Below are 56,315 nucleotides of genomic sequence, written 5' to 3'. Positions count from 1 at the left end.
GGGTCTCGATACGGCCGCTCGCAGAGCTCGCGAGCCACTCGACCAGCGGGTGGGGTGGTGACGGCGCGAGGTCAGCTGTCCGGGGTCTCGATACGGCCGCTCGTTCCTCGCGAGCCACTCGACCAGCGGGTGGGTCCGTGATCGCGGGCGAGTCGACCTGTGGCCCCCGACCGGTACGCCGGGGTGGGCCGTGAGATCGGCTCCGGTGGCGACACGACGAGGATCACGCCGGTCAAAGGTGAACGGCTGTCGCACGGCGTGTTTGGATACCTCTCGTGCTTGTCTCGCTCCCGTCCCGCTGCGACCGGTGCGCCGTGTCGGTGGAGGACATGGCGTGACCGCTGTTCTCGCGGAGCCGAAGGCACCAGAGACCCTGGTGCCGGCTCCGCCGCGCCCCCATCTGCCCGGCCTCGACGGGGTCCGCGGGATCGCGGTGCTGCTGGTCCTGGCGTACCACGCGGTGCCGGAGCGCCTGCCCGGTGGATTCGTCGGTGTGGACGTCTTCTTCGTGCTGAGTGGATTCCTCATCACGGGTCTCCTGCTGCGCGAGAAGGAGGAGACCGGCACCGTCCGGCTCCGTCGCTTCTGGGTGCGCCGCGTCCGTCGACTCGTCCCGGCGTTGGTGGTGATGCTGACGGTCGTGTCGGCCGCCACGCTGATGGTCGGGCACGAGACGGGGTCCGGGCTGCGCAGCCAGGTCGTCGGCGCCCTGACCTGGACCGGCAACTGGATCCAGGTGCACCAGGGCTGGTCGTACTCCGACCAGCATCTCCCGCCCCTGCTCAACCACCTCTGGTCGCTCGGGATCGAGGAGCAGTTCTACCTGTTGTGGCCCCTGCTGCTGGTGGCCGCGCTGGTCGTGCTGAAGCGGCGGGCCTCGCTCTATGCCGTGTCGCTGCTCGCGCTCGCCTCGATCGCCCTGATGGCGTTCTGGTACCGCGGCGGCGACGCGACCCGTGCGTACATGGGGCTCGACTCGCACGCCTTCGGCCTGCTCCTCGGTGCGGCGCTCGCCCTGAGCGCGGCCCCGCACCTGGTCGGCGGCTCGTCGGCACCCGCGGATCCGGCAGCGGCCGGAGCGTCCAGGCGCCGCACGCTCCTCGGTGTCGTGGGTCTGGCCGGCGTCGTCGCCTTCGCGGTGCTCGTGACGTGGAACAGCGACGTCACCTTCCTCGGCGGCCTCGGCCTGGCGTCGGTGGCCTCGGTCGCCCTGATCCACGCCGCCGCCAACCCCGGACCCGTCGCGGCCGTGCTCGGCTGCGCGCCACTGCGCTGGCTGGGGGAGCGGTCGTACGGGCTCTACCTCTGGCACTGGCCGCTCATCGTGTTCGCCGTGCGTCTCGCACCGCCGGCCGAGGCCGAGGTCGTGGGCTGCCTCGCCGCGGCCGTCGCGGTCGTCATGGCTGCGGTGTCGTACCGCTGGGTCGAGGTGCCGATGTGCCGCGACGGCATCGGCGTGACGCTTCGCCGGTGGGGCGCGGCCCTCCAAGGCCGTGGAGCCGGCGGCGTCCGACGATCGCGGCTCGTGGCTGCCGCCACCGCCTTCACGGCCGTGCTCGCCGCAGCGGCGGTCTGGCAGGCACCGGCGGAGTCCGACGTCGAGAACCTGCTGCGGGTCGGCCAGGAGGTCGTGATCGACTCCGCCGACGACATCGAGTCCGCGCCGGAGCCGGTGCCCGATCCGGCGCCCAGCGCGCCGCCGCGGGCGTGCCAGCCGGTCGCCGAGGGCTCGCCCGTCACCGCGTTCGGCGACTCGGTCACGGTCGCGATCGCGCCGGTGCTGATGGGGCGCCGGCCCGGATCGGTCGCCGTCGCAACGGTGGGCTGGCAGTACGGCGACGTCGCCGCGGCGCTGCGCCAGGTGGCGGCCGCCGGGCAGCTGCAGCCGACAGTGGTCATCGCGACCGGCACCAACGGCACGATCGACACCGCCGATCTGGATCGCCTCGTCTCGCAGGAGCTCGCGGGTCGCCAGGTCGCCCTGGTCACTCCTTCAGTGCCCGGTCGCTCCTGGTCGGACCAGGCCGTGGCCGCCGTCCAGCAGGTCGCAGCGGCCCACGACAACGTGCGGCTGGTCGACTGGAACGGACTTGCCGTGCAGCACCCCGAGCTCACGGCGTCGGACCGGGTGCACCCCAACGCCCACGGCCAGAACGTCTACAACGACCTGCTGAGCCAGGCGCTCGTCAGCTGCTAGTGGCGCGCGCGGCGCGGCCGGCCCGCGCCGTCGCGAGGACGAGCATCACCAGGAGCGCGCCGTAGCCCGCGCCGACGGCCACGCCGGCCAGCCACGTGCCGACGAACGCCAGGACCGTGCCGACCAGGCCCGCCGCGCCGCACGCCCACGCCGCCGCGCGCAGCGCGGGCGCGGCGGCGTGGTGCCCCGCGGCCCACGCCGCGTCGGACGCCATCGTGGCGCGCGTGCGGATGCCGATCAGGGCGTTGCGCTCCAGCGTGCCGGCGCGGGAGGCGCCAGCGCACCAGCCCAGCAGCAGCGCGACCGACACCAGGGACGCGGCCGGGACGATGAGGGCTTCCACCTCGTCGAGGCTATCGACCGGTCCACTAGCGTGCGGGGGGTGCCGGACATCGACGCCTTCGCGGGCCTGCAGCTCGTGGGTCTCGTCGCGTTCGCGCTGTCCGGCGCGGCTGTCGCGGTGCGTGCCGGGATGGACTGGCTGGGCATCGTCGTCCTCGCCACGATCACGTCCATCGGGGGCGGGACGATCCGCGACCTGCTGATCGGCGGTGGCGTCGGGTGGGTCGCGGAGCCCTGGCCGATCTGGGTCGCCCTCGGCACCTCCGTGGTCGTGATCGCGATCTCGCACTGGAGTCCGCAGCACGAGCCGGACAGCCTGCGCGTCGTGCTGGTCGCCGACGCGGCCGGCCTGGCGGTGTTCACGGTGCTCGGCACGACCCTGGCACTGTCTGCGGGCGTCGAGCGGGACGTGGCCGTGCTGCTCGGTGTCGTCTCGGGCGTCGGTGGCGGGGTCGTCCGCGACGTCCTCGCCCGGCAGCGTCCGCTCGTGCTCGTGGGCCAGGTGTATGCGCTGACGGCGATCGCCGGGGCCGTCCTGTTCGTGGCGCTCGACGCCGCCGATCTCGACCGCGACCTGGCTCGGTGGTCGGCCGTCGCGGTCACGTTCGTGCTGCGCGTGCTGGCGATCCGGTTCGACTGGACCCTGCCGCGCCCCGGGGCGGCGGAGCGCGCCTGACTGCGCGGCGACGGCCGGCGCGGCGCTGATAGGCTGACCGCCGAACATCGACATCCTTTAACGGCCGTCCCGTGAGGCGGAGAAGGAGGTCAGCATGGCCACGCCTGACAACGTTCCCGATGCTGCCGCGGACCCGGTCCGTCCGACCGCCGATCCCGTGCGCACGGTCCTCGACGCCGGTGAGATCTCCCGGGCGCTGACCCGCATCACGCACGAGATCCTCGAGCGCAACCACGGCTCCGCCGAGGTCGTCCTGCTCGGCATCCCCAAGCGCGGCGTTCCCCTCGCTCGTCGGATCGCCCGGCGCATGGGCGAGGTCGAGGGTCGCGAGATCCGGTCCGGTGCGCTCGACGTCACGATGTACCGCGACGACCTGCGGCTCAAGCCGGCGCGAGCGCTGGAGCACACCGAGACCCCCGACGACGTCGACGACAAGATCGTCGTGCTGGTCGACGACGTGCTGATGAGCGGCCGCACGATCCGCGCCGCCCTGGACGCGCTCGGTGAGCTCGGTCGCCCCCGCGCGGTCCAGCTCGCGGTCCTGATCGACCGCGGGCACCGGGAGCTGCCGATCCGGGCCGACTTCGTGGGCAAGAACCTGCCCACCGCGCTCACGGAGAAGGTCCGGGTGCGCCTCGGCGAGTCCGACGACACCGAGGACGCCGTCGCGATCGTGGGCCCCGCCACGGGAGGTGCCGCGTGAAGAAGCACCTGCTGAGCGCCGGCGACCTCACCCGCGACGACGCCGTACGGGTGCTCGACACCGCGGCCGAGCTCCTGGGCGTCGCCCAGCGGCCGATCAAGAAGCTCCCGACCCTGCGCGGCCGCACCGTCGTCAACCTGTTCTTCGAGGACTCCACCCGCACCCGCATCTCGTTCGAGGCGGCCGCCAAGCGGCTCAGCGCCGACGTCATCAACTTCTCCGCCAAGGGCTCGAGCGTGTCCAAGGGCGAGAGCCTCAAGGACACCGCGCTGACGCTGCAGGCCATGGGAGCCGACGCCGTGGTGATCCGTCACCACTTCTCCGGCGCCCCCCACCGGCTCGCAGCGGCCGGATGGACCAACGGGGCGGTCGTGAACGCCGGTGACGGCACGCACGAGCACCCCACGCAGGCCCTGCTCGACGCCTTCACGATGCGCTCGCACCTCATGGCGGACGCGGCACCGGAGCCCGGTGCGCCCGCCGGGCCGTCGGGCGGCATGGGCCGCGACCTGGCGGGCAAGAACATCACGATCGTCGGTGACGTCCTGCACAGCCGCGTCGCCCGGTCGAACGCTCTGCTGCTGCACACGCTCGGCGCGAACGTCACGCTCGTGGCACCGCCCACCTTGCTGCCGGTGGGCATCGACACATGGCCGGTCGAGACCTCGTACAGCCTCGACGACTCGCTCGAGAAGGCCGACGCGGTCATGATGCTGCGGGTGCAGCACGAGCGGATGAACGCCTCCTACTTCCCGAGCGCCCGCGAGTACAGCCGTCGCTACGGGCTGGACACCACCCGCATGAACCGCCTGCCCGACCACGCGATCGTCCTGCACCCCGGTCCGATGAACCGGGGCATGGAGATCACCGCCGACGTCGCCGACTCCGGCCGCTCGGTCATCGTCGAGCAGGTCACGAACGGTGTCGCGGTCCGCATGGCCGTGCTGTACCTGCTGGTCGGCGGGTCCACGAACGACGAGGGAGAAGCATGAGCGAGCGCCAGTACGTGATCCGGAGGGCGCGGATCCTCGGCGGCGAGCCCACCGACATCGCGATCGCGGACGGGGTCATCACCGCGATCGGCCCCGATCTCCCGCTCGGTGACGCGACCGAGGTCGACGCGACGGGGCTCGTGGCCCTCCCGGGCATGGTCGACCTGCACACGCACCTGCGCGAGCCGGGCCGCGAGGACGCCGAGACGGTGCTCACGGGGACCCAGGCGGCGGCCCGCGGCGGGTTCACGTGCGTGCACGCGATGGCCAACACCGACCCGGTCGCCGACACCGCGGGCGTCGTGGAGCAGGTCTGGCGCCTCGGCCGCGAGGCGGGCTACTGCGACGTGCAGCCGATCGGTGCCGTCACGGTCGGCCTCGGCGGCACGCAGCTCGCCGAGCTCGGGGCCATGGCCGACTCCGCGGCCGACGTCCGCGTGTTCTCCGACGACGGCAAGTGCGTCTCCGACGCCGTGCTGATGCGACGCGCGCTGGAGTACGTCAAGGCCTTCGACGGCGTCGTCGCGCAGCACGCCCAGGAGCCGCGCCTCACCGAGGGCGCCCAGATGAACGAGGGACTCGTCTCCGGCGAGCTCGGTCTGACCGGCTGGCCGGCTGCGGCGGAGGAGGCCATCGTGGCCCGCGACTGCGTGCTCGCCGCCCACGTCGGCTCGCGCCTGCACGTGTGCCACCTCTCCACGCGCGGCTCGGTCGAGATCGTCCGCTGGGCCAAGAGCAAGGGCTGGGACGTCACGGCCGAGGTCACGCCCCACCACCTGCTCCTGACCGACGACCTCGTGCGCGGCTACGACCCGATCTACAAGGTCAACCCGCCGCTGCGCACGGCCGACGACGTCGCGGCGGTCCGCGAGGGCCTCGCCGACGGCACGATCGACATCGTCGCGACCGATCACGCCCCGCACCCCATGGAGGACAAGGAGTGCGAGTGGTCGGCGGCCGCCTTCGGGATGATCGGTCTGGAGACCGCGCTGTCGGTCGTCCAGCACACGATGGTCGACACCGGCCTGCTGACGTGGGAGCAGGTCGCCGAGCGGCTGTCGGCGGCGCCGGCGCGCATCAGCCGGGTGGGCGGCGGCCACGGTCGGCCGCTCGCCGTGGGTGAGCCGGCTCACGTCGTGCTCTACGACGCGGAGGCCACCCGCACGATCGTCCCGGCCGACACGGCATCGTTGTCCCGCAACACCCCTTATGCCGGGCGCGAGCTGCCCGGTCGCGTCGTCGCCACGTTCCTGCGTGGCATCCCCACCGTCCTCGACGGTCAACTTCAGGAGGTCTCGTCATGAGCGAGCGTCAGCGAGCGACCATTCAGCATCAGGTCATGGCGCTGCCGCCTACCGTTGCCTCGTCCCGGGCGGTGGCGTCATGACCAGCCCCACCGAGGCGATCCTCGTTCTCGAGGACGGCCGGACGTTCCGCGGCGAGTCCTACGGTGCGGTCGGCGAGACGATCGGCGAGATCGTCTTCAACACCGGCATGACGGGCTACCAGGAGACCCTGACCGATCCGTCGTACCAGCGCCAGATCGTCGTGCAGACCGCCCCGCACATCGGCAACACGGGCGTGAACTCCACCGACAACGAGTCGAACCGGGTCTGGGTCGCGGGCTACGTCGTGCGTGACCCCGCACGGGTGCCGTCGAGCTGGCGCAGCCAGGGGACCCTCGACGAGTTCCTGGAGCACCAGCAGATCGTCGGGATCCAGGGCATCGACACGCGCGCCCTGACCCGCCACCTGCGCGAGCGCGGCGCGATGCGCGCCGGCATCAGCTCGATCACGACCCACCCGGACCTGCTCCTCGAGCGCGTCCGTCAGGCGCCGAGCATGGCCGGTGCCGACCTGGCCGGCGAGGTCTCGACCACCGAGGCGTACGTGGTCCCCGCCGTGGGGGAGAAGCTCTTCACCGTGGCGGCCGTCGACCTGGGCATCAAGGGCATGACCCCGCGGCTGATGGCCGAGCGGGGCATCGAGGTGCACGTCCTCCCGGCCGCCGCGACGCTCGACGACGTCCTCGGGGTCGTGCCCGGTGGACCGGACGGCGTGTTCTTCTCCAACGGCCCGGGTGACCCCTCGGCCGCAGAGGGACCCGTCGAGGTGCTGCGCGGGGTGCTCGACGCCGGGGTGCCGTACTTCGGCATCTGCTTCGGCAACCAGCTCTTCGGCCGGGCCCTGGGGCTCGGCACGTACAAGCTCACCTACGGCCACCGCGGCATCAACCAGCCCGTCAAGGACCTGTCGACGGGGAAGGTCGAGATCACGAGCCACAACCACGGCTTCGCGGTCGAGGCGCCTCTCGAGGGCACCTTCGAGACGCCCTACGGGCCCGGGCAGGTCACGCACGTCGGACTGAACGACGACGTCGTCGAGGGCATCGCCCTGGTCGACGCGCCCGCCTTCAGCGTGCAGTACCACCCGGAGGCGGCCGCGGGACCCCACGACGCCGCCTACCTGTTCGACCGCTTCGTCTCCCTGATGAGCAGGCCGCGCGCCGGAACGGCGGTCGTGGCCGAGGCGCCGGACGAGACCGAGGTGCCGGACGAGACCACGGCGTCTCCCGAGGGCCGCGACGAGTCGGTGCAGACCGAGGAGGGGTCCGCCCCCGAGGTCGCGCCCGAGACAGTGGGCTGGACGCCGGTCACCGGCGACCCGTCGTCGGACGACCTCGACCTGAGCACCCCGGAGGCTGCCCCCGCCCCCGCCCCCGCCCCCGCCCCCGACGGCGAGCACGACGGCCAGCACGACGACGAGTCCGCCGACGAGCGCGACGGGGCGACCGAGACGGCCGCCCCGTGGGCCGCCGAGCCCCCGCCGTTCGACGTGCCCGGTCCCGATGGCGACGAACGGCCCCAGCCGCCGCCCCCGGCGCCCACCGAGCGAGCCACGACCCCCAGCAACGACCACGACGAGAAGGAGGCCTGATGCCCAAGCGTGACGACATCTCGTCGGTCCTGGTGATCGGCTCCGGCCCGATCGTCATCGGCCAGGCGTGCGAGTTCGACTACTCCGGCACCCAGGCGTGCCGCGTGCTGCGCGAGGAGGGGCTGCGGGTCATCCTCGTCAACTCCAATCCCGCCACGATCATGACCGACCCCGAGTTCGCCGACGCCACGTACGTCGAGCCGATCACGCCGGAGTTCGTCGAGAAGGTCATCGCCAAGGAGCGCCCCGACGCCGTGCTGGCCACGCTCGGCGGCCAGACCGCGCTGAACTGCGCGATGCAGCTCGACGAGCGCGGCGTCCTGGAGAAGTACGGGGTCGAGCTCATCGGAGCGTCGGTCGAGGCCATCAACAAGGGCGAGAATCGCGAGATCTTCAAGAAGATCGTCGAGGACCTGCCGGCCCACTGGGGCGCGGAGGTCGCGAAGTCGGCGATCTGCCACACGATGGACGAGTGCCTCGCGGCGGTCGAGGAGCTCGGCTACCCCGTCGTGGTGCGGCCGTCGTTCACGATGGGCGGCAGCGGCTCGGGCCTGGCCTACGACGAGGCCGACCTGCACCGCATCGCCGGGTCGGGTCTCGCGCTCAGCCCGACCACCGAGGTGCTCCTGGAGGAGTCGATCCTCGGCTGGAAGGAGTACGAGCTCGAGGTCATGCGCGACCGGGCCGACAATGTCGTGATCGTCTGCTCGATCGAGAACTTCGACCCGGTCGGGGTCCACACCGGCGACTCGATCACGGTCGCCCCGGCCATGACGCTGACCGACGTCGAGTACCAGCGGCTGCGCAACATCTCGATCGGCGTGATCCGCGAGGTCGGCGTCGACACCGGCGGCTGCAACATCCAGTTCGCGATCAACCCGGCCGACGGCCGCATCGTCGTGATCGAGATGAACCCGCGCGTGTCGCGCTCGAGCGCCCTGGCCTCGAAGGCCACGGGCTTCCCGATCGCCAAGATCGCGGCCAAGGTCGCGATCGGCTACACGCTCGACGAGATCCCGAACGACATCACGTCGACCCCCGGGGGCTACGGCACCCCGGCGAGCTTCGAGCCGACGCTCGACTACGTCGTGGTCAAGGTGCCGCGCTTCGCCTTCGAGAAGTTCCCGGCCGCCGACGACACCCTGACGACGCACATGAAGTCCGTCGGCGAGGCGATGTCGATCGGCCGCAGCTTCAGCGAGGCGCTCGGCAAGGCCCTGCGCTCCCTCGAGCGGGCCGGCGCGCAGTTCAGCTGGCCGACCCAGCCCGGTGACCGTGCCGGTCTCCTGGCCGAGATCGCCCGTCCGCACGATGGTCGGCTGCAGACCGTGATGCACGCGATCCACGCCGGGGCCACGGCCCAGGAGGTCCACGAGGCCACCGGTATCGACCCGTGGTTCGTCGACCAGCTCGTGCTGATCGACGAGATCGCCCAGGAGGTCCGCGAGGCCGTCGACCTGCGACCGTCGATCCTGCGCCGGGCCAAGCGGCACGGCTTCTCCGACGCGCAGCTCGCCGAGCTCCGGGGCGTCCGCGAGGACGTGCTGCGCGGCGTGCGTCACGCGCTCGGGGTCCGGCCGGTCTACAAGACCGTCGACACGTGCGCGGCGGAGTTCGCGGCGCGCACGCCGTACCACTACTCGTCCTACGACGAGGAGACCGAGGTCGCGCCGCGCGAGAAGCCTGCCGTGATCATCCTGGGCAGCGGACCGAACCGTATCGGCCAGGGCATCGAGTTCGACTACTCGTGCGTGCACGCGGCCCTGGCGCTGTCGGAAGCCGGCTACGAGACCGTCATGGTCAACTGCAACCCCGAGACCGTCTCGACCGACTACGACACCTCCGACCGCCTCTACTTCGAGCCCTTGACGCTCGAGGACGTGCTCGAGGTCTACTACGCCGAGCGGGTCGCGGGCCCCGTCGCGGGCGTCATCGTGCAGCTCGGGGGCCAGACGCCCCTCGGGCTCGCGAAGGGTCTCGAGGAGGCCGGCGTGCCGATCGTGGGCACCAGCCCCTCGGCCATCGACCTTGCCGAGGACCGGGGCCTCTTCGGCCGTGTGCTGGCCGAGGCGGACCTGCCGGCGCCGAAGCACGGCACGGCCACGACGTTCGCGGGTGCCAAGGCGATCGCCGACGAGATCGGGTACCCCGTGCTCGTGCGCCCGTCGTACGTCCTGGGCGGCCGCGGCATGGAGATCGTGTACGACGAGGAGACGCTGTCGGGCTACATCAGCCGGGCCACGGAGATCTCCCCGGAGCACCCCGTCCTGGTCGACCGGTTCCTCGACGACGCGATCGAGATCGACGTCGACGCGCTCTACGACGGCACCGAGCTGTTCCTCGGCGGAGTCATGGAGCACATCGAGGAGGCCGGCGTGCACTCGGGCGACTCCGCCTGCACGCTGCCGCCCATCACGCTGGGTGCCCTGGAGATCGACCGCATCCGCGCCTCGACCGAGGCCATCGCGGCCGGCGTCGGCGTGCGGGGCCTGATCAACATCCAGTTCGCCCTGGCCTCCGACACGCTCTTCGTGCTCGAGGCCAATCCGCGGGCCTCGCGCACGGTGCCGTTCGTCTCGAAGGCCACCAACACCCCGCTCGCCAAGGCGGCGTCGCGCCTCATGCTGGGCGAGACGATCGCGGAGCTTCGTGCCGCGGGCGTCCTGCCGGCCGAGGGCGACGGTGGCGTGATCCACGAGGACTCGCCGATCGCGGTCAAGGAGGCCGTGATGCCGTTCAACCGCTTCCGCACCTACGAGGGCACGTACGTCGACACCGTGCTCGGTCCGGAGATGCGCTCGACGGGAGAGGTCATGGGCTTCGACGCCGGCTTCGGTCCGGCGTTCGCCAAGAGCCAGGCCGGCGCCCAGAACGGCCTGCCGACAGCCGGCAAGGTGTTCGTGTCGGTGGCCAACCGCGACAAGCGCAACGTGATCTTCCCGGTCAAGCGCCTCGCCGACCTGGGCTTCGAGATCCTCGCGACGCGAGGCACGGCCCAGGTGCTGCGGCGCCACGGCGTCCAGACCTCGGAGATGCGCAAGCTGGGGGAGGAGCCGCTGCCCGGCGAGACCCGCTCGACGATCGTCGACCAGATCCGCGCCCAGGACGTCCAGCTCATCATCAACACGCCGCACGGGGTCTCCGCCGGGGTCAACGCCCGCATCGACGGCAACGAGATCCGCACGGCCGCGATCGCCGAGGGCATCCCCTGCATCACGACGGTGCAGGGGCTCGCCGCAGCCGTGCAGGGCATCGAGGCGCTGATCGACGGCGGGCTCGACGTGAGGTCGCTGCAGGACTGGGCGAGCGCAGGGGCGGCTCGCGCCGCCGAGACCGGGGCATGAGCTTCGGACGCCGGCTCTCGGCGGCGACCCAGGCCTACGGCCCGTTGTGCGTCGGCCTCGACCCCCACGCCTCCGTGCTGGAGGCGTGGGGCGTGGGCGACACGTTCGAGGGACTCGAGCGGTTCGCCGAGGTCTGCGTCGAGGCGTTCGCCGGCCAGGTCGGCGTCGTCAAGCCTCAGTCGGCGTTCTTCGAACGGTTCGGCTCCCGGGGCGTCGCGGTGCTGGAGTGGCTGCTGCAGCAGTTCCGCCACACCGGCACGCTCACGGTGCTCGACGTCAAGCGCGGGGACATCGGCTCGACGGCCCAGGCCTATGCCGAGGCCTACCTCGACGACGACGCGCCAATGGCGGCCGACGCCGTCACGGTGAGCCCGTTCCTCGGCTTCGGATCGCTCGCGCCCTTCTTCACCGAGGCCGAGCGCAACGACGCGGGCGTCTTCGTGCTCGCCCTGACCTCGAACCCGGAGGGGCCCCAGTTCCAGCACGCCGTCGGCGCGGACGGGCGTACCGTGGCCGGCTCGGTGCTCCAGCAGCTCGCCGAGCTCAACTCCGGCGAGCTGTCCAGCACCGGATCCGGGGCGGGTGCGCTGGGGTCCTTCGGGGCCGTGGTCGGTGCCACGATCGGCGACACGGCCGAGGACCTGGCGATCCACGGTCCGCTGCTCGTGCCCGGCCTGGGTGCCCAGGGCGGCACGGTGGAGGACCTGAAGCGCCTGTTCGGCGACGTGTGGGGCCAGGTCGTCCCGTCGTCGTCGCGCGGCGTCCTGCGTGCCGGGCCCGATCCGGCCGCGCTCCGCGCGTCGGCCCAGCAGGTCAACGACCAGCTCGTATCCTCATGAGGCCGTGACCGTCCGATCCCGACCGGAGGAGCGTCCCGCATGCGCCGTCCTGCCGCCGTCTGCCTGAGCGCGCTCGTCGCCACGACCCTGCTGTCGGCGTGCGGCACGAGCTCGTACTGCGCCGCGGTCGAGCAGCATCGCACCGCGATCGACGACGCCACGCTCACGACGGCGTCGTTCACCGCCCTCGGCGAGGCGCTGCGCGCGATCGAGAAGGAGGCGCCGTCGGACGTGCGCGACGACTACACGGCCGTGGCCGACGCGGTCGAGCAGCTGCTCGCGGCCGAGGCCGTGGCCGAGGTCCCGATCGAGGAGCTGACCCACGGTGACGTCGTCGATCTGTCCGAGGACGACACGGCGGTGCTGCGCAGCGCCTACCAGGAGTTCAACGACACCGCGACCCACCGCCGCGCGATCGCCGACTCCGTCCAGGACTCGTGCGACCTCACCCTGAAGACACCCGGCGAGCAGGGCCAGTAGGCTCGTCGCCACCAGCGAGGCAAGCAGAGAGGCGAGACCGTGGCGCTCCCGAAGTTGACGGCCGAGCAGCGACAGGCTGCGCTCGAGAAGGCAGCTGCGGCTCGCCAGCTGCGCGCCGAGATCAAGCACCGACTCAAGACGTCGGGTGCCTCGATCGCCGACGTCATCGCCGAGTCCCGGGCCAACGAGGTCGTGGCCAAGCTCCGGGTCATCGACCTGCTGCAGTCGATGCCCGGCGTCGGCAAGGTCAAGGCGCAGGAGATCATGCGACGCATCGGCATCGCCGACAGCCGCCGGCTCCGGGGTCTGGGCGCCAATCAGATCCAGGCACTCCTGCGAGAGTTCGGGCACCGTGACTGAGGCCGGTCCCACCGGCTCCTCCCGTCTCGTCGTGCTCGCAGGCCCCACCGCGGTCGGCAAGGGCACCGTGACGTCCTGCGTGCGGCGCGACCATCCCGACATCTGGGTCTCGGTCTCGGCCACGACCCGCCCGCCGCGCCCGGGCGAGGTCGACGGCGAGCACTACCACTTCCTGAGCGACGCCGAGTTCGACCGGCTGGTCGAGACCGGTGGGCTCCTGGAGTGGGCGGTCGTGCACCGCGCGGCCCGCTACGGCACGCCGCGCGCGGCGGTCGAGGCCCAGCTGCGCACCGGCGGTCCGGCGCTGCTCGAGATCGACCTGCAGGGGGCCCGTCAGGTCCGCGCTGCCATGCCCGAGGCGCTCCTGGTGTTCCTGGCCCCGCCGTCCTTCGAAGAGCTCGAGCGCCGACTGGTCGGCCGAGGCACCGAGACGCCCGAGGAACGCACCCGGCGTCTCGAGACCGCACGCGAGGAGCTGGCCGCCGAGGGGGAGTTCGACGTCACGATCGTCAACACCGATGTCGAGTCGGCGTGCGAAGAGTTGGTAGAGTTGTTGCGATCGGCCCCCGCTGCGGGTTGATCCCGCGCCGCAGGTGCCCCTGCGCCCGAATCTTCCGACCACTGTGAGGTCCCCTGTGTCCACCACGCGTTCCGTCGCCCATGGCATCACCAACCCGCCGATCGACGACCTGCTCGAGAAGGCCGACTCCAAGTACAAGCTCGTCCTGTACAGCTCCAAGCGCGCCCGTCAGATCAACGCGTACTACGCCCAGCTCGGCGAGGGGCTGCTGGAGTACGTGGGCCCGCTCGTCGACACCCACGTGCAGGAGAAGCCGCTCTCGATCGCGATGCGCGAGATCAACGCCGGCCTGCTGACGGTCGAGGACATCGACCCGAACGCCGAGGTGCCCGCGGCCCCGGCCGCCGAGCAGGCCTGACCCCCCACTCGGTCCCGCCGCCATGAGCGAGCGCCGGCGAGTGAGCCGATGAGCGAGATCGTCCTCGGTGTCAGCGGAGGAGTCGCGGCGTACAAGGCGGCGCTCCTGGTGCGGCTGTTCACCGAGTCCGGGCACGGCGTCACGGTCGTGCCGACCGAGGCGGCCCTGGAGTTCGTCGGGCGCGCGACGTGGGAGGCCCTGTCGGGTCGCCCCGTGCAGACCGGCGTGTTCGAGCACGTCCACGAGGTCCCGCACGTGCGGCTCGGGCAGAACGCCGACCTCGTCGTCGTCGCGCCGGCCACCGCCAACACGCTCGCGCGCGCCGCGGCCGGCATGGCCGAGGACCTGCTCACCAACACGCTCCTGACCGCACGGTGCCCCGTGCTGATGGCCCCGGCGATGCACACCGAGATGTGGGAGCACGCCGCGACCCGGGCCAATGTCGCGACCCTGCGCGATCGCGGCGTCAGCGTCCTGGATCCGGCGGTGGGGCGCCTGACCGGCTCGGACTCCGGCGCCGGGCGTCTTCCCGAGCCGGAGCAGATCGCTGCGGCCGCGTTCGCGCTGCTCGCCGGGCACCCGCGCGACCTCGCGGGCCGCCAGGTCGTCGTGACCGCCGGCGGCACGCGGGAGTACCTCGACCCCGTGCGCTACCTCGGCAACCGTTCCTCCGGGCTCCAGGGCATCGCCCTGGCCGAGGCGGCCATCGCCCGCGGTGCGAGCGTGACCCTCGTCGCGGCCAACGTCTCGCTCCCCGCGCCCGCGGGCGCCCAGGTCGTGGAGGTCGTCTCGACCGAGGACCTGCGGCAGGCCACGCTCGCGCACGCGGAGCGCGCCGACGCCGTCGTGATGGCCGCTGCGCCGGCCGACTTCCGACCGGTGTCCTTCGCCGACGCCAAGATTAAGAAGCGCGCCGACGGTCAGGCGCCCACGATCGAGCTTGCGCTGAATCCCGACATCCTGGTCGAGGTCGTCCGTCAGCGCGACGCATCGTCCGCGGTGCCGGTCGTCGTCGGATTCGCCGCCGAGACCGGCGACGCCCAGGGCACGGTGCTCGAGCACGCCCGGGCCAAGCTCGCCCGCAAGGGGTGCGAGCTGCTCGTGGTCAACGACGTGAGCGACGGCAAGGTCTTCGGCCGTCACGACAGCGAGGCCGTCATCCTCTCGGCGGGCGGCGAAACGCACGAGGTCCCGTTCGGCCACAAGTCCGCGCTCGCCCACGAGATCTGGCGTCACGTCGCGACGCTGCTCGGGTGATCTTCCACGTGTCCCGCCCCGTGGGATAACCCGACACCTGCTGAGACGTTGTCTAGACTGTGCCGTGCCTCGGGCGCTGCACGACCGCGTCCCAGCCCCGTACCGAGCTGTGCCTCAACCCCGACCAGGAGCATTGTGAGCCGACTTTTCACGTCCGAGTCCGTGACCGAGGGTCACCCGGACAAGATCGCCGACCAGATCAGCGACAGCATCCTCGACGCCCTGCTCGCGCAGGACCCGAAGAGCCGTGTCGCCGCCGAGACGTTCGTGACCACCGGCATGGTGCTCGTGGGCGGCGAGGTCACGACCGAGGCCTACGCCGACATCGCGCGCATCGCGCGTGACCGCGTGCTCGAGATCGGCTACGACTCGTCCACGAAGGGCTTCGACGGCGAGTCCTGCGCCGTGCAGGTCACGCTCGACGCCCAGTCGCCCGACATCGCCCAGGGCGTCGACACCGCCGAGGAGGCGCGCGTCGGTGGGGCCACCGACCCGCTCGACCTCCAGGGCGCCGGCGACCAGGGCCTGATGTTCGGCTTCGCGGTCGACGAGACCCCCGAGCTCATGCCGCTGCCGATCACGATCGCGCACCGTCTCGCCGAGCAGCTCACCGCGGTCCGCAAGGACGGCACGCTGCCGTACCTGCGTCCCGACGGCAAGACCCAGGTCACGATCGAGTACGACGACGACGACAAGCCGGTCCGCGTCGAGGCCATCGTGCTGTCGACCCAGCACGAGGACGGCGTCGACCTGGAGAATCAGCTCCCGAACGACATCAAGAAGCACGTGATCGACGCCGTGCTCGCGCAGTACGACATCGACTCCTCGGACTACCGCTTGCACATCAACCCCACGGGCAAGTTCGTGATCGGCGGCCCCATGGGCGACGCCGGCCTGACCGGCCGCAAGATCATCGTCGACACCTACGGCGGCTACGCCCGGCACGGCGGCGGCGCCTTCTCGGGCAAGGACCCGTCGAAGGTCGACCGCTCGGCCGCCTACGCGATGCGCTGGGTCGCCAAGAACATCGTCGCGTCGGGTCTGGCCACCAAGGCGGAGGTGCAGGTCGCGTACGCGATCGGCGTCTCGAAGCCGGTCGGCTTCTACGTCGACACCTACGGCACCGAGACGGTCCCGGTCGACACGATCCGCGACGCGGTGCTCGAGGTCTTCGACCTGCGTCCCGGCGCGATCGTCCGTGACCTGGACCTGCTCCGCCCGATCTACGCGCAGACCGCCGCCTACGGCCACTTCGGTCGTCCGGGCCTGCCGTGGGAGAACACCGACCGCGCCGACGCGCTGCGCAAGGCCGCCGGCGTCTGACCTCCCGCAGGTCGCACCACCGCGAACGGCCCCCGTCCCTCCCGGGACGGGGGCCGTCGTGGTCCTGCTCCCGCCGTCGGGCGGTGACTGTGCCACCTTCTAGGCCTCATTCGGTGGAGGATCCACCGCCAGCCACGGCGGCCCGTCGGTCGCGGCTGGTAGAACTGCCGGGTGACGCAGGACGGGCAGCTGGATCTCGGGGTGGCCGCCGGGGCGTCCCGCCAGGTCGCCACGAGGCCCGCCGCCACGCCGCCTGCCGCCACGCGCCGTCCGTCGCCGGAGCCCGCGCCGCGGCTGCCGGTCGCCCGGGTCCTGGTCGACACGGGACTGGCCCACCTCGACCGTCCCTTCGACTACCTGGTGCCGGCCGCGCTGCACGAGTCCGCCGTGCCCGGCTGCCGGGTCAAGGTCCGGTTCGCCGGTCGCCAGACCGACGGCTTCCTGCTCGACCGCGTCGCCGCGAGCGAGCACGAGGGCACGCTCGCCCCCCTGAACAAGGTCGTGTCGCCCGAGCCGGTGCTGGCGCCCGAGGTCGTCCGGCTGGCCGCAGCCGTCGTCGACCGGTGGGCCGGCACCACGGGGGACGTCCTGCGCCTGGCGATCCCGCCGCGGCACGCTCGCACGGAGGTGCGTGAGCGGCCCGAGGCCCCCGCCGACCCGCTTCCCGCCCTCGATCCCGACCCGTGGCCGTCGGTCGCGAGCGGCGCGGCCTACCTCGGCGCGCTGCGCGACGGGCGCCCGGCCCGCGGTGTGCGCGCGGTCCTGCCCACCGAGGACCCGGCCGAGCTCGTCGCCCACGCCGTGCTCGCCACCCTGCACGCCGGCCGCGGCGCCGTCGTCTGCGTCCCGGACGTCGCCGACCTGGACCGCTGGGACGCCGTGTTCGCCGGCGTCCTCGGTCACCGGCGGCACGTCGTCCTCTCGGCCGGGCAGGGCCCCGCGGCCCGCTACCGCGCGTTCCTCGCGGCCCGCCGTGGCGACGTCCGGGTGGTGCTCGGCACGCGGGCCGCGGCCTGGGCCCCGGTCGACGACCTCGGGCTCGTCGCGATGTGGGACGACGGCGACGACCTCTTCGCCGAGCCCCGGGCGCCCTACCCGCATGCCCGCGAGGTCCTGCTCACCCGGGCGCTGGAGCGCGACGCCGGCGTGCTGCTGACCGGTCACGCCCGCAGCGCCGAGGCGCAGGCGCTCGTCGACTCCGGCTGGTGCGCGGAGCTGGCGGTCGACGACGCCGTGCGACGGGCCGCCTGGGCGCGCCCCGCCGTCACCGACGGGTCGACGCACGGCTCGGCGCCGGCTCGGCTCCCGACCGAGGTCTTTCGGGCGGTGCGCGAGGCCGAGGGTGCCGTGCTCGTGCAGGTGCCCCGGCGCGGCTACCGGGCCGCCCTGTCGTGCCAGAGCTGCCGTGAGCCGGCCCGGTGTGCGTCGTGCGCCGGGCCCCTGGTGCAGCTCTCGTCGAAGGCCACGCTGGTGTGCCGGTGGTGCGCCACGCCCGCCCCGGACTGGTCGTGCCCGCACTGCGGTGCAGCCGGTCTGCGGGCTCCCGTCGTGGGCCAGCTGCGCACGGCCGAGGAGTATGCGCGGGCCTTCCCCGAGCACGAGGTCGTCACGTCGGGCGGAGATTCCGTGCTGGGCGAGATCGAGCCGGGTCGACGCATCGTGCTCGCCACGCCCGGGGCCGAGCCGCGCGTCGCGGGCGGCTACGCCGTCGTCGTGCTGATGGACACCTGGCTCGCGCTCGGTCGCGACGACGTCCGCGTCGTCGAGGAGGCGCACCGACGCTGGTTCAACGCTCTCGCCCTCGCAGCGCCCGGGGGCCGATCGATCGCGGTCGGCGAACCCGCCAGCCTGCAAGCGCTGGTGCGGGCCGATCCGGTCGGTCTCGCCCGGCGGGAGCTGGCGCAGCGCCGCGAGACCCACCTGCCCCCGTTCGGCCGCCTGGCCACGCTCGACGCCGCTCCGGAGGTCCTGGCGACCCTGGCAGGTCGGCCCTGGACCCCGCACACGGAGGTGCTGGGGCCCGTACCGGCCGATCCTCGTACGCCGGAGATCGAGCGGCTGGTGCTCCGCACACCGCGGGCCGAGGGCGCCGCACTGTCGGCAGCGCTCCGGGAGGTCGCCGCCGAGCGCAGTGCCGCCAAACAGACGTCCGTCCGGGTGCAGGTCGACCCGCCGACCTTCTGACGTCAGCGCTGCGCGACACCGTCGAGACGGAGCACGTTCGACTCGTCGCGGTGCGTGCCGGAGCTGCCCACGTGCTGGTCGGAGATCTGTGGGCCGTTCTTCACGACGTGCACCAGCGCCATCGCGTGACCGCGACCGAGCGAGTACTCGTCGGCGAGCCACGCGACGATCTCGCCCGCCTTCGTGTCCGGACCGTATCCGCGGGCGTGCGCCTCGTCGACGAGCTCCTGCGGGATCCGACCGGTCGTGGTCTCGATCGCGTCGATGTAGGCCTGGAAGCTCATGACTCTCCTTCGTCGGACGGTCGTCAGCGTAGCGACGTGGGGTGTCTCCGGGGGAGTCCCTAGACTCGGCCGCGATGAGAATCGTCTTCGCCGGTACCCCCGAGACCGCCCTGCCGTCGCTGCGTGCGCTGATCGCGAGCCGGCACGAGGTCGCCGCCGTCGTGACCCGTCCGGACGCCCGTGCCGGCCGTGGTCGCACGCTCGTCGCCTCGCCGGTGGCCCAGCTCGCGGCCGAGCACGGTATCGAGGTGCTCAAGCCGGCGAGCCCCTCGGAGCCGGAGTTCCTGACCCGACTGCGTGAGATCGGCCCCGACTGCTGTCCGATCGTCGCGTACGGCGCGCTGATCCGTCGTGAGGCCCTGGACGTCCCCGAGCTCGGGTGGGTCAACCTGCACTTCTCGGTGCTCCCGGCCTGGCGCGGAGCCGCGCCGGTCCAGCGCTCGATCATGGCCGGCGACGAGGTCACGGGTGCCAGCGTCTTCAGCCTCACCGAAGGCCTCGACGAAGGGCCGGTGCTCGGCGTCATCACCGAGCTCATCAGGCCCGACGACACCGCGGGCACGCTCCTGGCACGGCTCGCCGACGAAGGGGCCCGGCTGCTCGTCGACGCGCTCGACCACATCGAGGACGGCGACATCGGCGTGCAGCGCCAGGACGAGGAGCTCGTGAGCCTCGCCCCGAAGCTCACGACCGAGGACGCCCGCATCGCCTGGAACCGACCGGCGTTCGCGATCGACCGGCACGTGCGAGGCTGCACGCCCGCGCCGGGTGCGTGGACCCAGCTCGGCGACCTGCGCGTCAAGATCGAGCCGCTCGCGATCGCCGAGGAGTCGTCCCTGGCGCCCGGGCAGGTCGCGTTCGGCAAGCGCGAGGTCCGGGTCGGCACCGCCACGACCGACGTGGTGCTGGGCACCGTGGTGCCGCACGGCAAGAAGCCCATGGCGGCCGCCGACTGGGGCCGGGGACTCACGGGTGCGCCGGAGTTCTTCTCATGAGCGAGCGCTCCTCCAAGCACTTCGCTGCGCTCCGTGCAGGGCGGTGCCCCCAGCGAGTGAACATGCCGGTGCCGCCGAGCGTGTTCCTTTCAGAGGCGGTGCCGGTATGAGCGATGCCGCGCGCGGGGTCGCGTACACGGTGCTCGCGGCGGTGCGCGAGGACGACGCCTACGTCAACCTGCTCCTGCCGCGCCTGATGGGCGAGCAGAACCTCGACACGCGTGACGCCGCCTTCGCGACCGAGCTGACCCATGGCACGATCCGCTGGCAGGGCACGTACGACGCGATCGTCGGCCACCTCGCCCAGCGTGACCTGGACCCGGCCGTGCGGGACGTCCTACGTCTGGGGTGCCACCAGCTGCTCGCGATGCGGGTGCCCGACCACGCCGCCGTGTCGACGTCGGTGGCGCTGGTCAAGCGCGTCATGGGCCACAAGCCGGCGGGATTCGTCAACGCGATCCTGCGCCGGGTCGCCGAGCGCGATCTCACCGCCTGGATCGACCTGGTCACGGCCGAGCTCACGGGCGACGAGGCCCTGGCCGTCCGCTACTCCCACCCGGCGTGGGTCGTGGGCGAGCTGCGTCGATCCCTGTTGGCCGTCGATGCCTCGCACGAGCTCGAGGAGCTCCTCGCGGCCGACAACGTCGCGCCGAAGGTGACCCTGGTGGCCCGGCCGCGGCTCGCGACCGTCGCCGAGCTCCCGGGCACCCCGGGCCTGCTGTCGCCGTGGGCCGTGGTCCTCGACGGCGGCGACCCTGGTGCCGTCGCCGCGGTGCGGGAGGGGCGTGCCGCGGTCCAGGACGAGGGCTCGCAGCTCGTCGTCAAGGCGCTGGTCGATCTGCCCCTCGAGCCTCCCCGCGACCGTTGGCTCGACCTGTGCGCAGGCCCGGGCGGCAAGGCCGCGCTGCTCGGTGCCCTCGCGGTCGAGCGAGGCGCCCGGCTCGTGGCCAACGAGGTCCAGCCGCACCGCGCCGAGCTCGTGCGTCAGGCGATGCGGGCCCTGCCTGAGGTCGAGGTCACGTGTCACGACGGCCGCGAGGGGCCCTGGGAGCCCGAGTCGTTCGACCGGATCCTGATCGACGCGCCGTGCACGGGGCTCGGCGCACTGCGGCGTCGACCCGAGGCGCGCTGGCGCCGGACACCACAGGACCTGGCCTCCCTCGCCCCGCTGCAGCAGGCCCTGCTGCGCCGCGGCGTCGAGCTGGTGCGTCCTGGCGGGGTCGTGGCGTACGCGACGTGCTCCCCGTCGCCGGCGGAGACGCTCGAGGTCATCGAGTCGGTCGGTCGGGGCGTGGCCGTCCTGGAGCGGGTCGAGCGGTGGTGGCCCCACCGCGACGGCACCGACGCGATGTTCGTCGCCCTGCTGCGCAAGCGGTGACCACGTCAGGAGCCTGGTCCGGCCGCCGCTAGGCTGCCCGCCATGGGCATCCAGATCACGCCGAGCCTGCTCAACGCCGACTTCGCGCACCTCGCCGACGAGGCGGCCCGCATCCCCAACGCCGACTGGTTGCACATGGACGTCATGGACAACCACTTCGTCCCGAACCTGACGCTCGGCCTTCCCGTGATCGAGGCGCTCGGCAAGGCCGCGCCGCAGCCGATCGACGCGCACCTGATGATCGCCGACCCCGATCGCTGGGCGCCGGCCTACGCCGAGGCGGGGGCCGGCAGCATCACCTTCCACGTCGAGGCAGCCGCGGCGCCGGTACGTCTGGCGCGGGAGATCCGGGCGCAGGGCGCTCGCGCCTCGATGGCGCTCAAGCCGGCCACGCCGATCGAGCCGTACGCCGAGCTCCTGCCCGAGCTCGACATGGTGCTGGTCATGACGGTCGAGCCCGGATTCGGGGGCCAGAAGTTCCTCGACCTGTGCCTGCCCAAGATCCGGCGGGCGCGCGAGCTCATCGCGGCCAGCGGCGGCGACGTGTGGCTCCAGGTCGACGGTGGGGTCTCGCTCGACACGATCGAGCGGTGCGCCGAGGCGGGCGCCGACGTCTTCGTGGCGGGCTCGGCGGTGTTCGGGGCCGAGGATCCCGAGCAGATGGTCGAGTCGCTGCGCGCGTCCGCCGTGGCGGCCTGCGCACACTGACGGCGAGCGCCCAGGCGTGGGTCGTGCGTCAGGCCGATTCGCGTCCGCGTACTATCGGTCCTGAACGAGAAATCGCTCACAGACTCTGGGGTCGGTGCAATTCCGAGCCGGCGGTGACAGTCCGCGACCCGTGTCCACCTGGACACGGTTGACCTGGTGGAACTCCGGGACCGACGGTGAAAGTCCGGAAGGGAAGAGTCGTGGGTCGTCGCCCACCGGTCGCGGTCGGACGACGAGCGGTCCCGCGCGGGACGGCTCGGCCCCACGCCTTCCTCGCTCCGGGTCGTGGGCCCGACCGGAGGTACCCATGGCGAGCGAGATCGAGCTGCAGGCCCGGATCGAGACAGCCATGCGCCGCGCGATCGACGCGGCCCGCGAGCGCGGCAGCTGTCTGCCGAACCCGACCGTCGGCTGCGTCGTGCTCGACGCGAACGGCGCGCAGGTCGGCGTCGGGGCCACGGTGCGCCAGGGCGCCCACGCGGAGGTCGAGGCCCTTGCGGCCGCGGGCGACCGGGCGCGAGGGGGCACGGCGGTCGTGACGCTCGAGCCCTGCCGGCACGTGGGTGCCACGGGGCCGTGCACCGAGGCGCTGATCCAGGCCGGCGTCGCGCGCGTCGTGATCGCCGAGACCGATCCGCACCCGGAGGCCGGGGGCGGCGCCGCCGTCCTGCGAGCCGCCGGCCTCGAGGTCGAGACCGGCGTCCTGGCCGAGGAGGCCGAGCCCCGCAACCGCGCCTGGCGGTTCGCCGTGACTCATGGCCGGCCCTTCGTGACCTGGAAGTACGCGGCGACCCTGGACGGCCTCAGCGCGGCGCCCGACGGCTCGAGCAAGTGGATCACGGGGCCCGAGGCACGACGGGACGTGCAGCGCTTCCGGTCCGAGTGCGACGCGATCGTGGCGGGCACCGGCGCCGTGCTGGCCGACGACCCGCGCCTCACGGTGCGCGACGCCGACGACCTTCCCCTGCCCTTCGAGCTGCAGCCGCTGCGGGTCGTCGTGGGGGAGTCGACGATCCCGACCTACTACCGCGTCTTCGACCGCGTCGCGCCGACACTCCTGGTGCCCTCGCGCGAGCCCGAGGAGGTCCTCGCGCGGCTCACTGAGAAGCACGTCAAGCACGTCTGGCTCGAGGGCGGACCGCGCCTTGCGGGCGCCTTCTGGAAGGCGGGGCTGATCGACCGCGTGATCGGCTACATCGCGCCGTCGATGCTCGGGTCCGGACGCGCGGCGCTCGAGGGCGAGGCGGCCACCCTGGCCGACCTGCGGCCCCTCCAGATCGACGACCTGCGGATGATCGGCCCGGACATCCGCATCGTGGGCACGCCGGGCCAGGCACCGAGGGAGACCTACGTCTGATGTTCACCGGACTTGTCGAGTCGATCGGCACCGTCACCGCGATCGAGCAGCAGGGTGACGCGGTGCGACTCACCGTGCGCGACGCCGTCGTCACGAGCGACGCCGGCCACGGCGACTCGATCGCCGTCAACGGCTGCTGCCTGACCGTCGTCGACCCCACGGCCGACACGTTCTCGGCCGACGTCATGGCCGAGTCGCTGGCGCGCACGTCGCTCGGGACGCTCGCGGTCGGGTCGACCGTCAACCTGGAGCGCGCGATGGCCGCCGGTGACCGCCTGGGCGGCCACCTCGTGCAGGGCCACGTCGACGGCACGGGCCGGCTGCTCGACCGGACCCCCAGCGAGCCCGGCACCGAACCCGTGTGGGAGATCCTGCGCTTCTCCGTGCCGGACGCCCTGGCGCGCTACCTCGTCGAGAAGGGCTCGATCACGGTCCAGGGCGTGTCCTTGACCGTCGTCGAGATCGTCGACGGCCACGCACCGGACACCACGTGGTTCTCGGTGTCCTTGATCCCCACGACCCTCGCCGACACCACGCTCGGCGCCCTCCAGCCCGGCGACCTCGTCAACCTCGAGGTCGACGTGCTGGCCAAGTACGTCGAGCGGATGCTCGCGCACCGAAGTGAAGGACGGCAGTCATGAGTCAGACCACGACCGAGCGCGTCGTGCTGGACCCGATCGAGCGGGCGATCGACGACATCCGGCAGGGCCGGGCCGTCGTGGTCGTCGACGACGAGAACCGCGAGAACGAGGGCGACATCATCTTCGCCGCGAGCAAGGCGACGCCGGAGCTCATGGCCTTCCTGGTGCGCTACTCCAGCGGCCTGGTCTGCGCTCCCATCACGGGCGAGATCCTCGACCGGCTCGCGATCCCGCTCATGACGCCGCACAACCGCGATCGCCTCCGCACGGCCTACACGGTCTCGATCGACGCCCGCGACGGCGTCACGACCGGCATCTCGGCCTCCGACCGGGCCCGCACGTGCCGCGTGCTGGCCGACTCGGCGACCGAGCCGTTCGAGATCACCCAGCCCGGCCACATCGTGCCGCTGCGCGCCAAGGCGGGCGGCGTGCTGGAGCGTCCGGGGCACACCGAGGCTGCGGTCGACCTGTCGCGCCTCGCCGGTCTGACGCCGGCCGGCGTCATCGGGGAGGTCATGAACGACGACGGCACGCTCAAGCGTCTGCCGGAGCTGCGGGCGTTTGCCGACGAGCACGGTCTCGCGCTGGTCTCGATCGAGGACCTGCAGATCCACCTGCGCCGCCACGAGCAGCAGGTCGAACGGCTCGCGACGGCCAACCTGCCGACCGAGTTCGGCACGTTCACCGCCCTCGGGTACCGCGATCGCATCGACGCCGCGGAGCACATTGCGCTGATCCACGGTGACCTGACGCGGGGCGGTCCGCACCGAGACGTGCTCGTGCGGGTCCACAGCGAGTGCCTGACGGGCGACGTGTTCGGGTCCCAGCGCTGCGACTGCGGTCCCCAGCTCCAGGCCTCGTTCGCGGCCCTGACCGACGAGGGTGCGGGCGTCGTGGTCTACCTGCGCGGGCACGAGGGTCGGGGCATCGGCCTGCTCCACAAGCTGCAGGCCTACGAGCTGCAGGAGCGAGGCCGCGACACGGTCGACGCCAACCTCGAGCTCGGCTTCGGTGAGGACGAGCGGGACTACGCCGCCGCCGCGCAGATCCTGCGTGACCTCGGCATCGAGTCGGTGCGCCTGCTCACGAACAACCCGGAGAAGTCGGCGGCGCTGGAGCGCTACGGCGTCACGGTCTCCGAGCGCATCCCGGTGCACATCGCCCCGACCGAGCACAATCTGCGCTACCTCACGACCAAGGCGGAGCGCATGGGTCACGACCTGCCGCTCCCCGTCGCCCCGACCGAGGAGGCCCAGCGATGAGCGGGCACGGAGCACCCGAGCTGGCGGTCGACGGCAGCGGCGCCCGCGTCGCGATCGTCGCGTCGCTGTGGCACACCGAGGTCATGGACGGCCTGATCGCGGGAGCCCAGGTCGCGCTCGCCGAGTCCGGCGTCTCCGAGATCGAGCTGATCCGCGTGCCCGGCTCCTTCGAGCTGCCGCTCGTGTGCCAGGGGGCCGCGGTCGCGGGATTCGACGCGGTCGTGGCCCTGGGCGTCATCATCCGCGGCGGCACGCCTCACTTCGAGTTCGTCTCGACGGCCGCGACCGACGGCCTGACCCGGGTCGCGCTCGACACCGGTGTGCCGATCGGCTTCGGTCTGCTCACGTGCGACGACGACCAGCAGGCGCTCGATCGCGCCGGTCTGCCCGGCAGTCGCGAGGACAAGGGCCGCGAGGCCGCCGAGGCCGCGCTGGGAGCGTGGCAGGTGCTGCGCGTGCTCGGGTCGGCCGCCCCCTAGACTGAGGACGCCATGAAGACCTTCGACGCGCTGTTCGCCGAGCTGAGTGACAAGGCCGCGACCCGACCCGAGGGCTCGCGCACCGTCGCCGAGCTCGATGCCGGTGTGCACACGATCGGCAAGAAGCTCGTCGAGGAGGCCGCCGAGTCGTGGATGGCAGCCGAGCACGAGGACGCCGCCCGGGCCGCCGAGGAGATCAGCCAGCTGCTCTACCACGCGCAGGTCATGATGATCGCCAAGGGCATCTCGCTGGACGACGTGTACGCGCATCTGTGAGGGGCAGCCCCCCTCCTGCACCCGTGCGCGCTCCCACCGAAAAGAGTTCACCCATGCTGAAGGTCGCCGTCCCCAACAAGGGATCGCTCGCCGAGGCCGCTGCCCTCATGCTCGCCGAGGCGGGCTACCGGCAGCGCCGCAACACCAAGGACCTCGTGTGCGTCGATGCCGACAACGACGTCGAGTTCTTCTACCTGCGTCCCCGTGACATCGCGATCTACGTCGGCGAGGGCACGCTCGACGTCGGGGTGACGGGCCGCGACCTGCTGCTCGACTCCGGGGCCCAGGCCGACGAGGTCATGGCGCTCGGCTTCGCCGGCTCCACATTCCGGTTCGCCGCCCCCGAGGGGGGGATCTCCTCGGTCGAGGAGCTCGCCGGTCGCCGGATCGCGACGTCCTACCGCGGCATCGTGCAGGCGCACCTGGCCGAGCGCGGCATCGAGGCGTCCGTCGTGCGGCTCGACGGTGCCGTCGAGTCCTCGATCCGTCTCGGCGTGGCCGACGCGATCGCCGACGTCGTCGAGACCGGCACGACCCTGCGTCAGGCCGGTCTTCAGGTCTTCGGCGACCCGATCCTGACGTCCGAGGCGGTCCTGGCCCGTCGCGCTGGCGCCGAGGAGCCGGCCGGCTTCGACGTCTTCAAGCGCCGTCTCGACAGCGTCCTGGTCGCGCGCAGCTACGTCATGATGGACTACGACATCCGGGCCGAGCAGGTCGAGGCGGCCGTGCGGCTCACCCCCGGCATCGAGTCGCCCACGGTCTCGCCCCTGCACCGCGAGGGGTGGTGCGCGGTCCGCTCGATGGTGCCGCGCGACCGGGCCCAGCGGATCATGGACGACCTGTACGCCCTCGAGGCGCGCGGGATCCTCGTGACCGACATCCTGGCCTGCAGGATCTGACATGACGATCCGACCCCAGGGCCCCCGCATCGTCGCCTACGGCGTCATGGTGCTGATGATCGTCAGCATCGTGGCGATCGCCCGCGCGCTGCCCGACTACGTGTACTTCTCGAACACCGAGCGGGTCACGATGATCCTGCTGCTCGTCGCGGTCCTCGCGCTGCTGCACGGGGTGGGGCGCAGCTACGTGCGGGCCGACGCCTCGGCGATCGAGATCCTCAACGGCTACCGGCGCCACCGGTTCACCTGGGACCAGGTCGAGGGCATCTCGATGAAGTCCGGCGCCCCGTGGGCCACGCTCGTCACGACCGACGACGAACGCGTCATGCTGTTCGCGCTCCAGCGCACCGACGGCGACGGGCGCGACGTCGTGCGTCAGCTGCGGGCCTGGGCCGCATGACGACCGAGCCGCCGCAGCACGAGCGGAGCCTGGCCGAGCCGGCCTTCCCGGGCGACGACGGCCAGGTCGATCCTGCGCTGGCGCCGGTCCTGGGGGATCGCGACGGCGTCCTCGCCGTGCTCGGTGAGGCGCGCGTGTTCGTGCCGATCGTCGCGGTGCTGGGGGAGCGGGCGGCGAACGGAGGCGACAAGAACGCCGACATGGCCGCTGTCCTGATGACCGGCGCTGACGGCCGGCAGGCGCTCCTGGCGTTCACGAGCGTCGCCGCGCTCGAGGCGTGGAACCCCCAGGCGCGGCCGGTGCCGGTGCACGGCCAGGCCGCGGCGCAGTCGGCGCTGGCGGAGTCGGCCTCGGCGATCGTCCTGGACCTCGGTCAGCCGCACTGGCAGGTCGTCGAGACCGACGACCTCGGTCACCTCGCGGCCGGCGACACGCTCGCCCGCACCGCCACCGGCACGGCCTGGGTCCGCCCGGGCGACTGAGCTCCCGCGCGGTGCCGGGCGGACGGAATCCGAGGGTTTGTGGTCGCTGTGGCGACTGTGATCCCTCAGTCTGCGTCCTGCCGTACGAAGGTCTGAGGGGCTGAGGGTGCCGGGACGCCCGCAACCCCTCAGATTCAGTCCACCCCGCCGCCGGGTCCGTGGCCGTTCTTCCGATCCGACCGACCGCCGTCTGATGACGTGACGCGGATCCAGGAGGTCGCCTGCTCAGCGGCGCAGCGGCACCGAGATGTGCACGACGTCGTCGTGACGTTCGACGCGGGCCACGAAGCCGGCGCTGCCCACCGAGCGCAGCAGGGCGTCGTTCGAGCCCGCCGACAGGAACGTCACGGCCTCCCCGCCGCGGTCGCGCACCGTCCCGGCGCACTGGCGGACCAGCATCGTGCCGATGCCGCGGTGCTGCCAGGCGTCCTCGACGAGCACCTGAGCCGTCCAGCGCGGAGCCTGCGGATCGGCGCCGGGCTCGAGGACCGCATGGCCCACGACGTCGAGCCCGGCCTGGGCGACGAGGGCGAGCCCCTGGTCGGGCACGACGAGTCGACGCGCGAGCCGCGTCGTCATCGGCATCCGCAGGGGAGTCTGGTAGCGGGCGTACAACGTCTCGACGCTGCACCGGCTGTGGAGCGCGGCGACCGCGTCGATGTCGGCGAGCGTCGCCTCGCGCACCAGCGGGATCGGTCGGGTCGTCGACGGTGCGATGAGTGGGAGGTCGGCACCGGCGTCGCTGACCAGGGACAGCAGCGCCTGGGCGCGCGACCGCTCGGCGGGGGTGAACGGCACGGCCCGGCTGATGCGCAACGTCGTGCCGCCGCGCCGCACCAGGTCGAGCACGTCGTGCCCGGCGTAGTCCGCGACGTCAGGCGGCTCGGTCGCCAGCAGCTCGCGGAGCACGTCCTCGACGTCGCGCCCCTCCTCGAGCACCTGGTGCACCGCCTCGAGGTAGCGCGTGGGCGCGTCGACGACGGCACCGTCGTCGATGCGGGTCACCGCGACGTCCGTGCCGCCGGCCTCGGTGAAGACCCCCGCCACCGCGAGCTCGTCGAGCGGCCCGTCGACCACGAACTCGTCGGTCACGCGGTCGGCGACGCCGAACACCTGCATCGAGACGATGTTCAGCCCGGCCCGACCGCAGGCCTGGGCGATCTCGGCCAGGATCCCGGGTCGGTCGTCGAGGGTGGTCCGCACGCGCCAGGGCATGGACCGATTCTGCGTCGCGCGTGTTGCGGATCGACGCCACGCGTGTTTCGGCCAGGTGAGATGACCGGTTCTTGCGGGAGGCGCGGGCGCTGCTAGGATGGTGCACTGAAGTGGAGGCCATCTCCCACCTGCAGGGCTCACGGTCCTGGGGTACCGCCGGACTCGTCCGGCACACGACCTGTGTCGTGCACCGCTGCGGCGGTGGCGTCGCGCGTCCCCTGGTGGCCTCCGTTTCAGACGGGGGCCTTTTTTTCGTGGGCCCTCACCACGACCCCCAGGAGGATCCATCACCACCGAGCTGCGCGTCAACGACCGCATCCGCGTTCCCGAGGTCCGTCTCGTCGGACCCGGCGGGGAGCAGGTGGGCATCGTTCGTATCGAGGATGCCCTGCGACTGGCCGCCGAGAGCGACCTCGACCTCGTCGAGGTCGCGCCCACCGCGCGTCCGCCCGTGTGCCGCCTCATGGACTACGGCAAGTTCAAGTACGAGGCAGCGCAGAAGGCTCGCGAGTCACGGCGCAACCAGACGAACACCATCATCAAGGAGATGAAGCTCCGCCCCAAGATCGACGCGCACGACTACGACACCAAGAAGGGTCACGTCGTGCGGTTCCTCAAGGCGGGCGACAAGGTCAAGATCACGATCATGTTCCGCGGTCGTGAGCAGCACCGACCGGAGCTGGGCTACCGCCTGCTCCAGCGGCTCGCCGCCGACGTCGAGGACCTCGGCTTCATCGAGAGCAATGCGCGCCAGGACGGCCGCAACATGACGATGGTGCTCGGTCCCCTGAAGAAGAAGTCCGAGGCCCAGGCCGAGGTCAAGGCCGAGAAGGCCAAGGTCACGGCCGAGCGGACCGCGCAGAAGGAGGCCGAGGAGGCCGCCGAGAAGGCGCACCGCGAGGCGGCCCACGAGACCGCCACCCCCAAGAAGCCCCGTCGTCGTTCCGAGAACCTCGACCCAGACATGGAGGCATAAGTGCCCAAGTTCAAGCCCCACTCGGGAATGAAGAAGCGCGTCAAGATCACCGGCAAGGGCAAGCTCCGTCGCGAGCAGACCAACCGCCGCCACCTCTTGGAGTACAAGTCCTCGACCCGCACGCGCCGCCTCGCCGGCACGACCGACGTGGCCAAGGCCGACACCCAGCGCGTCAAGAAGATGCTCGGTCTCTGACCAGCGCTCGCCCCACCACCCCCGTTTTTCTTTAGGAGATCCAGATGGCACGCGTCAAGCGCTCTGTCAACGCACAGAAGAAGCGTCGCGAGACCCTCGAGCGCGCTTCCGGCTACCGCGGTCAGCGTTCGCGCCTGTACCGCAAGGCCAAGGAGCAGGTCACCCACTCGCTCGTCTACAACTACCGCGACCGCAAGGCGCGCAAGGGCGACTTCCGTCGTCTGTGGATCCAGCGCATCAACGCGGCCACCCGCGCCGAGGGCCTGACCTACAACCGGTTCATCCAGGGTCTCAAGGCCGCGAACCTCGAGGTCGACCGCAAGAACCTCGCTGACCTCGCCGTCAACGACCCGGCCGCGTTCAGCGCGCTCGTGCAGCTGGCCAAGGACAGCCTGCCGGCCGACGTCAACGCGCCGAAGGACGACGCGGTCGCCTGACGCGACCGCTCACCAACACCTCGTGGCGAGCCCCGAGCAGCATGACCTGACCGCCCGCAGCGGACGGGTCAGGCACGCTCGGCGGCTCGCCACGCGTGCGTTCCGGGACAAGACGGGGGAGTTCCTCGCCGAAGGCCCGCAGGCGGTGCGCGAAGCCGTCCACGCCGGCGTCGTCCTGGAGGTCTTCGCCACGGCGGAGGCCACCGAGCGCTACGCCGAGATCGCGGCGGCCTCGCCCGACTGGCAGGTCGTCGCACCGGAGGTCGTCGCCGAGATCGCCGACGCCGTCGCGCCCCAGGGCATGGTCGCCCGGTGCCGGTCGATCGTCGGGCGGCTTGGAGACGTCGACCTGGCGGGGGCGCGGCTCGTCGTCGTGTGCGCCGACGTGCGTGATCCCGGCAATGCCGGCGCCGTCATCCGCTGTGCCGACGCCGTCGGCGCCGACGCGGTCCTGCTGGCCGGTGACTGCGTCGACCCAGTGGGTCCGAAGGTCGTGCGGGCCACGGTCGGCAGCCTCTTCCACCTCCCGGTCGTGGTCGAACGCGACGTCACCGCCGCGCTCGGCGCGGTGCGTGCCGCCGGCCTCCAGGTGCTCGCAGCCGACGGCGGCGGGGACCTCGACCTGTTCGACCCGGACCTCGATCTCGCCGTCCCCACCGCCTGGCTGCTCGGCAACGAGGCATGGGGTCTGCCACCGGAGCGCCGTGCCCTGGCCGACGCGGTGGTGTCGATCCCGATCTACGGCCGGGCCGAGAGCCTCAACCTCGCCACGGCGGCTGCGGTGTGCCTGTACGCGAGCACCCAGCGCCAGCGATCCGCGGCGGCGTCCTCGCGTCCCTCGTCAGCGGAGCCGGCCCGATGAGCGCGATCCAGTGCTGCCTGAACGGGTCGCGCGGCCTCGACGAGCACCCGTCGGTGCCCCTGACTCCGCAGGCGTGCGCCCGCGAGGCGCTGGCGGCGGTCGCCGCAGGCGCCACGGACCTGCACGTGCACCCGCGCACTGCCGATGGCCGCGACAGCGTCGCGGCCGAGCACGTGGGTGCCTGGGTCACGGCGGTGCGCGAGGTCGTCGACGTCCGGGTCGGCGTCACGACGGGCGCCTGGGCCTGGAGCGGCCCGACGGGGGCCACGGCCGCGGTGGCCGGGTGGGAGGTCCTCCCCGACCACGCCTCGGTCAACTGGCACGAGGCCGCGGCCGAAGCGGTCTGCGCGGCCCTGCAGGAGCGCGGTGTCGCGATCAACATCGGTCTGTGGAGCGAGCGCGACGCCGAGGAGTGGCTCGATTCCGCGTGGGTCGAGGCCACCGACCTGGTGCTCGTTGAGCTGCCCGACGTGGGCGACCAGGTCGAGGTCGCCGAGCGGATGCTCGCGATGGTCCGACCGACCGGCCGCCCCGTCCTCCTGCACGGTGAGGGGCGTTCGGCCTGGGAGATGGTCGACCTCGCCGGGCGTGCCGGGGTCGCCACGCGCATCGGCCTGGAGGACGTCCTGGAAGGTCCCGACGGGGCCGAGGTCGGGGGCAACGCTGACCTCGTGTCCCTCGCACTCGGGCGCCTCGGCGGGCGCTGAGCAGGCGAGGCACTAGATTGCCGGACGTGGGCCACGACGACTTCGCGGACTTCCCCGACGGCTTGATCGTCGCAGGTCCGGACCAGCGCGTCGTCTACGTCAACGACCGGGTCCGCAAGCTGGCCCGGGCCGCGGGTGACGAGATGATCGGCATGTCGCTCGCCGACGCGCTTCCGTTCGACGACCTCAACGGCCACACGTGGATGGAGTGCATGCGCCCGTACGACGGGCTCAACACGCGTACCGCGATCTCCGAGCAGTCGTGGTACTCGCCCCGGGGATCGGAGTACCTGATCACGGCCTCGCTGCGGCGCGACCGGCCGGGCGGCACCGTGCGTCAGGTCGTCGTCGGCATCCGCAGCGCGCGGGCGCGCAACCAGCGCGACCGGGAGCGGTCCGACCTCGTCGCCACGGTCGCCCACGAGCTGCGCTCGCCGTTGACGGGTATCAAGGGGTTCACCGCGACCCTGCTGAGCAAGTGGGACCGGTTCACCGACGAGCAGCGGCAGTTCATGCTGGAGACGGTCGATGCCGACGCCGACCGGCTCACCCGGCTCATCACCGAGCTGCTCGACGCGGCCCGCATCGACTCCGGCCGGCTCACCCTGAAGCGGGGGCCCGTGCGCGTGGACCAGCTCGTCGACCGGGTGCTCCGCAGCGTCTCGGCCGCGGGGAGCGAACCCTCGTGGGAGTCCGACCTCGCCGAGGTCGACCTGGTCTGGGGCGACGCCGACCGCCTCGTGCAGGTCCTGACGAATCTCGTGGAGAACGCGATGCGCCACGGTCACGGGCTGCGGCGGGTCGAGGTCGCGTCCGCGCCGCAGGACGGGGAGCCGGGCGTGCGGATCCGACTCGTCGACCGCGGGCCGGGCATTCCCGAGGAGCTGCGCCAGCGGGTGTTCAGCCGGTTCTGGAAGGCGGGCCCGGGTGCGGGCAGCGGCCTCGGCATGTACATCGTGGGCGGCATCGTGACCCAGCACGGCGGTCTGGTCACGATCGGCGATGCTCCGGGCGGCGGTGCGAGGATCGACGTCTGGCTGCCGGTCAACGAGCCTGACGCCCTGAGCGACTGAGCCGCGCGAGGGCACCCGCAGCGCGCCACTAGACTTGGGTCCTGTGTCCGCACCCAACTCCGACTACGACCCTGTCGAGGTCACGCCGCTCCACCCTGACGAGATCGCCCGGGTGACGAGCGAGGCGCTCCAGGCCGTGACCGCGGCCACGACCCTGGCCGAGCTCAAGCAGGTCCGGATCGACCACACGGGCGACCGGTCGCCCCTGGCGCTGGCCAACCGCGAGATCGGTGCGCTGCCACCCCAGGCGCGCAAGGAGGCCGGCCAGCGGATCGGTCAGGCGCGCGGCGAGGTGGCCCAGGCCCTCGCGACCCGCACCGAGGAGCTGGAGGCGGTCGAGTCGGCCGCGCGCCTGCTCGCCGAGACCGTCGACGTGACCCTGCCGACCGATCGCGAGGTCGTGGGTGCGCGCCACCCCATCACCACGATCCAGGAGCTCGTCGCCGACGTCTTCGTCGCGATGGGGTGGGAGGTCGCCGAGGGGCCGGAGGTCGAGGCCGAGTGGCTCAACTTCGATGCGATGAACCTCGGACCGGACCATCCGGCCCGCACGATGCAGGACACGTTCTGGGTCGCCTCGTCCGGCGCCGCGGCAGACGGGCCGGGGGCCCAGGACTCCGGCAAGGTGCTGCGCACCCACACGTCGCCGGTGCAGGCCCGCTCGATGCTGACGCGCACGCCGCCGATCTACGTCGTGTGCCCCGGGCGGGTCTACCGCACCGACGAGGCCGACGCCACGCACATGCCGGTGTTCCACCAGGTCGAGGGCCTCGCGATCGACGAGGGTCTCTCGATGGCTCACCTCAAGGGCACGCTCGACCACTTCGCCCGCGCGATCTACGGCGACACCATGACGACGCGCTTCCGTCCGTCGTACTTCCCGTTCACCGAGCCCAGCGCCGAGGTCGACCTGCTCTGCTACGTGTGCCACAACGAGCCCTCGGCCGTCGCGTCCTGCCGCACCTGTGGGGGCGAGGGATGGATCGAGTGGGGCGGCTGCGGTGTCGTGAACCCGCGGGTCCTGGTCGCGTGCGGGGTCGACCCGGAGCGCTACTCGGGCTTCGCGTTCGGCATGGGCCTGGACCGCACCGTCACGAGCCGGTACGACATCGCCGACCTGCGTGACCTCTGGGACGGCGACGTCCGCTTCACCGAGCCGTTCGGAGTGGGACTGTGAAGGTACCTGTCGAGTGGCTGAAGAGCCTCGTGGAGCTGCCGGCCGAGGTCACGACGGCCCAGCTGGCCGACCGACTGACGATGTACGACCTCAAGCTCGAGGAGATCATCGGCGGCGGGGTGTCCGGTCCGTTGACCGTCGGACGCGTCCTGGCGATCTCGCCGGAGCAGCAGAAGAACGGCAAGACGATCAACTGGTGCCGCGTCGACGTCGGCGCTCAGAACGTCGACTCGGTGCCTGACGCACCCGGCGACGACGTCGCGAGCCGCGGCATCGTCTGCGGCGCGCACAACTTCGCCGTGGGCGACCTCGTCGTGGTGGCGCTGCCGGGCACCTACCTGGCTGCCTTGGACTTCGAGATCGGCTCGCGCAAGACCTACGGGCACGTCTCGGACGGCATGATCTGCTCGACGACGGAGCTGGGTCTGCCCGACGACGCGAGCTCGGCCGCCGGCATCCTGGTGCTCCCGGCCGGGTCGGCCGCGCCCGGCGACGACGCGATCGTGCTGCTCGGCCTGGGCGACCAGACGCTCGACCTGGAGGTCAATCCCGACCGGGCGTACGCCCTGAGCCTGCGCGGTGTCGCTCGTGACACCGCACTGGCCTTCGACCTGCCGTTCGCCGATCCGGCCGAGGCCGTGACGCTGCCCACGGGCGACGGCGGGTACCCCGTGCGCGTCGAGGACCCCGAGGGCTGCCCGGTCTTCTCGACCGTCGTCGTCACGGGCATCGATCCCACCCGGCCCACGCCGGACTGGCTGGCGCGGCGGCTCACACAGGCCGGGATGCGCTCGATCTCGCTGACGGTCGACATCAGCAACTACGTCATGCTCGAGCTGGGCCAGCCCAACCACTGCTACGACCGCGCCAAGGTCAGCGGCGACCTCGTCGTGCGCCGCGCCGAGGCGGGGGAGCAGATCACGACGCTCGACGACGTCGTGCGCACCCTGACCCCCGAGGACCTCGTGATCGCTGACGACTCGGGCGTGATCGGCCTGGCCGGGGTCATGGGCGGCGCGAGCACGGAGATCGGTCCGGACACGACCGACGTCGTCGTCGAGGCGGCCCACTGGGACCCCACCACGATCTTCCGCGGAGAACGCCGGCACAAGCTGCCGTCGGAGGCCGCCAAGCGCTACGAACGGGGGGTCGACCCGGCGCTGACCCTCGCGGGTGCAGCCCGCGTCGCCGAGCTGCTCGTGGAGCTCGCGGGCGGCCGGCTCGAGCCGGGCGTCACGCACGTCGGCACGGTCCGGGCACCGGCTCCGGTCACGTTCGCCGTCGACCTGCCCGCGCGGATCTCGGGCGTCGACATCACGCCCGAGCTCACGCAGGACGTGCTCGAGCGCAACGGCTGCGTCGTCGAGCGCGACGGGGCCACGTTCGTCGTGAGCCCGCCCACGTGGCGGTTCGACCTCAACGACCCCTACGACTTCGTCGAGGAGGCGCTGCGGTCGGCCGGCTACGAGAACGTGCCGTCGGTGCTGCCGACCCCCACCGGGGGGCGCGGGCTCTCCCGCGAGCAGGAGCTGCGCCGCCGCGTCGGGCACGTGCTCGCCGGCGCGGGCCTGACCGAGGTGACGACCCTGCCGTTCGTCGGCCCGGCGCACCTCGACCGGCTCGGGCTCGCGCCCACCGACGAGCGTCGGCGCCAGGTCCTGCTGGCCAACCCGCTCTCGCGCGAGGAGCCCGGCCTGACCACGACGCTGCTCGTGGGTCTGCTGCGCGCCGCGTCACTCAACGTCGGCCGGGGCCACGACGTCGTCCAGATCAGCGAGGTCGGCCGCGTCTTCCTGCCCGCCGCGGACGAGGTCGCCGCACCGATCTACGGTGTCGATGCACGGCCCACCGCCGAACAGCTCGCCGCGCTCGACGCGGCCCTGCCGTACCAGCCGCACCACGTCGGCCTGGTGCTCGTGGGGGAGCGCGAACGCACGGGCTGGGACGGCCCAGGCCGGCCGGCAGCCTGGTCGGACGCGGTCGCGGTGCTGCGCCGCGTCGCCCAGGTGCTGCACGTCGAGGTCGCGGCACGCGCCGCGCAGGTCGCGCCGTACCACCCGGGCCGGTGTGCCGAGCTGGTGCTCGCCGACGGCACCGTGGTCGGTCACGCCGGTGAGCTGCACCCGGCCGTGGCCGCCGAGCACGGGCTCCCCGGGCGGGTCGGCGTCGGCGAGATCGACCTCGACCTGATGCTGGCTGCCGCACCTCCGATCGGCCCGAAGCCGTCGTTCTCGACGTTCCCGGTGGCCAAGGAGGACCTCGCGTTCGTCGTCGACGAGGCGGTGCCGGCCGAGTCCGTGCGGTCCGCGCTGGCGGCGGCGAGCGACCTGGTGGAGTCGGTGCGCCTGTTCGACGTCTACACCGGTGACCAGGTGCCCCAGGGGCGACGCTCCCTGGCGTTCTCCCTGCGCCTGCGCGCTCCCGACCGCACGCTGACCGACGCCGACATCAAGGCGGCGCGCGATGCCGCGGTCCGCGCGGCCGAGACCGAGTTCTCCGCCACCTTGCGGTAATTGCCGCTCGCGAGAGACTTTGTTGGGGGTCAGGAGAGACTTTGTTGGCTCCCGTCCACCAACAAAGTCTCTCGACGACACCAACAAACTCGCTCGCGAGCGGCACCTCGACCCCGGGCTGCAAGAATTTGTAGAGGTGTGCAAGAATATGAGTCATGTCCAAGGTACTGACTTCCCTGCCCGCCGGTGAGCGGGTCGGCATCGCGTTCTCCGGCGGCCTCGACACCTCGGTGGCGGTGGCCTGGATGCGCGAGAAGGGCGCCGTCCCCTGCACCTACACGGCCGACATCGGTCAGTACGACGAGCCGGACATCTCCGGCATCCCCGGTCGTGCGATGCAGTACGGCGCCGAGCTGGCCCGGGCCATCGACATCAAGGAGCCGTTGGTCGACGAGGGGCTCGCCGCGCTCGCCTGCGGTGCGTTCCACATCCGGTCGGGCGGCCGGACCTACTTCAACACGACGCCGCTCGGTCGCGCGGTCACCGGCACGCTGCTCGTGCGGGCCATGCACGAGGACGGCGTCGACATCTGGGGCGACGGCTCGACCTTCAAGGGCAACGACATCGAGCGGTTCTACCGCTACGGCCTGCTGGCCAACCCCGAGCTGCGCATCTACAAGCCCTGGCTCGACGCCGACTTCGTCAGCGAGCTCGGCGGCCGCACCGAGATGAGCCAGTGGCTCACCGAGCGGGGCCTGCCGTACCGCGACAGCCAGGAGAAGGCCTACTCGACCGACGCGAACATCTGGGGCGCCACGCACGAGGCCAAGACCTTGGAGCACCTCGACGTCTCGCTCGAGACCGTCGAGCCGATCATGGGCGTCAAGTTCTGGGACCCCTCGGTCGACATCGACACCGAGGACGTCACGATCACCTTCGAGGCCGGCCGGCCCGTCGCGATCGATGGCGACACCTTCGGCGGCGACGCCGTCGCGCTCGTCCACGCGGCCAACACGATCGGCGGACGCCACGGGCTCGGCATGTCCGACCAGATCGAGAACCGGATCATCGAGGCCAAGAGCCGGGGCATCTACGAGGCGCCGGCGATGGCGCTGCTGCACATCGCCTACGAGCGCCTCGTCAACGCGATCCACAACGAGGACACGATCGCGAACTTCCACCAGCACGGTCGTCGTCTGGGCCGGCTCATGTACGAGGGCCGGTGGCTCGACCCGCAGGCCATGATGCTGCGCGAGTCGGTCGAGCGCTGGATCGCCTCGCTCGTGACCGGAAGCGTGACGTTGCGCCTGCGGCGGGGCGAGGACTACTCGATCCTCGACACGCAGGGCGAGAACTTCTCGTACCACCCCGACAAGCTCTCGATGGAGCGCACCGACAACGCGGTCTTCGGACCCCACGACCGCATCGGTCAGCTCACGATGCGCAACCTGGACATCGCCGACTCGCGGACCAAGCTCGAGATGTACGCCGCGCAGCCGCTCGACCAGGGTCAGGTGCTGGTCGAGAACGGCACGTTGTTCGGCGACCTGCCGGCCGGCGGTGCCGTCCGCATCGAGGCCAACCCGGCCGCCAGCGGCGACGAGGAGGTCGCGCTCGACGCGGCCGCCATGGAGCTCGGCACCGACTGAGTCCACCACCGCCCGCCACTTCTGCAAGGGTTGAACCATGAGCCACACGTACAACGTCGCCGTCGCCGGCGCGAGCGGGTACGCCGGTGGTGAGGTCCTGCGCCTCCTGCTCGGTCACCCGGCCATCAGCATCGGCGCGCTCACCGCAGCCTCGAGCGCCGGATCGCGGCTGGTCGAGCACCAGCCGCATCTGGTCCGTCTGCACGACCGCGTGATCGAGCCCACGACGCCGGAGACCCTCGCGGGCCACGACGTCGTGTTCCTCGGCCTGCCCCACGGCGAGTCCGGCAAGGTCGCCGCGGCGCTCGGTCCCGACACCCTCGTGATCGACTGCGGCGCCGACCACCGGCTGGAGAGCGCCGAGGACTGGGTCGCCTACTACGGCAGCGAGCACGCCGGGACCTGGCCCTACGGCCTGCCGGAGCTCATGATCGGCGGTGACGAGCCGGGTGCGAACCGTCAGCGGGAGGAGCTCGGCTCGGTCACGCGCATCGCGGTCCCGGGGTGCAACGTCACGGCCGTGACGCTCGGCCTGCAGCCGGCGATCGCCGGTGGCCTCGTCGAGAGCACCGACCTGGTCGCGGTCCTGGCCAACGGCTACTCCGGTGCCGGCAAGGCGGCCAAGCCGCATCTGCTGGCCTCCGAGGGACTCGGCGCCGCGGTGCCGTACGCGGTCGGTGGCACGCACCGGCACATCCCGGAGATCGTCCAGAACCTGCGTCATGCCGGTGCGAGCGACGTGGCCCTGTCGTTCACCCCGACCCTGGTGCCGATGTCGCGGGGCATCCTCGCCACGGCCACGGCGCGCCTTCGGCCGGGCACCGACCTGGCGTCGGTGCGCGCGGCGTACGACGCGGCGTATGCGACCGAGCCGTTCGTGCACCTGCTGCCGGAGGGCGTGTGGCCCTCCACCGCGGCGACGCTCGGCTCGAACCAGGTCCACGTGCAGGTCGCGATCGACGAGAAGGTCGGCCGGCTCGTCACGGTCACGGCGCTCGACAACCTGGTCAAGGGCACCGCCGGCGGTGCGATCCAGTCCATGAACCTCGCCCTCGGTCTGCCCGAGACCACCGGCCTGCCGACCGAAGGAGTTGCCCCATGAGCGTCACGGCCGCGGCAGGATTCAAGGCGTCCGGCATCGCTGCCGGTCTGAAGACGAGCGGGGCACCCGATGTCGCGCTGGTCGTCAACGACGGCCCCATCTCGTCGGCCGCTGCGGTCTTCACGTCGAACCGGTGCAAGGCCAATCCGGTCCTGTGGAGCGAGCAGGCCATCTCGACCGGCAGCGCTCGAGCGGTCGTGCTGAACTCCGGCGGCGCCAACTGCTACACGGGTGCGGCCGGTTTCCAGATCGTGCACGAGACGGCCGAGCTCGCCGGTGAGCTGCTCGGCGTCGGCCCGATCGACGTGCAGGTGTGCTCGACCGGTCTGATCGGCTTGCTGAACGACAAGGACGACCTGCTGGGCGGGGTGCGCGAGGCGGTCTCGGCCCTCAGCGCCGACGGGGGAGCCGCGGCTGCGACCGCGATCATGACCACCGACACCGTGAGCAAGCAGGCCGTCCGCACCGGCGGGGGTGCCGGCGGCTACACGATCGGTGCCATGGCCAAGGGGGCCGGCATGCTCGCCCCGGCGCTGGCCACGATGCTCGTCGTCATCACGACCGATGCCGACCTGGCCGCGACCGACCTCGACGCGGCCCTGCGGGCGGCCACGGCGCAGTCCTTCGACCGCCTCGACTCCGACGGGTGCCAGTCGACCAACGACACCGTGCTGCTGATGGCCTCCGGCGCCGCCGAGGTCTCGCCCGACCTGGCCGAGTTCACGAGCCTGCTGACCGAGGTGTGCCGTGACCTCGCGCTGCAGCTGCTGGCCGACGCCGAGGGCGCCGACCACGAGATCGCGATCGAGACGGTCAACGCCGCCAGCGAGCAGGACGCCCTGGAGGTCAGCCGGTCGGTCGCGCGCAGCAATCTGTTCAAGTGCGCGATCTTCGGCAAGGACCCCAACTGGGGGCGCATCCTGGCGTCGGTCGGCACCACGGATGCCGCCTTCGACCCGGCGGACCTCGACGTCGCGCTCAACGGCGTCTGGGTCTGCCGCCAGAGCGGCCCTGCCGAGGACCCCAGCAGCATCGACCTCGAGCAGCGCGCCGTCACCGTCACGATCGACCTCAAAGCAGGAAAGGAGGCGGCGACGATCTGGACCAACGACCTCACGCAGGCGTACGTCCACGAGAACTCCGCCTACAGCTCATGAACGACTTCAAGAGCGTCCCGACGAGCACCGACGACGGGCCCGACGAGTGGCACCCGGATGACTGGAAGAAGGCCACGACCAAGGCCGGCATCCTGGCGCACGCGCTGCCGTGGCTGAAGAAGTACCACGACAAGGTCGTGGTCGTGAAGTACGGCGGCAACGCCATGACCGACGACACGCTCAAGCAGGCGTTCGCCGAGGACATCGTCTTCCTGCGTCTGGCGGGGTTCAAGCCCGTCGTGGTGCACGGCGGTGGCCCGCAGATCAGCACGATGCTCGACAAGCTCGACATCGAGTCGGAGTTCCGTGGCGGCCTGCGGGTCACGACCCCGGAGACGATGGACGTCGTCCGGATGGTCCTGACCGGCCAGGTGGGCCGCGAGCTCGTGGGCCTGCTCAACCGCCACGGCGCGATGGCCGTCGGTCTCTCGGGTGAGGACGCAGGGCTGTTCACGGCCGAGCGCACGATGCCGCTCGTCGACGGTGAGCCGGTCGACGTCGGCCTGGTCGGGGAGGTCGTCGACGTCCGTCCCGAGGCCGTGCGGGACATCATCGAGGCGGGCCGCATCCCGGTCGTGTCGAGCGTCGCGCCCGACAAGCACGGGCAGGTGCACAACGTCAACGCCGACACGGCAGCGGCGGCCCTCGCGGTGGCCCTGGGGGCCGAGAAGCTCCTGGTCCTGACCGACGTCGAGGGGCTCTACGCCGACTGGCCGAACTCGACCGACGTGATCGGGGAGATCAGCCCGGAGAGCCTCGAGGCCCTGATCCCCGGCCTGGCCAGCGGCATGATCCCGAAGATGACCGCCTGCCTCAAGGCCGTCCAGGGCGGCGTGGCCCGCGCGACCGTGGTCGACGGTCGTGAGTCGCACGCGGTGCTCCTGGAGATGTTCACCGACGAGGGGGTCGGCACCCAGGTCGTGCCGGGTGCTCGCACCCGGATCCGCACGGCGCTGTACTCCACGAGCGTCGACAAGGAGAAGCCGTGACGAGCCAGCCCACCCGGCCCGCGGGCTGGGCGGGCACGCCCGTCACGGGCGCCGAGCTGACGGCGCGCTACCAGGACTCGGTCATGAACACCTTCGGGGTGCCGGCTCGGGTGCTCGCCCGGGGTGAGGGCTCGACGGTGTGGGACGTCGACGGCAACCGCTACCTGGACCTGCTCGGCGGCATCGCGGTCAACTCCCTCGGCCACGCGCACCCGGCCATCGTCGAGGCGGTCACGAGCCAGCTGCAGACGCTCGGGCACGTGTCGAACTTCTTCATCTCCGAGCCGCAGGTCCGGCTCGCGGAGAAGCTGCTGGAGCTGCTCGGCGGTCAGCCGGGGGCGGCAAACGGAAGAGTCTTCTTCGCGAACTCCGGCGCCGAGGCGAACGAGGCGGCGTTCAAGGCCACCCGGCGCACGGGGCGCACCCGCGTCGTCGCGACCGAGGGCAGCTTCCACGGGCGCACGATGGGCTCGCTGGCGCTGACCTCCAAGGCGCAGTACCGCGAGCCGTTCGAGCCGCTGCCCGGCGACGTGACCTTCGTCCCGTACGGCGACGCCCCGGCCCTCGAGGCGGCGATCGACGACACCGTCGCGGCCTTCGTGGTCGAGCCGATCCAGGGTGAGGCCGGGGTCGTCGACCCGCCGGAGGGCTACCTGGCCGCTGCGCGGGAGATCACGGCGCGGCACGGTGCGCTGCTGTGGGTCGACGAGGTGCAGACCGGGGTCGGACGCACGGGGGACTGGTTCGCGCACACCTCCTCGGGTGTCGTGCCCGATCTCGTGACGCTCGCCAAGGGCCTCGGGGGCGGGATCCCGATCGGCGCGATGATCGCGCTGGGTGACGCTGCGACCCTGCTCGGGCCGGGCCAGCACGGCACGACCTTCGGCGGCAACCCGGTGGCCACGGCCGCCGCGCTGGCCGTCATCGCGACGATCGAGTCCGAGGGGCTGCTCGCGAGCGCGACGGCGCGTGGCGACCAGCTCGCGGCGGGGCTGGCGCGTCACCCCCGGGTGCAGGCCGTGACCGGACGCGGGCTGCTGCGCGGCGTCGTCCTGACCGAGCCGCGGGCGGCCGACGTCCAGGCCGCCGCCTACGACGCGGGCCTGATCGTCAACGCGCCGACGCCGGACCGGCTGCGCCTCGCACCGGCGCTCGTGCTGACCGAGGACGAGGCGGCCCACGCCGTCGCCACGATCTCGGCCCTGCTCGACGAGGTCCTGGCGTGACGACACCGGTCCTGCGGCACCTGCTGCGCGACGACGACCTCAGCCCGGCCGAGCAGGCCGAGGTGCTGGCGCTCGCCGCGCAGCTCAAGGCCGAGCCGTACAGCCGCCGCCCCCTCGAGGGTCCCCAGACGGTCGCGGTCATGTTCGACAAGTCCTCCACCCGCACGCGCGTGTCGTTCGCGGTCGGCATCGCCGACCTCGGCGGTTCCCCCCTGGTCATGGACCGCGGCACGACCCAGGCTGGCCGCGGAGAGCCGGTCGAGGACACGGCCCGGGTCCTGGGACGCATGGTCAGCGGGGTCGTGTGGCGCACGTACCACCAGCGTGACCTCGAGACGATGGCCGCGATGTCCGGGGTCCCGGTCGTCAACGCCCTGAGCGACGACTTCCACCCGTGTCAGATCCTGGCCGACTGGCAGACCGTGATCGAGCACAAGGGCACGCTGGCCGGACTCCAGGTGGCCTTCCTGGGCGACGGTGCCTGCAACATGGGTCACTCCTACGTCCTCGGTGGCGCCACGGCCGGCATGCACGTCCGGATCGGTGCGCCGCAGGGGTACCAGCCCGCTGCCGAGGTCGTGGCCGACGCCGAGCGCATCGCGGCCACCACGGGCGGCTCGGTCACGGTCACGGCCGATCCGGTCGCGGCCGTGACGGGAGCCGACGTCGTGATCACCGACACGTGGGTCTCCATGGGGCTGGAGGACACCAAGGCCGAGCGCCTGGCGGTCTTCGGCCCGTACTCGCTGACCAGCGAGGCGCTCGCGCTGGCCAAGCCCGATGCGATCGTGCTCCACTGCCTGCCGGCCTACCGGGGTCTGGAGATCGCCGCGGAGGTGCTCGACGGCCCGCAGAGCGTCGTGTGGGACGAGGCCGAGAACCGGTTGCACGCCCAGAAGGCCGTCCTGACGTGGCTCCTCGAGAAGTCGCGGGCATGAGGACGTGGCACGCATGACCGTTCCTGACACCAAGGCCGCCCGCCAGCAGCTCGTCGTCGAGCTGCTGCAACGTCACCCCGTGCGCTCGCAGGGCGACCTCGTCGTGCTGCTGCAGGAGCGCGGCGTGCACGCCACGCCCTCGACCCTCTCGCGCGACCTCGTGGAGCTCGATGCCGTGCGGGTGCGGCACGCCGACGGCGGGCTCGTGTACGCGGTCCCGGCTGAAGGCGGAGACCGCACCCCGCAGCCCGCCGGCGACAGCGCCGCCGCCCTGGCCCGCATGGCCCGACTCGCGCGGGAGGTCGTCGTGAGCGCCGAGTCGTCGGCCAATCTCGTGGTGCTGCGGACGCCGCCGGGAGCCGCCCAGTACTTCGCCTCCGCCGTCGACCACGTCGCGATGCCGGCCGTGCTCGGCACGATCGCCGGCGACGACACGGTCATGATCATCTGCCGTGACCCTCTGGGTGGCGACGACTTGGCCGCCCACTTCACCGACCTCGCCCGTAAGGTGCCCACCGATGACTGACTCTCGCGAGATCGACACGACCAGCGGCACCGAGGTGGCCTCCGGGGGGGAGTCCCGCCTGTGGGGCGGCCGGTTCGCCAGCGGGCCGTCGCCCGAGCTCACCGAGCTCTCGCGGTCGACGCACTTCGACTGGCGCCTGGCACCGTACGACCTGGCCGGCTCCCGCTCGCACGCCCGCGTGCTGCACGCCGCCGGGCTCCTGACGGCCGAGGACCTCGCCGCGATGCTCGAGGGCATCGCGGCGCTCGACGGCGACGTCCGCTCGGGTGCGTTCCTGCCCGAGCCCGACGACGAGGACGTCCACTCCGCGCTCGAGCGCGGCCTGATGGAGCGGCTGGGGCCGGAGCTGGGCGGGCGCCTGCGGGCCGGCCGGTCGCGCAACGACCAGGTCGCCACCCTGTTCCGCGCCTACCTGCGGGAGCACGCGCGCCTCGTGGCCCGCCTCGTGGGCGAGCTGGTGCGGGCGCTGGCCGACCAGGCCGAGGCCCACCTGGGGGCTGCCATGCCGGGCCGCACCCACCTGCAGCACGCGCAGCCGGTGCTGCTGTCGCACCACCTGCTGGCGCACGCGTGGCCGCTCGTGCGCGACCTGGACCGGCTGCGCGAGTGGGACGCCCGGGTCGGCGCCGAGTCGCCCTACGGCTCGGGGGCGCTCGCAGGCTCGTCGTTGGGCCTGGACCCCGAGGCGGTCGCCGCGGACCTGGGCTTCGCGGGCTCCACGCCCAACTCGATCGACGGCACGTCGTCGCGGGACTTCGTGGCGGAGTTCGCCTTCGTGGCGGCCCAGATCGGGGTCGACGTCTCGCGTCTGGCCGAGGAGGTCATCCTCTGGAACACCAAGGAGTTCGGCTTCGTCACGCTGCACGACGGCTACTCCACCGGGTCGAGCATCATGCCGCAGAAGAAGAACCCCGACATCGCCGAGCTCGCCCGGGGCAAGTCGGGCCGGCTCATCGGCAACCTCGCCGGGCTTCTCGCGACGCTCAAGGCGCTCCCGCTGGCCTACAACCGGGACCTGCAGGAGGACAAGGAGCCGGTGTTCGACTCCGTCGACACCCTCGAGGTCCTGCTGCCGGCCTTCACCGGCATGATCGCCACGCTCACGTTCCACACCGACCGCATGGCCGAGCTCGCGCCGCAGGGATTTGCGCTCGCCACCGACATCGCCGAGTGGCTGGTCCGCGAGGGGGTCCCGTTCCGCAGCGCCCACGAGATCTCCGGGGCCTGCGTGCAGGTGTGCGAGCAGCGGGGCATCGAGCTCGACGAGCTGACCGACGACGACTTCGCGGCGATCTCGCCGCACCTGACGCCCGCGGTGCGCGAGGTCCTGACGGTCGAGGGGTCGATCGCGTCGCGCGACGGCCGCGGTGGCACCGCGCTGGCGCGGGTCACCGAACAGCTCGCCGAGCTGCGCAAGCGCCTGTAGGCCTGCGCCCACCGGCGAGGTCGCCCGTTCCGGTGGTGCCGGATCGAGGTCGGCCGTTCTGGTGGTGCGGGATCGAGGTCGGTCGTCCTGGTGGTGCGGGATCGCGGTCGCCCGTTCTGGTGGTCGAGTTCGTCCCGAGGGACGAGGGGCGAGTATCGAGACCCTGGTTGCGTGATCGCGCGCGGTTGGCTCGGCCGGTGGTGCCGGATCGAGGTGGGCTTGTTCTGGTGGTCGAGTTCGTCCCGAGGGACGAGGGGCGAGTATCGAGACCCTGGTTGCGTGATCGCGCGAGGTCGGTCCGGCCGGTGGTGCCGGATCGAGGTCGCCTGACCGGGTCTCGATACGCCGCCCTCGTTCCTCGGTCAGCACTCGACCAACGGGTAGGGCGACGTCGTCGCCGGGGCCTCAGCTCACGGAGTAGCGGCGCTCGGGGCGCCCAGTCGTGCCGTACTGCAGACGCACCGTGGCGCGGCCCTCCGTCACGAAGTGCTCGAGGTAGCGTCGCGCGCTGACCCGGGAGAGCCCCACGTCCTGGCCGGCCTCGCTGGCGGACAGCTCGCCGCGCTGGCGCAGCGCCTCCAGGACCGCCCCGGCGGTCTCCTGGCTGAGGCCCTTCGGCAGCTCGGTCGAGACCCCCGCCGCGCCGAACGCCCGGTCGATCGAGGCCTGGTCGACCACCTGGGGATCGCTGTCGAGGGTCCCGAGGGCGGTCAGCGTCGCGCGCACCGCCTGGAGCCGGGTCTCCAGCGCCGGGTGCTCGAACGGCTTGACGAGGTACTGCTGCGCACCGCCCAGCAGGGCGGCGCGCACGATCTCGGCGTCGCGCTCGGCGGTGACCATGACGACGCCGACCTCGTGGCCGAGGGCGCGGACCTGACGCAGCACCTCGAGACCGTCCAGGTCGGGGAGGTGGACGTCGAGCAGCACGATGTCGGGGGAGAGCTGCGTGACCAGCTCGAGGGCCTCGGCGCCTGTGCGAGCCGTGCCCACCGTGGTGAACCCCGCGGTGCGCTCGACGAATCGCTCGTGGATGCGCGCGACCATGAAGTCGTCGTCGACCACGAGCACGCGCAGGTCGCGGACCGTGCTCATCGCGACGCCGCCCCGGTCACGACGGTGTGAGGGGAGGGGGCGACCAGCGGGACCCTGACCTCGAAGCGCGCGCCGTGCTCGCCGGTGTGGACGACGTCGACCCGGCCCCCGCGGCGGGTCGCGATGACGCGCACGAGCGGCAGACCGATCCCGCGGCCGCCGAGCACCTCGGGCTTGGTCGAGAACCCCCGGACGAAGATCGTGTCGCGCAGGTGGTCCGGTACCCCGGGGCCGGTGTCGGTGACGGTCACCACGACGTCCTGGTCGACCACTCCGGTCATGACCTCGACCTGGGCCGGCTCGTGCCCGCGGCTGGCGTCGATCGCGTTGTCGATCAGGTTGCCGATGATCGTCGTGAGATCGGCGGAGAGGTCCGCCGCGACGGCGGGCAGGTGGGCCTGATCGTGCAGGACCAGGCGCACCGCGACCTCCGTGGCCGCGGAGGACTTGGCGACGAGCAGCGCGGCGACCGCCGGGTCCTCGACCCGGTCTCGGATCCGCGCGTCGAGGTCGGCTCGCTCCCGGGTCAGCGTGCCGAGCAGCTGGGCGAGCTCGTCGTACTCCTCCAGCTCGACCAGGCCCGAGATCGTGTGCAGGCGGTTCGCGAACTCGTGCGTCTGGGCCCGGAGGGTGTCGCTGATCGAGAGGTTCGAGCTGAGCTGGTTCTGCAACGAGACGAGCTCGGTCCGGTCGCGCATGGTCGTGACGCTACCGATCCCACGGCCGTGGCTGCTCGCCGCGCGCCGGTTGACGACCAGGACCCGGTCGCCCACCACGACGACCTCGTCGTGCGCGTCGTCGTGGTCGCCGAGCAGCCGCCGCACGTCCTCGGGCAGGTCGAGGCTCGAGACCGGGCGACCGATCACCACGCCCTGCAGGCCCAGCAGGGCGCGGGCGCCGTCGTTGACGAGCGTGACCCGCCCTGACGGGTCGACCGCCACGACTCCTTCGCCGATGCTGTGCAGGAGGGCCTCGCGATGGTCGGCCAACGTCGCGATCTCGGCGCTGCCGAGGCCCCGGGTGCGGCGCTTGAGCAGGCGCGAGACCCACCACGTCCCGAGGCCCCCGGCGAGGGCCCCGATGCCCAGGAAGACCGCGAGGTCGGTCGTCTCGTCGGTGATGCGGTCCCACAGCCGGGGGTACGCCTGCGTCGCGATCGTGAAGCCGAGCACCGAACCGTCGTCGCCGATGACCGGGGCGTGGGCGGCGACCACGCGGACGCCGTTGATCGTGAGGTCGCCGCTCCAGCCGCGGCCCTCGCCGATGCGGCTGTCGCCGAGGACGGCCCGGGTACCGACCTCGCGCGGATCGGAGGAGGCCACGATGGTGCCGCCGGCGTCGGCGATGGCGACCGTCGTCGCGCCGGACAGCTGCAGGCCGCGGTCGACCGTCGGGGCGAGGGCCCGTGTCGCGCCGGGCTCGTCGATCTGGTCGCGCACGACCGCGACGTTCGAGGTGTACTCGGCGACCGACCGCATCGCGCTGCCGCGGGTGGCCTGGAACGTCTCGGTGCTCTGCCGCACCGAGATCATGGCGATCACGACGAGCACGCCGCAGATGACCACGAGCTGCAGCATGAGGATCTGACCGGCCAGGGTCAGTCGCGTACGACGCATGATCACAACGACCACAACCTCCTTTGCGTCCAGAAGAGTGACGCAGACCACATCATCGCCCAGGATCGTCGTGACCCAGGAGGAACCATGACATCACGTCGATGGAGCCGTGCTCTCGCACTGGCCCTCGCCGCCGTCCTCGTCGCCACCGTCTCGGCGTGCGGCGTGACTCGAGACGGCACCGACCCCGACAACCGCCGGCTGCGGATGATGATCCCGAACAGTCCCGGTGGCGGCTACGACCTGACAGGCCGCTCGGCCGCCCAGGTCATGGAGCAGGACGGGCTGACCGGCCGGTTCGAGATCAACAACGTCATCGGCGCGAGCGGCACGGTCGCGATGCAGCGCCTGCTCAACGAGAAGGGTTCCGACGACGTCATGCTCCTGATGGGCCTCGGCGTCGTCGGAGCGGTGTTCACCAACAGGTCCGACGCCACGGTCGATCGGGCCACACCCGTCGCCGGTCTCGTCGCGGAGGCCGAGGGCATCCTCGTGCCCGCGGACTCGCCGTTCCAGAGTGTCGACGACCTCGTGGCGGCGTGGACGGCCGATCCCGGCAGCGTCACCGTCGGCGGCGGCTCGTCGCCGGGCGGCCCCGACCACTTGTTCCCGATGCAGCTCGCGCAGACGATCGGCATCGACCCGAACGACGTCAACTACATCGCCTACGACGGTGGAGGACCACTGACGACGGCACTGCTCGGCGAGAAGATCGACGTCGGCATGTCGGGCCTCGGGGAGTTCCAGGGCCAGATCGACAGCGGGGAGCTGCGCGTCCTGGCGGTCTCGGGTGCCGAACGCCTGGAGACGGTCGACGCGCCGACGCTCCAGGAGGAGGGCGTCGACCTGGAGTTCCTCAACTGGCGCGGTGTCCTCGCACCGCCGGGCATCTCCGAGGAGGCGCGCCAGGACCTGGTCGACCTGCTCACCGAGATGCACGACACCCCGGAGTGGGAGGACGCGCTCGAGCGCAACGGCTGGATCGACAACTTCATGGTCGGCGAGGAGTTCGAGGACTTCCTCATCGAGCAGAACAACCGCGTCGAGTCGACGCTGAAGGAGCTGGGACTGGCATGACCACCGACATCACCCCTGAGGCACGGGAGTCGTCCCGCGGAAAGATCGTCGACACCGCGCAGTACGGCCTCGCGGCCTTCCTGCTGGTCGTCGGCGTGCTGGTCCTGGTCGACGCCGCGGGCCTCAAGGACGGGTTCGCCGATCAACCCGTCCAGCCGTACACCTTCGGCTACGTCATCGGATCGGTCCTGGTCCTGCTGTCGGTGCTGCTGACGGTCGCGACCTACCGGGGCGACGTCGCCGAGGCCGAGGGTGGCGAGGACGTCGACCTCACGCAGGGCAGCGACTGGGCGACCGTCGCCAAGCTCGGCGCCGTGTTCGTGGTCGTCGTGCTGACGATCAGCTGGCTCGGCTGGGCGATCGTCGGCGCGTTCCTGTTCGTCGGGACCGCGCGAGTGCTGGGCAGCCGCCGGCTGATCCTCGACATCGCGATCGGCACGGCGCTCGGACTGCTGACCTGGTACGGGTTCTACGTGGGGCTCGGCATCCCGATCCCCGCGGGCGTCCTGGACGGGGTGCTCTGACATGGAGCTTCTCCTCGACGGGTTCGCGACCGCGCTGACCCCCACCAACCTGCTCTTCGCCGTGATCGGCGTGCTGCTCGGCACGGCGGTCGGCGTGCTGCCCGGCATCGGCCCGGCCATGACCGTGGCCCTGCTGCTGCCCGTGACGTACAACGTCTCGCCGAGCAGTGCGCTCATCATGTTCGCCGGCATCTACTACGGCGGCATGTACGGCGGCTCGACGACCTCGATCCTGCTCAACACGCCGGGGGAGTCCTCCTCGGTCGTCACGGCGCTCGAGGGCAACAAGATGGCCAAGAAGGGTCGTGCGGCCCAGGCCCTGGCCACGGCGGCGATCGGCTCGTTCATCGCCGGCACGATCGGCACGGTCCTGCTCGTGGTGCTCGCGCCGAACATCGCCGATCTCGTCGTCACGCTCGGCGCGCCGTCGTACTTCGCCATCATGGTGCTCGCCCTGTTCGCGGTGACCGCGGTGCTCGGGTCCTCCAAGCTGCGCGGCTTCGTCGCCCTGTTCCTGGGGCTCGCGATCGGTCTGGTAGGCACGTCCACGGGCCAGGCACGCATGACGTTCGGGGAGGCCAAGCTCGCCGACGGCATCGACATCGTGATCGTCGCGGTCGCGATCTTCGCGATCGGCGAGGCCCTGTGGGTCGCGGCGCACCTGCGTCGCAAGCCGCTGGAGATCATTCCCGTGGGTCAGCCGTGGATGAGCCGCAGCGACTGGCGTCGCTCGTGGATGCCGTGGCTGCGCGGCACGGCGTACGGCTTCCCGTTCGGCGCGCTGCCGGCCGGTGGCGCCGAGGTGCCGACGTTCCTGTCGTACATCACCGAGCGTCGCCTCTCCAAGCACCCCGAGGAGTTCGGTCACGGGGCCATCGAGGGCGTCGCGGGGCCGGAGGCCGCCAACAACGCCTCGGCCGCCGGCACCCTGGTGCCCCTGCTCGCGATCGGTCTGCCCACCACCGCGACGGCTGCGGTCATCCTGGTCGCGATGCAGAACTACGGACTCCAGCCCGGCCCGCAGTTCCTCGACGCGAACCCCGAGCTGGTCTGGGCCCTGCTCGCGAGCCTGTTCATCGCGAACACGCTGCTGCTGCTGATCAACCTGCCGCTCGCGCCGGTCTGGGCGAAGCTGCTGCAGATCCCGCGGCCCTACCTGTACGCCGGCATCCTGTTCTTCGCCTCGCTCGGGGCCTACAGCGTCAACTTCGACGCGTTCGACCTGGCGCTGCTGGGGGTGCTGGGTCTGCTGGGCCTGGCGATGCGGCGGTTCGGGCTCCCGGTCCTTCCGCTCGTGATCGGGGTGATCCTCGGCCCGCTGCTGGAGCTGCAGCTGACGCAGGCACTGGCGATCTCGCAGGGTGACGTGTCGACCTTGTGGAGCGAGCCGGTCGCGGTGGCCGTCTACATCGTCATGGCGCTGCTGCTGATCGGCACGATCGTGGCAGGACGTCGGACGGGGACCCCCTCGTCCGAGCTGGAGGACGAGAAGCAGGAGGTGTCCGCATGACGGTCGTCGTGGCCTGGTCGGCCGACGAGTACGGAGCGGCCGCGCTGGCCCACGCCGTGGCCCAGGCGGAGCAGCGCCACGAGGACCTCGTGGTCGTGAACGTGACGCGCGGCGACGCCCTCGTGGATCGGCGCTACGCCGCCGACGAGGAGATCGCCCGGGTCACGGCCGCCATCACCCAGTTGGGCCTCAAGGTCCGGGTCGCCCACGGCGTCGTCGACGACGTCGCGGCGGCCGTGGTCGACGAGATCCAGGGCACGGGTGCGTCCCTGGCCGTCGTGGGCATCCGGCACCGCTCGCCGGTCGGCAAGATGTTGCTGGGCAGCGTCGCGCAGCGCATCATCCTCGACGCGCCGTGCCCGGTCCTGGCCGTCAAGCCCGAGGCGGGCACCGAGCTGCTCTGACCTAGGTGTGCTGGCCGTCCGAGGCCGTGCCCGCACCCGCGGGCGCGGCCTCGACGGCGTCCGTGGGAAGCGCGCACACGCCGTCGACGCAGACGGGTGCGTCGACCTCGCCGACCATCTCAAAGGGGCCGCTCATGCGGGCTGTCCCGACTCGGTCACGGCCTCCCGGGCGACACGCTCCAGCGCCGTGACGAAGACGTCGGGGGACTGTGCGCCGGAGACCGCGAGCCGACCGTCGAAGACGTAGAACGGTACGCCGCCGATGCCGTACTCGATCGCCTGCTCCTGGTCCGCGCGCACCGCGGGCAGGTGCGCGCCGCTCTCGAGGTCGGTCAGCACCGCGTCGCGATCGAGCCCGACCTCCGCCGCAAGGTCGGCCAGCACCTCGGCGTGGTTGAGGTTGAGGCCCTGCTCGAAGTAGGCCGCCAGCAGGCGCTCCTTGAGCTCGACCTGCTTGCCGTGCGCCTTGGCGTGGTGCAGGGCCTGGTGGGCCAGCACGGTGTTGGCGTGCTGCAGGCTGCCGAAGTCGTAGGCGAGGCCCTCGCCAGCAGCGAGCTCCGTCATCTGCGCGAGCATCTGCTCGGCCTGCTGCGTCGGCAGGCCCTTGTGCTGGGCCAGGAACTGGGCCTCGGTGCCGGCGTAGTCGACCGGCGTCTCGGGGGAGAGCTCGAACGAGTGGTACTCGACCTCGACCTCGCCGTCGAAGCGGGCCACGGCCTGTTCGAAGCGGCGCTTGCCGACGAAGCACCAGGGGCAGGCGATGTCGGACCAGACGTCGACCTTCACGGGATGGCTCATGATGGGTCCAACACGCTGGGGCCGGGTCGTGTTCCCGCCGTCGCGGCCGGCGTGTCCGACACCTTGCGTTCACCTGGAGGTGGGAGCATCCGGCGGTGACCGACCCCGTTGCGGCCTCGCCCCTGCTGCGTTCCGCCGCCGCGCCGGACCCCCGCACCTTGGTCGACATCCTGCGCGCGACGGCGGAGACGGTGCCGGAGTCCCCGGCCGTCGACAACGGCGCCGAGGTCCTCACCTACGCCGAGTTCTGGGAGCGTGCCTCGCTCCTGGCCGACGAGCTCCACGCGCTCGGCGTGGGCCGCGGCGACCGCGTGGGCATCCGCATCGACTCCGGAACGGTCGACCTCTACGCCGCGATCGCAGGTGTGATCGTGGCGGGCGCCGCCTACGTGCCCGTCGACGTCGACGACCCGCCGGAGCGCGCCCGCACCGTGCTGGGGGAGGCGGCCGTGGCCGCGGTCGTGGGTGACGGGATGCAGGTGGCCCTCCGCCGCCCCGCCCGCGAGCTGAGCGAGGACGAGCGGGCGTTCCCCACGACCGAGGACGACGCCTGGATCATCTTCACCTCCGGCTCGACCGGGACCCCCAAGGGCGTGGCCGTGCGTCACCGCAACGCGGCGGCGTTCGTCGACGCGGAGGCGCGCTGGTTCCTGGCCGATGCGCCGCTCGGACCGGGCGACCGCGTCATGGCGGGCCTCTCGGTCGCCTTCGACGCGTCGTGCGAGGAGATGTGGTTGGCCTGGCGGCACGGCGCCTGCCTCGTGCCCGCCCCCCGGTCGCTGGTCAAGAGCGGGGCGGAGCTGGGCGGCTGGCTCGTCGCGAACGGCATCACGGTCGTGTCGACCGTGCCCACGCTCGTGTCGCTGTGGCCCACGTCGGCGCTCGATCGCGTCCGTCTGCTGATCCTCGGCGGCGAGGCATGTCCGCCCGAGATCGGGGCCCGGCTGGCCACCCCGGACCGCGAGGTCTGGAACACCTACGGGCCGACCGAGGCCACCGTCGTGGCGTGCGGCGCGCAGCTCGGGCCGGAGGGTCCCGTACGCATCGGGCTCCCGCTGGACGGCTGGGACCTCGCGGTCGTCGACGCGCAGGGCCTCCCCGTCCCGGAGGGTGAGGCCGGGGAGCTGATCATCGGTGGCGTCGGCCTGGCGCGCTACCTGGACCCCACCAAGGACGCCGAGAAGTACGCCGCGATGCCGACTCTCGGCTGGGAACGCGCCTACCGCAGCGGTGACGTCGTCGTGAACGATCCCGAGGGCCTGCTCTTCCAGGGTCGCGCGGACGACCAGGTCAAGATCGGCGGTCGCCGCATCGAGCTCGGTGAGCTCGACAGCGCGCTCTTGGGCCTGCCGGGCGTCATCGCCGCGGCGGCCGCGATCCGCAAGAGCGCCGCCGGCAACACGGTGCTCGTCGGGTACGTCAGCATCGACCCCGATCATGACCCGGTCTTCGACCCGGCATCCGCGTCCCAGCACCTCCGCGCCACGATGCCCGCCGCGTTGGTGCCCCGGCTCGCGGTGGTCGAGACGATCCCCACCCGCACCTCCGGCAAGATCGACCGTGACGCGCTCCCGTGGCCGCTGCCGTCGGACGAGTCGGCAACGGCCGATCTCGGTTCCGGCGCTGCGTGGCTGGCGGGCCTCTGGCGGGACCTGCTCGGAGCGAGCCCCGACGGCGCCGACGCGGACTTCTTCGACCTCGGTGGCGGCAGCCTGACCGCGGCGCAGCTCGTCGCGCGGGTCCGTGAGGAGATCCCCGAGCTCACGGTCGCCGACGTCTACGAGCACCCGACGCTGGGCGACCTGGCGACGGTCCTGGAGGGCATGCGAGGGCGCGACGCCAAGGCCAACGAGACAGTGCACCCGGTGCCGCTCGGGTCGCAGGTCGCCCTGACGCTGGCGACGGTCGTGGCGCGCACGGTCGGCGGCCTGCGCTGGCTGGCGTGGATCGGCCTCGGGGTCCTGGGCGCGCGCAGCGTCCTCGACGCCGCGTGGCTGCCCGAGATGGGGTGGGCGTGGGTGGTCCCGATGTGGCTCCTGCTCGTCCTCCCGCCCGGCCGGGTCCTCGTGGCCTCCGCCCTGGCGCGGGTCGTGCTGCTGGGTGTGTCCCCCGGGCGGTACCGACGCGGTGGCGCCACCCACGTCCGTGTCTGGTTCGCCGAGCGCCTCGCGGCCGAGGTCGGGGCCACCGGACTCGGCTCGGCGGCCCTGACGACCCTCTACGCCAAGCTCCTCGGGTGCTCCGTCGGTCGCGGCGTCGACCTGCACACGGTCCCACCCGTCACCGGGTTCCTGACCCTGGGCGCGCACTGCTCGCTCGAGCCCGAGGTCGACGTCTCCGGCCACTGGGTCGACGGCGGCACGTTCCACCTCGGGCACGTCGCGGTCGGCAAGCGGGCACGGATCGGCACCCGGAGCACCCTGGCCGGAGGAGCGCAGGTCGGCGACGACGCCGAGATCGGTCCGGGGTCCGCGGTGTTCGGGCGTGTGCCCTCCGGCGAGTACTGGTCCGGTGCGCCCGCCGAGGCCGTCGGGCCGGCGCGCGGTCCCTCGGTCACCACCAAGGCGCGACGAAGCCCGGCCTGGATGGTCGCGTACGGGGTCACGGCGCCTCTGCTGTCCGCCCTCCCGGGACTGAGCCTCGCCGTGGCGGCGCTGCTGTGGTTCGCGGTCGCCGGCGTGCCGGACGACGCCGGGTCCGCGTTGGCGACGGCGGTCGTCGCGGTGCCGGCGGTCATGGTCGTCGCCGGACTCCTGCTCGCCGCCGCCATCGTCGTGGTCGTCCGCCTGCAGTCACGCCGGCTCGAGCCCGGCACCCACCCGATCCACGGTCGCCAGGCGTGGCGGGCGTGGACCGTCGTGCGGGTCCTCGACGAGGCGCGCACCTGGCTGTTCCCGCTGTACTCCAGCTTCCTGACCCCGACCTGGCTGCGCCTGCTCGGCGCCCGCATCGGTGACGACGTCGAGGCGTCGACCGTCCTCATGATCCCGAGCCTGACCACCGTGAACGACGGGGCGTTCCTCGCCGACGACACGATGCTGGGCATGTACGAGCTCGGCGGCGGCTGGCTCCGGGTCGAGCGGGTCAAGATCGGCCGCCGCGCCTTCGTCGGCAACTCCGGGATGACGGCCCCGGGACGCAAGGTGCCCAAGGGGGGCCTGGTGGCCGTGCTGTCGGCGGCGCCTCGTCGTGGCACGGCGAAGGCCGGCACGTCATGGCTCGGCAGCCCGCCGGTCCAGCTGCGCCGGTCGGCCGGCGGCGCCGACACGTCACGCACGTTCGAGCCCCCGCGCCGGCTCCGGGTGCTGCGCGCACTGGTGGAGGTCTGCCGGATCGTCGCGGTCTGGGTGTCGGCGTGGATCGGTGTCCTCGTCGTGACCGTGGTTCTGTGGCTCGTGACACAGGGGTCGGTCGTGCTTGCCGCGCTGCTAGGTGTGATGCCCAGGGACGTTG

Annotated in this window: 53 protein-coding genes, 1 pseudogene and 1 riboswitch; of the genes and pseudogenes, 47 read left to right on the top strand and 7 right to left on the bottom strand. The window is 72.2% G+C overall.

Annotated elements, in window-relative coordinates; genetic code table 11:
* The first annotated feature begins 334 nt into the window (after positions 1-334).
* Positions 335-2,197: an acyltransferase family protein gene (locus tag KAG51_RS11090; RefSeq protein WP_290583614.1), complete on the top strand. Its 1,863-nt coding sequence runs from the start codon at positions 335-337 to the stop codon at positions 2,195-2,197.
* Here KAG51_RS11090 and KAG51_RS11085 read toward each other — a convergent pair.
* Positions 2,187-2,540: an SdpI family protein gene (locus tag KAG51_RS11085; protein WP_290583612.1), complete on the bottom strand. Its 354-nt coding sequence runs from the start codon at positions 2,538-2,540 to the stop codon at positions 2,187-2,189. The genes KAG51_RS11090 and KAG51_RS11085 overlap by 11 nt on opposite strands.
* 39 nt (positions 2,541-2,579) lie before the next feature.
* On the opposite strand from KAG51_RS11085, the gene KAG51_RS11080 reads away from it, so the two are divergent.
* From KAG51_RS11080 to KAG51_RS11015, 14 genes and pseudogenes are all read left to right on the top strand, one after another.
* Positions 2,580-3,215 (top strand): TRIC cation channel family protein, encoded by a 636-nt coding sequence (locus KAG51_RS11080; RefSeq protein ID WP_290583610.1) that lies wholly within the window; start codon positions 2,580-2,582, stop codon positions 3,213-3,215.
* A gap of 94 nt (positions 3,216-3,309) precedes the next feature.
* A complete protein-coding gene (pyrR, locus tag KAG51_RS11075; RefSeq protein WP_290583608.1) occupies positions 3,310-3,918 on the top strand; it encodes a bifunctional pyr operon transcriptional regulator/uracil phosphoribosyltransferase PyrR in 609 nt (202 codons plus the stop codon).
* Complete coding sequence (locus tag KAG51_RS11070; RefSeq protein ID WP_290583606.1) at positions 3,915-4,910, top strand: aspartate carbamoyltransferase catalytic subunit; 996 nt, start codon at positions 3,915-3,917, stop codon at positions 4,908-4,910. The genes pyrR and KAG51_RS11070 overlap by 4 nt, the downstream gene beginning before the upstream one ends.
* On the top strand, positions 4,907-6,214 hold the full coding sequence (locus KAG51_RS11065; protein ID WP_290583604.1) for a dihydroorotase: 1,308 nt from the start codon (positions 4,907-4,909) through the stop codon (positions 6,212-6,214). Before KAG51_RS11070 ends, KAG51_RS11065 begins: the two co-directional genes overlap by 4 nt.
* 79 nt (positions 6,215-6,293) lie before the next feature.
* Positions 6,294-7,406, top strand: a pseudogene (gene carA, locus KAG51_RS11060) (glutamine-hydrolyzing carbamoyl-phosphate synthase small subunit); the annotation flags it as partial.
* Between the two features lie 440 nt (positions 7,407-7,846).
* Entirely contained in the window at positions 7,847-11,191 is a 3,345-nt protein-coding gene (carB, locus tag KAG51_RS11055) for a carbamoyl-phosphate synthase large subunit (protein ID WP_290583602.1), read from the top strand.
* Positions 11,188-12,030, top strand: a complete 843-nt coding sequence (gene pyrF / locus KAG51_RS11050; RefSeq protein ID WP_290583600.1) for an orotidine-5'-phosphate decarboxylase — start codon at positions 11,188-11,190, stop codon at positions 12,028-12,030. Before carB ends, pyrF begins: the two co-directional genes overlap by 4 nt.
* A 39-nt stretch (positions 12,031-12,069) precedes the next feature.
* Positions 12,070-12,510 carry a hypothetical protein gene (locus tag KAG51_RS11045; RefSeq protein ID WP_290583598.1) on the top strand — a complete coding sequence of 147 codons (441 nt, stop codon included), beginning with the start codon at positions 12,070-12,072 and terminating at the stop codon, positions 12,508-12,510.
* A gap of 39 nt (positions 12,511-12,549) precedes the next feature.
* A complete protein-coding gene (gene mihF / locus KAG51_RS11040; protein ID WP_290583597.1) occupies positions 12,550-12,870 on the top strand; it encodes an integration host factor, actinobacterial type in 321 nt (106 codons plus the stop codon).
* Positions 12,863-13,450 carry a guanylate kinase gene (gene gmk / locus KAG51_RS11035; protein WP_290583595.1) on the top strand — a complete coding sequence of 196 codons (588 nt, stop codon included), beginning with the start codon at positions 12,863-12,865 and terminating at the stop codon, positions 13,448-13,450. The genes mihF and gmk overlap by 8 nt, the downstream gene beginning before the upstream one ends.
* 55 nt (positions 13,451-13,505) lie before the next feature.
* Positions 13,506-13,808 (top strand): DNA-directed RNA polymerase subunit omega, encoded by a 303-nt coding sequence (gene rpoZ, locus KAG51_RS11030; protein WP_290583593.1) that lies wholly within the window; start codon positions 13,506-13,508, stop codon positions 13,806-13,808.
* A 48-nt stretch (positions 13,809-13,856) separates the two neighbouring features.
* Positions 13,857-15,065: a bifunctional phosphopantothenoylcysteine decarboxylase/phosphopantothenate--cysteine ligase CoaBC gene (gene coaBC, locus KAG51_RS11025; protein WP_290583591.1), complete on the top strand. Its 1,209-nt coding sequence runs from the start codon at positions 13,857-13,859 to the stop codon at positions 15,063-15,065.
* Positions 15,066-15,197: 132 nt separating this feature from the next.
* Complete coding sequence (gene metK, locus KAG51_RS11020; protein WP_290583618.1) at positions 15,198-16,388, top strand: methionine adenosyltransferase; 1,191 nt, start codon at positions 15,198-15,200, stop codon at positions 16,386-16,388.
* 171 nt (positions 16,389-16,559) lie between these two features.
* Positions 16,560-18,572: a primosome assembly protein PriA gene (locus KAG51_RS11015; RefSeq protein WP_290583589.1), complete on the top strand. Its 2,013-nt coding sequence runs from the start codon at positions 16,560-16,562 to the stop codon at positions 18,570-18,572.
* 2 nt (positions 18,573-18,574) lie between these two features.
* Here the strand turns inward: KAG51_RS11015 and KAG51_RS11010 are convergent, their stop codons facing one another.
* Complete coding sequence (locus KAG51_RS11010; RefSeq protein WP_290583587.1) at positions 18,575-18,856, bottom strand: DUF4287 domain-containing protein; 282 nt, start codon at positions 18,854-18,856, stop codon at positions 18,575-18,577.
* 74 nt (positions 18,857-18,930) lie between these two features.
* On the opposite strand from KAG51_RS11010, the gene fmt reads away from it, so the two are divergent.
* The 11 genes from fmt to KAG51_RS10955 all read left to right on the top strand — a co-directional run bounded on the left by fmt (position 18,931) and on the right by KAG51_RS10955 (position 27,733).
* Entirely contained in the window at positions 18,931-19,851 is a 921-nt protein-coding gene (fmt, locus tag KAG51_RS11005; RefSeq protein WP_290583585.1) for a methionyl-tRNA formyltransferase, read from the top strand.
* Between the two features lie 106 nt (positions 19,852-19,957).
* Positions 19,958-21,229, top strand: a complete 1,272-nt coding sequence (locus KAG51_RS11000) for a transcription antitermination factor NusB (protein ID WP_290583583.1) — start codon at positions 19,958-19,960, stop codon at positions 21,227-21,229.
* Positions 21,230-21,271: 42 nt separating this feature from the next.
* Positions 21,272-21,937, top strand: coding sequence for a ribulose-phosphate 3-epimerase (rpe, locus tag KAG51_RS10995; RefSeq protein ID WP_290583581.1), 666 nt, complete (start codon positions 21,272-21,274; stop codon positions 21,935-21,937).
* Positions 21,938-22,014: 77 nt separating this feature from the next.
* Positions 22,015-22,141, top strand: a riboswitch (FMN riboswitch).
* Positions 22,142-22,262: 121 nt separating this feature from the next.
* Complete coding sequence (gene ribD / locus KAG51_RS10990; RefSeq protein WP_363316166.1) at positions 22,263-23,294, top strand: bifunctional diaminohydroxyphosphoribosylaminopyrimidine deaminase/5-amino-6-(5-phosphoribosylamino)uracil reductase RibD; 1,032 nt, start codon at positions 22,263-22,265, stop codon at positions 23,292-23,294.
* On the top strand, positions 23,294-23,935 hold the full coding sequence (locus tag KAG51_RS10985; RefSeq protein ID WP_290583577.1) for a riboflavin synthase: 642 nt from the start codon (positions 23,294-23,296) through the stop codon (positions 23,933-23,935). Before ribD ends, KAG51_RS10985 begins: the two co-directional genes overlap by 1 nt.
* Positions 23,932-25,197: a bifunctional 3,4-dihydroxy-2-butanone-4-phosphate synthase/GTP cyclohydrolase II gene (locus KAG51_RS10980; RefSeq protein WP_290583575.1), complete on the top strand. Its 1,266-nt coding sequence runs from the start codon at positions 23,932-23,934 to the stop codon at positions 25,195-25,197. Before KAG51_RS10985 ends, KAG51_RS10980 begins: the two co-directional genes overlap by 4 nt.
* On the top strand, positions 25,194-25,676 hold the full coding sequence (ribH, locus tag KAG51_RS10975) for a 6,7-dimethyl-8-ribityllumazine synthase (protein WP_290583573.1): 483 nt from the start codon (positions 25,194-25,196) through the stop codon (positions 25,674-25,676). The genes KAG51_RS10980 and ribH overlap by 4 nt, the downstream gene beginning before the upstream one ends.
* A 12-nt stretch (positions 25,677-25,688) precedes the next feature.
* On the top strand, positions 25,689-25,952 hold the full coding sequence (locus KAG51_RS10970) for a phosphoribosyl-ATP diphosphatase (protein WP_290583571.1): 264 nt from the start codon (positions 25,689-25,691) through the stop codon (positions 25,950-25,952).
* A 53-nt stretch (positions 25,953-26,005) separates the two neighbouring features.
* Entirely contained in the window at positions 26,006-26,851 is an 846-nt protein-coding gene (gene hisG / locus KAG51_RS10965; protein WP_290583569.1) for an ATP phosphoribosyltransferase, read from the top strand.
* 1 nt (position 26,852) lies between these two features.
* Positions 26,853-27,251: a PH domain-containing protein gene (locus KAG51_RS10960; RefSeq protein ID WP_290583567.1), complete on the top strand. Its 399-nt coding sequence runs from the start codon at positions 26,853-26,855 to the stop codon at positions 27,249-27,251.
* Positions 27,248-27,733 carry an SseB family protein gene (locus KAG51_RS10955; protein WP_290583565.1) on the top strand — a complete coding sequence of 162 codons (486 nt, stop codon included), beginning with the start codon at positions 27,248-27,250 and terminating at the stop codon, positions 27,731-27,733. The genes KAG51_RS10960 and KAG51_RS10955 overlap by 4 nt, the downstream gene beginning before the upstream one ends.
* A 225-nt stretch (positions 27,734-27,958) precedes the next feature.
* Here the strand turns inward: KAG51_RS10955 and KAG51_RS10950 are convergent, their stop codons facing one another.
* Complete coding sequence (locus KAG51_RS10950) at positions 27,959-28,948, bottom strand: GNAT family N-acetyltransferase (RefSeq protein ID WP_290583563.1); 990 nt, start codon at positions 28,946-28,948, stop codon at positions 27,959-27,961.
* A 286-nt stretch (positions 28,949-29,234) separates the two neighbouring features.
* Here KAG51_RS10950 and infC point away from each other — a divergent pair, with 286 nt between their 5' ends.
* From infC to argH, 16 genes are all read left to right on the top strand, one after another.
* Entirely contained in the window at positions 29,235-29,924 is a 690-nt protein-coding gene (gene infC / locus KAG51_RS10945) for a translation initiation factor IF-3 (RefSeq protein WP_290583616.1), read from the top strand.
* Positions 29,925-30,119: a 50S ribosomal protein L35 gene (gene rpmI, locus KAG51_RS10940; protein WP_290583561.1), complete on the top strand. Its 195-nt coding sequence runs from the start codon at positions 29,925-29,927 to the stop codon at positions 30,117-30,119.
* 44 nt (positions 30,120-30,163) lie between these two features.
* A complete protein-coding gene (rplT, locus tag KAG51_RS10935; protein ID WP_290583559.1) occupies positions 30,164-30,556 on the top strand; it encodes a 50S ribosomal protein L20 in 393 nt (130 codons plus the stop codon).
* Between the two features lie 22 nt (positions 30,557-30,578).
* Entirely contained in the window at positions 30,579-31,418 is an 840-nt protein-coding gene (locus KAG51_RS10930; protein ID WP_290583557.1) for an RNA methyltransferase, read from the top strand.
* A complete protein-coding gene (locus KAG51_RS10925; RefSeq protein WP_290583555.1) occupies positions 31,415-32,125 on the top strand; it encodes a 3-keto-5-aminohexanoate cleavage protein in 711 nt (236 codons plus the stop codon). The genes KAG51_RS10930 and KAG51_RS10925 overlap by 4 nt, the downstream gene beginning before the upstream one ends.
* Positions 32,126-32,151: 26 nt before the next feature.
* Positions 32,152-33,198, top strand: a complete 1,047-nt coding sequence (locus tag KAG51_RS10920) for an ATP-binding protein (protein ID WP_290583553.1) — start codon at positions 32,152-32,154, stop codon at positions 33,196-33,198.
* A gap of 43 nt (positions 33,199-33,241) precedes the next feature.
* A complete protein-coding gene (pheS, locus tag KAG51_RS10915; RefSeq protein WP_290583551.1) occupies positions 33,242-34,375 on the top strand; it encodes a phenylalanine--tRNA ligase subunit alpha in 1,134 nt (377 codons plus the stop codon).
* On the top strand, positions 34,372-36,888 hold the full coding sequence (pheT, locus tag KAG51_RS10910; protein WP_290583549.1) for a phenylalanine--tRNA ligase subunit beta: 2,517 nt from the start codon (positions 34,372-34,374) through the stop codon (positions 36,886-36,888). The genes pheS and pheT overlap by 4 nt, the downstream gene beginning before the upstream one ends.
* Positions 36,889-37,043: 155 nt before the next feature.
* Positions 37,044-38,477, top strand: coding sequence for an argininosuccinate synthase (gene argG, locus KAG51_RS10905; protein ID WP_290583547.1), 1,434 nt, complete (start codon positions 37,044-37,046; stop codon positions 38,475-38,477).
* 37 nt (positions 38,478-38,514) lie between these two features.
* Positions 38,515-39,579, top strand: a complete 1,065-nt coding sequence (gene argC / locus KAG51_RS10900; protein WP_290583545.1) for an N-acetyl-gamma-glutamyl-phosphate reductase — start codon at positions 38,515-38,517, stop codon at positions 39,577-39,579.
* Positions 39,576-40,736 (top strand): bifunctional glutamate N-acetyltransferase/amino-acid acetyltransferase ArgJ, encoded by a 1,161-nt coding sequence (gene argJ, locus KAG51_RS10895; RefSeq protein ID WP_290583543.1) that lies wholly within the window; start codon positions 39,576-39,578, stop codon positions 40,734-40,736. The genes argC and argJ overlap by 4 nt, the downstream gene beginning before the upstream one ends.
* Positions 40,733-41,725: an acetylglutamate kinase gene (argB, locus tag KAG51_RS10890; RefSeq protein WP_290583541.1), complete on the top strand. Its 993-nt coding sequence runs from the start codon at positions 40,733-40,735 to the stop codon at positions 41,723-41,725. The genes argJ and argB overlap by 4 nt, the downstream gene beginning before the upstream one ends.
* Complete coding sequence (locus tag KAG51_RS10885; protein WP_290583539.1) at positions 41,722-42,951, top strand: acetylornithine transaminase; 1,230 nt, start codon at positions 41,722-41,724, stop codon at positions 42,949-42,951. Before argB ends, KAG51_RS10885 begins: the two co-directional genes overlap by 4 nt.
* On the top strand, positions 42,948-43,889 hold the full coding sequence (gene argF, locus KAG51_RS10880) for an ornithine carbamoyltransferase (RefSeq protein WP_290583537.1): 942 nt from the start codon (positions 42,948-42,950) through the stop codon (positions 43,887-43,889). The genes KAG51_RS10885 and argF overlap by 4 nt, the downstream gene beginning before the upstream one ends.
* Before the next feature lie 13 nt (positions 43,890-43,902).
* Positions 43,903-44,415 (top strand): arginine repressor, encoded by a 513-nt coding sequence (locus tag KAG51_RS10875; protein WP_290583535.1) that lies wholly within the window; start codon positions 43,903-43,905, stop codon positions 44,413-44,415.
* Positions 44,408-45,841, top strand: a complete 1,434-nt coding sequence (argH, locus tag KAG51_RS10870) for an argininosuccinate lyase (RefSeq protein ID WP_290583534.1) — start codon at positions 44,408-44,410, stop codon at positions 45,839-45,841. The genes KAG51_RS10875 and argH overlap by 8 nt, the downstream gene beginning before the upstream one ends.
* Before the next feature lie 405 nt (positions 45,842-46,246).
* On the opposite strand, the gene KAG51_RS10865 is transcribed toward argH, so the two are convergent.
* The gene (locus tag KAG51_RS10865) at positions 46,247-46,933 is read right to left on the bottom strand and encodes a response regulator (protein ID WP_290583533.1); all 687 of its coding nucleotides are present in this window, start codon (positions 46,931-46,933) and stop codon (positions 46,247-46,249) included.
* The gene (locus tag KAG51_RS10860) at positions 46,930-48,549 is read right to left on the bottom strand and encodes an ATP-binding protein (protein WP_290583532.1); all 1,620 of its coding nucleotides are present in this window, start codon (positions 48,547-48,549) and stop codon (positions 46,930-46,932) included. The genes KAG51_RS10865 and KAG51_RS10860 overlap by 4 nt, the downstream gene beginning before the upstream one ends.
* Before the next feature lie 87 nt (positions 48,550-48,636).
* Here KAG51_RS10860 and KAG51_RS10855 point away from each other — a divergent pair, with 87 nt between their 5' ends.
* Genes KAG51_RS10855 through KAG51_RS10840 form a run of 4 tightly spaced genes read left to right on the top strand, consistent with a single transcriptional unit; the run spans position 48,637 to position 52,064 of the window.
* Entirely contained in the window at positions 48,637-49,626 is a 990-nt protein-coding gene (locus tag KAG51_RS10855) for a tripartite tricarboxylate transporter substrate-binding protein (RefSeq protein WP_290583531.1), read from the top strand.
* Positions 49,623-50,150 carry a tripartite tricarboxylate transporter TctB family protein gene (locus KAG51_RS10850; protein ID WP_290583530.1) on the top strand — a complete coding sequence of 176 codons (528 nt, stop codon included), beginning with the start codon at positions 49,623-49,625 and terminating at the stop codon, positions 50,148-50,150. Before KAG51_RS10855 ends, KAG51_RS10850 begins: the two co-directional genes overlap by 4 nt.
* A 1-nt stretch (position 50,151) precedes the next feature.
* Complete coding sequence (locus tag KAG51_RS10845) at positions 50,152-51,660, top strand: tripartite tricarboxylate transporter permease (protein WP_290583529.1); 1,509 nt, start codon at positions 50,152-50,154, stop codon at positions 51,658-51,660.
* Positions 51,657-52,064 (top strand): universal stress protein, encoded by a 408-nt coding sequence (locus KAG51_RS10840; RefSeq protein WP_290583528.1) that lies wholly within the window; start codon positions 51,657-51,659, stop codon positions 52,062-52,064. Before KAG51_RS10845 ends, KAG51_RS10840 begins: the two co-directional genes overlap by 4 nt.
* A 1-nt stretch (position 52,065) precedes the next feature.
* On the opposite strand, the gene KAG51_RS10835 is transcribed toward KAG51_RS10840, so the two are convergent.
* Both KAG51_RS10835 and KAG51_RS10830 read right to left on the bottom strand, forming a co-directional pair.
* The gene (locus KAG51_RS10835) at positions 52,066-52,200 is read right to left on the bottom strand and encodes a hypothetical protein (RefSeq protein WP_290583527.1); all 135 of its coding nucleotides are present in this window, start codon (positions 52,198-52,200) and stop codon (positions 52,066-52,068) included.
* Positions 52,197-52,862 (bottom strand): DsbA family oxidoreductase, encoded by a 666-nt coding sequence (locus tag KAG51_RS10830; protein WP_290583526.1) that lies wholly within the window; start codon positions 52,860-52,862, stop codon positions 52,197-52,199. The genes KAG51_RS10835 and KAG51_RS10830 overlap by 4 nt, the downstream gene beginning before the upstream one ends.
* A gap of 95 nt (positions 52,863-52,957) precedes the next feature.
* Here KAG51_RS10830 and KAG51_RS10825 point away from each other — a divergent pair.
* A partial coding sequence (locus KAG51_RS10825; RefSeq protein ID WP_290583525.1) for a non-ribosomal peptide synthetase occupies positions 52,958-56,315 on the top strand: 3,358 nt, incomplete at its 3' end.

The sequence above is a fragment of the Aeromicrobium sp. genome (assembly GCF_023146395.1).
Classification (GTDB): Bacteria; Actinomycetota; Actinomycetes; order Propionibacteriales; family Nocardioidaceae; genus Aeromicrobium.
This window is presented reverse-complemented; position numbering and strand designations above follow the sequence as displayed.

Coding starts and splice junctions, on each gene's coding strand:
- pyrR (WP_290583608.1), top strand. CDS start 3,310: ATGGCCACGCCTGACAACGTTCCCGATGCTGCCGCGGACCCGGTCCGT.
- KAG51_RS11065 (WP_290583604.1), top strand. CDS start 4,907: ATGAGCGAGCGCCAGTACGTGATCCGGAGGGCGCGGATCCTCGGCGGC.
- carB (WP_290583602.1), top strand. CDS start 7,847: ATGCCCAAGCGTGACGACATCTCGTCGGTCCTGGTGATCGGCTCCGGC.
- pyrF (WP_290583600.1), top strand. CDS start 11,188: ATGAGCTTCGGACGCCGGCTCTCGGCGGCGACCCAGGCCTACGGCCCG.
- KAG51_RS11045 (WP_290583598.1), top strand. CDS start 12,070: ATGCGCCGTCCTGCCGCCGTCTGCCTGAGCGCGCTCGTCGCCACGACC.
- coaBC (WP_290583591.1), top strand. CDS start 13,857: ATGAGCGAGATCGTCCTCGGTGTCAGCGGAGGAGTCGCGGCGTACAAG.
- KAG51_RS11010 (WP_290583587.1), bottom strand. CDS start 18,856: ATGAGCTTCCAGGCCTACATCGACGCGATCGAGACCACGACCGGTCGG.
- fmt (WP_290583585.1), top strand. CDS start 18,931: ATGAGAATCGTCTTCGCCGGTACCCCCGAGACCGCCCTGCCGTCGCTG.
- KAG51_RS11000 (WP_290583583.1), top strand. CDS start 19,958: ATGAGCGATGCCGCGCGCGGGGTCGCGTACACGGTGCTCGCGGCGGTG.
- rpe (WP_290583581.1), top strand. CDS start 21,272: ATGGGCATCCAGATCACGCCGAGCCTGCTCAACGCCGACTTCGCGCAC.
- KAG51_RS10985 (WP_290583577.1), top strand. CDS start 23,294: ATGTTCACCGGACTTGTCGAGTCGATCGGCACCGTCACCGCGATCGAG.
- KAG51_RS10980 (WP_290583575.1), top strand. CDS start 23,932: ATGAGTCAGACCACGACCGAGCGCGTCGTGCTGGACCCGATCGAGCGG.
- ribH (WP_290583573.1), top strand. CDS start 25,194: ATGAGCGGGCACGGAGCACCCGAGCTGGCGGTCGACGGCAGCGGCGCC.
- KAG51_RS10970 (WP_290583571.1), top strand. CDS start 25,689: ATGAAGACCTTCGACGCGCTGTTCGCCGAGCTGAGTGACAAGGCCGCG.
- hisG (WP_290583569.1), top strand. CDS start 26,006: ATGCTGAAGGTCGCCGTCCCCAACAAGGGATCGCTCGCCGAGGCCGCT.
- KAG51_RS10960 (WP_290583567.1), top strand. CDS start 26,853: ATGACGATCCGACCCCAGGGCCCCCGCATCGTCGCCTACGGCGTCATG.
- KAG51_RS10955 (WP_290583565.1), top strand. CDS start 27,248: ATGACGACCGAGCCGCCGCAGCACGAGCGGAGCCTGGCCGAGCCGGCC.
- KAG51_RS10950 (WP_290583563.1), bottom strand. CDS start 28,948: ATGCCCTGGCGCGTGCGGACCACCCTCGACGACCGACCCGGGATCCTG.
- rplT (WP_290583559.1), top strand. CDS start 30,164: ATGGCACGCGTCAAGCGCTCTGTCAACGCACAGAAGAAGCGTCGCGAG.
- KAG51_RS10925 (WP_290583555.1), top strand. CDS start 31,415: ATGAGCGCGATCCAGTGCTGCCTGAACGGGTCGCGCGGCCTCGACGAG.
- argG (WP_290583547.1), top strand. CDS start 37,044: ATGTCCAAGGTACTGACTTCCCTGCCCGCCGGTGAGCGGGTCGGCATC.
- argC (WP_290583545.1), top strand. CDS start 38,515: ATGAGCCACACGTACAACGTCGCCGTCGCCGGCGCGAGCGGGTACGCC.
- argJ (WP_290583543.1), top strand. CDS start 39,576: ATGAGCGTCACGGCCGCGGCAGGATTCAAGGCGTCCGGCATCGCTGCC.
- argB (WP_290583541.1), top strand. CDS start 40,733: ATGAACGACTTCAAGAGCGTCCCGACGAGCACCGACGACGGGCCCGAC.
- KAG51_RS10875 (WP_290583535.1), top strand. CDS start 43,903: ATGACCGTTCCTGACACCAAGGCCGCCCGCCAGCAGCTCGTCGTCGAG.
- argH (WP_290583534.1), top strand. CDS start 44,408: ATGACTGACTCTCGCGAGATCGACACGACCAGCGGCACCGAGGTGGCC.
- KAG51_RS10865 (WP_290583533.1), bottom strand. CDS start 46,933: ATGAGCACGGTCCGCGACCTGCGCGTGCTCGTGGTCGACGACGACTTC.
- KAG51_RS10860 (WP_290583532.1), bottom strand. CDS start 48,549: ATGCGTCGTACGCGACTGACCCTGGCCGGTCAGATCCTCATGCTGCAG.
- KAG51_RS10855 (WP_290583531.1), top strand. CDS start 48,637: ATGACATCACGTCGATGGAGCCGTGCTCTCGCACTGGCCCTCGCCGCC.
- KAG51_RS10850 (WP_290583530.1), top strand. CDS start 49,623: ATGACCACCGACATCACCCCTGAGGCACGGGAGTCGTCCCGCGGAAAG.
- KAG51_RS10845 (WP_290583529.1), top strand. CDS start 50,152: ATGGAGCTTCTCCTCGACGGGTTCGCGACCGCGCTGACCCCCACCAAC.
- KAG51_RS10840 (WP_290583528.1), top strand. CDS start 51,657: ATGACGGTCGTCGTGGCCTGGTCGGCCGACGAGTACGGAGCGGCCGCG.
- KAG51_RS10835 (WP_290583527.1), bottom strand. CDS start 52,200: ATGAGCGGCCCCTTTGAGATGGTCGGCGAGGTCGACGCACCCGTCTGC.
- KAG51_RS10830 (WP_290583526.1), bottom strand. CDS start 52,862: ATGAGCCATCCCGTGAAGGTCGACGTCTGGTCCGACATCGCCTGCCCC.